The sequence below is a fragment of the Rossellomorea sp. DUT-2 genome (genome assembly GCF_052665285.1).
In genome coordinates, this window is the sequence record NZ_JBQPEO010000005.1 from 1 (window position 1) to 57671 (window position 57671).

Below are 57671 nucleotides of genomic sequence, written 5' to 3' on the forward strand. Positions count from 1 at the left end.
AGGCAGGTTACCCACGTGTTACTCACCCGTCCGCCGCTGACTGATGGGAGCAAGCTCCCATCAATCCGCTCGACTTGCATGTATTAGGCACGCCGCCAGCGTTCGTCCTGAGCCAGGATCAAACTCTCCGATAAAAGTTTGAATAGCTCTTTAAAAATAAATCTAGAATTAACGTTGACGTATTGTCTTGTTTTGTTCAGTTTTCAAGGTTCAATGTGTAAGCGCTTCGTTTGAAGCGACCTTTATAATATATCATTTACTGTCGTTACCGTCAAGGTATTTTTATTATTTTAGAAAAGTTTATTTCTGAAACAGTTATGTAATGCCTTTCGGACAACAAATAATATTATACATACTATTGGACAGGTTTGCAAGAGGTAAATCTAAATAAATAAACCATAGATTAGTTACCTAACCTAAGGTTTACTTAATACGCTGGTATGATTGATTTTACACATGCTTGATTACTAAACGAAAACTTCTGATATATAAATCTCTTTTTGCCGAGACAGGTCTACGAGTTCTTCCGTTTTATTTATTTTTACGATGGGCTTTGTATATGCGTTTGGCTTGGTATACATGACTTCTCCGTACTGACCGGTTGATAGCCTTACTGAGGTGCCTATTCTTAGATCTCCCAGTAGTTGAAGAAGACCATTAACGACTTTAATATCGAATTTACCAAATAAATCTTCACTGATCATATCCAGCACCTTGAATACAGGCTGCTTGCTTCTATATATTCTTTCTGATGTCATGGCATGAAATACATCGGCGATTCCAACAATCTGAGAGTAAAGATGAATACGATTATTTTTCTCGGAGGCCGGATAGCCGGTACCATCAAATCGTTCATGATGTTGAAAGATTGCCAGTTTCGTTTCCGTTTTTAACAATGGATTATCTTTAACCATTTTATATCCGTTGGCTGTATGAAGCTTTACTTCTTTAAATTCGCTCTCTGTTAAAGGCTGTTCCTTCGTTAATATTCGTGGGCTCACCTTGGCCATTCCGCAGTCTGCCAGGACACCCGCTAAAGCCAGCTGGTTCACCTGACCAGGGTTCAAGCCGAACTTCTTTCCCAACATGGCACTTATGATACCCACTGAAATGGCATGGTGAAAAAGATAATCTTTTTTCGTACAATAGTGATGAAGAGAATATACATATGTAGGGTTCTGTTCTACGGTCTGGATCACCGGCAGCAGTAACTCTCTCACCCTTGCAACATTAACAGACGTTCCTGATTGCCAGTTCATGAATTCTTTCTTGAATTCGTTGATCGTCAATAAATAGAGATCGATGAATCCGACTGGCTCATTGTTTTCTTCCTCCACCATCTCCTTATCAGTAGAGACCGGAGTTCTAAATGGACGTCCATCCGCTTTTGTTTTCTCTATTATGAGCTCTGTTATATGGAATGCTTGAAGAATATTTAGATGTTCTTCTTCTATTACTGTATTCTTTGGAATAATAGGATTGACTGCCATTCCCATAATATCTTCTGCAACGATGCATCCTAATTGTATCTCTCCACGATGTACCTTCAACTATGAACACCTCACTTCTCACCTTTTCTTCTAGTTTATTTTACCAAATTTAACAGGTTATAGTTGTTTTTCGCAAAAAAAATAGCTGTTTCCAGTATGAGAGTTTCATTACTGGAAACAGCTTACTTGTTCATTTATTCTTCTGTATCATCAATTATATCTTCTACATCTTCAGAAGATGTTTGATCTTCGCTATCTGGTTGTTCCATTCCTTCAGCAGTTTCAACTGGTGCTTCCGTTTCTTCTTCATCTTCTTTTTCAACCTTGGCAACGGTTGAAACAAATTCGCTTTCTTGAAGACGGATCAGTTTAACTCCTTGAGTGTTACGACCTGTAGTAGAAATATCATTCACATCCATACGGATAAGGACACCATGGGCCGTGATGATCATTAAGTCTTCTTCACCTGTTACGGCTTTAACAGACACCAGCTCTCCGTTACGTTCCGTTACATTACATGTTTTTAAGCCTTTACCGCCACGAGTTTGAACTCTATATTCACTGGCAGGAGTACGTTTACCGTATCCATTTACCGTTACAACTAAGACATCGCTCTTCTCTTCCAGAATTTCCATTCCTACAACAATGTCATCATCACTCAGGTTAATTCCTTTTACCCCTGTAGCAGTTCTTCCCATTGAACGAACATCCGTTTCAGGGAAACGAATGAGCATACCTTTTTTCGTTCCGATGATCATATCTTTCTCTCCATCCGTCAGTTTGACGGAAATGAGCTCATCGTTTTCCCGAAGGTTAATGGCGATTAGACCGTTCGTACGAATATTGGCGAAATCTGATACCGGCGTACGTTTTGAGATTCCTTGCTTCGTAGTAAAGAATAAGTACCAGTCGTCCACGAATTCTTCCACTCGAATCATGGCATTGATCCACTCATCTTTTTCTACCCCGAGCAGGTTGATGATCGGAAGTCCTTTAGCTGTACGACTGAATTCAGGAATTTCATATCCTTTCGCACGGTAGGCTTTTCCTTTGTTTGTAAAGAATAGAATCGTATCATGAGTTGACGTTGTCAGTAAGTTTTCAACAAAGTCTTCATCATTGGTACCCATTCCCTGGATTCCTCTTCCTCCACGCTTTTGACTGCGGTAGGTTGAGACAGGCAGGCGCTTGATGTATCCGTTATGAGTAAGAGATACGACAATGTTCTCTCTTGGAATTAAGTCTTCATCTTCAATATTCTCAATTCCACCCGCTACGATTTCTGATCTTCTTTCATCATTGAAGCGTTCTTTGATTTCGATAAGCTCTTCACGAATGATTTCCAGAACTTTTTCATCATCTGCTAAGATCGCTTTCAATTCTGCAATCTGCTTCAATAATTCTTGATACTCGTCTTCAATTTTTTCTCGTTCTAAACCGGTTAAACGTTGAAGACGCATATCCAGGATTGCTTGAGCTTGTTTGTCAGAAAGAGAGAAGTTCTCCATCAAACCTTGTTTCGCAAGTTCCGTAGTTTGAGAGCCACGGATAAGTTTAATGATTTCATCAATATGATCTAAGGCGATACGCAGACCTTCTAAAATATGAGCTCTTGCTTCAGCTTTGCGTAATTCGAATTCCGTTCTACGACGAATGACGACGCGTTGATGTTGCAAGTAATGATATAGGCACTCTTTTAAATTCAATACCTTTGGCTGGCCATCAACAAGTGCCAAAAGGTTAATACCGAAGCTTGTTTGAAGGGCTGTTTGCTTATAGAGATTATTAAGCAAGACGTTCGCATTCGCATCTTTTCTTACTTCGATCACGACACGCATACCATTACGGTCCGATTCATCACGTAAATCAGTGATGCCATCAATCTTCTTATCACGAACAAGATCGGCAATTTTCTCGATCAGTCTCGCTTTATTCACTTGATAAGGAATTTGATGAACGATGATCGTTTCTTTCCCATTGCTTTTAGTTTCGATTTCAACACGGGCACGCATGGTGATGGAACCTTTACCTGTTTCATAGGCACGCCGTATCCCGCTTCTTCCTACAATTAGGCCTGCAGTAGGGAAATCAGGTCCATAGATAAATTCCATCAGTTCTTGAATCGTAATGTCGGGATCTTTACTTAACGCAAGGATTCCATCGATGACCTCTCCAAGATTATGAGGAGGAATGTTCGTTGCCATTCCTACTGCGATACCTGAAGAACCGTTTACCAATAGGTTAGGGAAACGGGCAGGCAACACTTCCGGCTCTCTCTCGGTACCATCATAGTTATCTTTATAATCAATTGTATCTTTATTAATATCACGAATGAGTTCCATCGAGATTTTGGACATACGTGCTTCTGTGTAACGCATGGCCGCAGCTGCATCTCCATCAACGGAACCGAAGTTACCATGACCGTCCACAAGCATATAACGATAGTTGAAATCCTGTGCCATACGCACCATTGTGTCATAAACAGCTGAGTCACCGTGGGGGTGATACTTACCGATTACTTCACCGACGATACGGGCTGATTTCTTGTATGCTTTTTCAGCCGTCATCCCCAAGTCATTCATCGCATACAAAATACGACGATGGACAGGTTTCAGGCCGTCACGTGCATCCGGTAGTGCACGGGAAACGATAACACTCATCGCATAATCCAGGAAAGACGAGCGCATTTCACTACTTATATTAATTTCTTTAACATTCGATCTTGGTATTTCTGCCATAGTAAAAGGGACCTCCTTTTAAAGAAAGATTTATACCTTTCTCATTCTTTACCTTGTCCGCTATGTAAAAGACAGGATAGCACATGGTCTATCCTGTATTGTTTTATTTTAAATGTCCAAATTCTTAACGTACGCTGCGTTTTCTTCGATGAAGTTACGTCTTGGCTCTACTTTGTCACCCATCAGGATATCAAAGGTTTCGTCAGCTTCGATCGCATCTTGAAGGCTTACTTGCAGCAGGGTTCTTGATTCCGGATCCATTGTTGTTTCCCATAGTTGTTCAGGGTTCATCTCTCCAAGACCTTTGTAACGCTGGATGCCAGGTTTAGGCGTCGGGGAGATTTCTGCAAGTATGCGATCCAGTTCTTTATCATTGTAGGCATACTCGATTTTCTTCCCTTGTTGTATTTTGTACAAAGGTGGTTGAGCGATGTAGATATAGCCTGCTTCAATGATGTTTCTCATGTAACGATAGAAGAACGTTAATAATAGCGTTCGAATATGAGCGCCATCGACGTCGGCATCGGTCATGATCACGATTTTATGGTATCTCGCTTTAGCCAGATTGAAGTCTTCTCCAATCCCCGTCCCGAGAGCTGTAATAATCGCACGAACCTCGTTATTAGAAAGGATCTTATCCAGACGTGCCTTTTCTACGTTGATAATTTTACCACGCAAGGGAAGGATGGCTTGGAAGTGACGATCCCGGCCTTGTTTAGCAGATCCGCCGGCTGAGTCACCCTCAACCACGTAGATTTCACTGATGCTTGGGTCTTTAGAAGAACAGTCTGCTAATTTACCAGGTAAGCTAGAGATTTCCAGGGCACTCTTACGACGGGTAAGCTCCCTTGCCTTTTTCGCAGCCAGTCGGGCACGTGCAGCCATTAGTCCTTTTTCTACCACTTTTCGAGCGACAACCGGGTTTTCAAGTAAGAATGTTTCTAAATGCTCGGAGAAAAGGGAATCGGTAATCGTTCTTGCTTCTGAGTTTCCGAGCTTTGTTTTTGTCTGACCTTCGAATTGGGGATCAGGATGTTTAATCGAGATGATCGCTGTTAATCCTTCACGAACATCTTCCCCTGAAAGATTCGCATCGCTCTCTTTAAACACGTGATTCTTTCGGGCATAGTCGTTAATGACTCTCGTTAAAGCCGTTTTAAATCCGGACTCATGGGTCCCACCTTCATGAGTATGGATGTTATTAGCGAAGGAATAAAGATTACTTGCGAAACCATCGTTATATTGAATGGCGATTTCAATCGTAATATCATCTTTCTCGCCTTCAATGTAGATTGGTTCTTCATGGATGACTTCTTTAGAACGATTAAGATGTTCAACGTAGGACTTAATTCCACCTTCATAATGGTAATCTCTTCGTTTCCCTTCTCCGCGCTTATCTTCAATGCTGATTTGGATCCCTCTGTTTAAGAAAGCCAGTTCGCGAATACGGTTTGCAAGTATGTCATATTCGTATTCCGTCGTTTCAGTAAAGATTTCAGGATCTGGAGTGAAGTGAATGATCGTTCCCGTCTTTTCTGTTTCTCCGATCACCTTAAGATCGAAGCTCGGAACACCTTTTTCGAATTTTTGATAATAGATGTTTCCATCACGATGAACATGGACTTCAAGTTCTGTGGAAAGAGCATTTACTACTGATGCCCCAACTCCGTGAAGACCTCCTGATACTTTATATCCACCGCCGCCGAACTTACCACCGGCGTGAAGGACCGTCATGATTACCTCAACGGCAGGACGTCCCATTTTTTCGTGAATACCTACAGGGATACCACGTCCATTATCTGTGACAGTAATACTGTTATCCTCTTCGATAATGACTTCGATTTCATTACAGTAACCGGCTAACGCTTCATCGATACTGTTATCAACAATCTCCCACACCAAATGATGTAAACCTCTTCCGCTTGTTGATCCAATATACATACCAGGTCTTTTACGAACGGCCTCTAATCCTTCTAAAACCTGAATCTGATTTTCATCATAGGATTGACCTTGCTTTTGTTCCATAGCCATACTGATTCACCTACACTTTCTAACCTCAGGGCTTTATATTTCTATAATAAATTCTCATAGTTTGAGTATTTCTTTGATCGTTTCTTTAACGTACTTGATGCCAGTGGTGAAAGATACAACTGATTCGACGTGATCACAAGAGATTTATATGAACCCTTTGCAAGATTACAAAGGTTTTTATCTTTCGTTTTTAAAAAGTGTTGAATTTCTTCTGAAAATTGAACGGTGTCTCGATCAATAATAGCGATGATTTCATCTGTACGTACCATGACATCTTCTCCAACATGTATGTACAAGGTAACACCTCATTTCAATCTTTTCATTGATCCGGCTTCCACTTCAAAAGTAGTGGCTTCGTTTAAGGTTTGATGATCAATCCCATCCACGTTTGTCGTCGTGACAAAGGTTTGAACTTTTCCCTGGATGGTATTTAATAAATGTGACTGTCGATAATCATCTAATTCAGATAAGACATCATCAAGAAGTAAGATGGGATATTCTTTGATTTCAGAATGAATCAGCTCAATTTCTGCAAGCTTCACAGAGAGGGCCGTTGTTCGTTGCTGCCCCTGCGATCCGAATGTTTGAACATCCCGTCCATTCACAATAAATTGAAGATCGTCCCTATGTGGTCCGATCAGGGTCACACCGCGATCAATTTCCCGCTCGCGGATACCATTAAATTTCTGTTCATATATATCTACCATTTTTGACCATTCTTGATTATCTGATACATCTAAAGACGGTTTATATACGATTTCTAAGGTTTCTAAGTTCCTTGAAATCCCGGAATGGATCGGTTTTGCCCAACTTTCTAATAGCTGAACGAACTCAAAGCGCTTTTTCGTAATTTTCACAGCCATCTCTATGAACTGTTCCGTCAAGACATCCAGCATGGTCTGGTCTTTTTGTTTTCTCGTTTGCAATTGTTTCAGATAATGGTTCCGTTGCTGTAATATTTTTTGATAAAGGCTGATATCATGTAAATAAACAGGAGAAACCTGACCGATTTCCATATCAATAAAACGACGCCTTACTTGAGGGCTCCCTTTTACTAAATGGAGATCTTCAGGCGCAAACATGACAACATTCATATTGCCGACATATTGACTTAATTTAGATTGCTCAAGGTGATTGCTTTTCGCTTTTTTCCCCTTTTTCGAGAGGATAAGCTCCAATGGTAACGCACCGTTATATTTCTGAATCCTACCTTTTATTTTAGCATATTCCTCGTCCCAACGGATTAAATCTTTATCATTTGAGGTCCGGTGGGATTTAGCCATTGCCAGTACATAGATAGACTCCATAATATTCGTCTTTCCTTGAGCATTCTCTCCAAGAATTACGTTCACCTTATTTTCGAAACTCACGTCGATTGATTCGTAATTCCGATAGTTTCTTAATTCTAATTGTTCAATGTACATGGAAATAACACCCTTTATTATTCTCCAGCAACCACAAATACTCCTACTTCGGGAATTTCAATTGTGTCACCAATTGTGAGTTTTCTTCCTCTTCTTTGGTCTTGTTCGCCATTTATGTATACTTCATATTCACTTAAGAACCACTTTGCCATCCCGCCGGACTGAATTACTTCAGCTAGCTTCAGGAATTGCCCCAATGTGATGATTTCCGTTTCAATGGTGATCTCTTTCGCCACTAAAATCACTACTTTCCGTATAAAGTCTCTAATATCTTATTTTACTCTAAATGGAGTTAAGTCACAACTAACGAAAAATCAGCAAGGACTCGTAGATCCATTTGTCCTTGTCATCATTGGATTTTTCATTGATTAGACGCTATTTTTGAAAGGAATCGACGAGAGGGGTTCCTTCAATTACCAGTTAAAGTGTAAAAAAAGAGCCAATACCACATGTGAAAGGCATCGGCTCTTGTCTATTCATTAGTACGTTCTTACTGGAAGAATCAGTTGAAGAATGGAATCATCATGAAGTGGTTTCAATACGAAAGGTCTCATGGCCCCGGTGAAGTTTACATAGATTTCTGTACCTTCAATGGCTTTTAATGCGTCCATCATATATTTCGCACTAAAGGAAATCTTCAGTTCCTCCCCTTCAATGGATTGACTTTTCACCTGTTCGATTACTTTCCCGATCTCCGGTGTGTTAGACGAAATCTCAATCATACCGCCATCCAGAGTTGAAAGTTTCACTACGTTGTTTCTTCCTTCTCTGGCAAGTAGCGATGCACGGTCTATCGCTTGTAAAAATTCTTTCGTATTAAGCGTTAGCTCTGTTTTTGTATCTGAAGGAATCAATCGACTGGTATCAGGATAATTCCCTTCTAATAATCTTGAGAAGAATAGTAGGTGTTTCGCTTTGAACAGCACTTGATTTTCAGTGATCACGATTTCAACAGGCTCTTCTGTATCATCAAGGATTTTATTCAGCTCGTTTAAGCTTTTCCCTGGAATCACAATATTGTAAGAAGCATCATGATTGGTTTCAATCGGTGCCTTTCTCATCGCAAGTCGGTGACTATCTGTTGCAATACAGCTCAGTTCCCCATTTTCAATCTGACAGTTTACACCTGTCAAGATGGGGCGTGTTTCTGAGGTGGACACTGCGAATACCGTTTGTCTGATCATCGTTTTTAAGAGATCAGTCGAAACTTTGATCCCGTTCCCTTCTTCGATTTGAGGAAGATGCGGGTACTCTTCTGGATCTAACCCGTTTAAATTAAATTCTGCCTGCCCTGAACGAATAACGGTTTGGAAATGATTTTGAACTTCAATTTCCACCGTATCTTTAGGTAATTTCTTGACAATCTCACTGAAGAACTTAGCCTGAAGGACAATTCCTCCAGTTTCCATGATTTCAACAATGTCTGAACCCTCTTCTTCATTTGGAATAAAGGACTCGATTGAAATATCTGAATCACTGCCTGTTAATGTTACGCCATCTTCAGTGGCGATGATTTTTATTCCGGTAAGAATGGGAATCGTTGTTCTTGACGTTACAGCTTTCATGACATCCTGAACACTTTGGACAAGATAGTCCCTTTGAATAACAAATTTCATGATTTATTCCTCCAATTTGCACATAATTTTATGGACTGAATCATATACTAATAATTTATTTAAAAATAGTAATAGAAGTAGTAGGGCCTGTTGATATGTGGATAAGTGTGTGAATTCAACGTAAACACAGCCTATCCACATGTGGACAGACTGTGTGCTAGTTTGTCTTAGTTATTCACATTATCCAGTTTATTTGTGTGTAAGATTAACTCTTTAAAGACTCACGAATTTCTTTCAATTGCTGCTGAAGAAGCGCATCCGCCCCCAGCAATGTACTGATCTTCTCATGAGCATGAATGACGGTCGTGTGATCCCGGCCGCCGAACTCTTCTCCGATCTTTGGAAGTGAAGAATCCGTCATCTCCCTGGATAGATACATAGCAATCTGTCGTGGAAAGGCGATGGATTTTGTTCGTTTCTTAGCTTTAAAGTCTTCGAGCTTCACATTGAAGTGCTCTCCAACGACACGTTGAATTTCCTGGATGGTAATAACCCGTGGTTTGGAGCTTGGAATGATATCTTTCAAAGCTTCGGCTGCCAGATCAGCATTAATATCTTTATTTATAAGAGAAGAGTAGGCAACAACCCGGATTAAAGCGCCCTCTAACTCACGAATGTTGGAATCGATTTGATTAGCTATATAAAGCATGGCTTCATTTGGAATGTCCAATCCTTCAGCCTTTGCCTTTTTTCGTAAAATGGCAATTCTCGTCTCGAGATCTGGAGGAGTGATGTCTGTAATCAGTCCCCATTCAAATCGTGAACGAAGTCTGTCTTCGAGTGTCGGAATTTCTTTCGGTGGCCGATCACTTGAAATGACAATCTGCTTGCTTTCTTCATGTAAGGTATTAAAAGTATGGAAAAATTCCTCTTGCGTTTGTTCTTTACCTGCTAAAAATTGAATGTCATCTATTAATAAAACATCAACGCTGCGGTATTTGTTGCGGAAATCGACTGCTTTATTGTCACGGATGGAGTTAATGAATTCGTTTGTGAATTTCTCAGAGGATAGATAAACCACTTTAGCAGCAGGATTATGCTCCAGTACATAATGTCCGATCGCATGCATTAAGTGAGTTTTTCCCAGTCCTACTCCACCATAAATAAACAAGGGATTATAGGCTTTGGCAGGTGCTTCAGCCACAGCCAAAGATGCGGCATGGGCGAAACGGTTGCCCGAACCGATAACAAAGGTGTCAAATGTGTATTTTGCATTCAGCATATTTTGATTGATATCCTGTTGCTCGTCGTCTTTCATCGACTTCTTTGGAGGTAATTGAATATCAAATTCTTCCGGCTCCTGATTTTGTGGAATGATAAATTTCACGACCAACTCTTCGCCCGTAATATCATACAAAACCCCGGAGATTAATTGAGAGTAGCGTCCTTCCAGCCAATCTCGTGCAAATTCATTTGGAGCTGTAATGACAAGTGTGTCACCTTGAATGGAATGTGCCTTAGTCGATTTTAACCAAGTATCAAAGCTCGGTTTACTTATCTTTTTTTCGATGCTTTCTAAGGCTTTGCTCCAAAGATCCCCGATATTCTCCAATCCTGATCCCTCCTTTTCTCAGTTTGTATAACTTCTGTACAACAATTACATGCTATAAAATCCGTCAACTCTCGCTATTTTATAAAAATACAAAACAATGAATGTGGAAAATATATATAATAAGGAAAGAAAATGGTTTTTCGACAATATCCACCACTTGTGGACAACGTTTTACAAACCCTCTGTATAAGTTACCCACATGATATCCACATTTTGTGGATAAGTTATTTCCATGAACCTAGTTATCAAGAGTGAAAACACAATAATCATATCAAAATATCCTTAGAGGTGCAATGCTTTTTAAATTTTATCCACAAGCTACCACCCCTTGTGGAATGAAATTGTCCACAACCCAAGAACTTGTGAAAAAGTTGTCAGTATGTGTTGTGGATAATTTAAAAACCTGTCGAATCCTATCCACAGGCAGGTTTGATAGAGGAATGGAATAGTGTTTGTAGAAGGAGAGGATCAAAAAGAAATTTAGTTGATTGATAAGGCGATGTTTTATTGAAATTAAAAAACTAATTGATTTTAGATTTATAAAAACATCATGCTCAGAAAGTTGATTGGAGCGGAAGGTGCTCGACTCCTGCGGGAATAGCGTGAAAGTACGAAAAGCAGAGGCGGCTCGACCAGCCCCGACAAGCATAAGATGAATGGGCCGGGAAGGCGCTTTTTGCCTTCTTGGCCCATTTAGCTTATGACCTCGAGGGGCTAGCCGCCGTAGCTAGACAGTTGAGACCCCGCAGGGCAAAGCCCGAGGAGGCTCAACTCACGCCCCGCGGAAAGCGAGCACCTGGAGCGGAAATCAACCAGCACTCACTTGTTTTAAAAAGAAAAATAATATGAGTGTTGACTTTTTATGGGTACCGTCTTTATAATAGTGAGGAATGTCTTTAACTTTTATAAAGATATCCTTCAGGGAGGTGTAATAGATGAAAAGAACGTTTCAACCAAATAATCGTAAAAGAAAAAAGAACCACGGTTTCCGTGCACGTATGAGCTCTAAAAACGGACGTAATGTTTTAGCTCGTCGTCGTAGCAAAGGAAGAAAAGTATTATCTGCCTAGACCACTGAACTGACTCAGTGGTCTTTTTTTTCCTTTATCCCAAGTGAAAAGACAATTTGGCTAGTTCGTATTTTGTTTTAAGAGAAAAATTACTTATAATTTCAAATGAATGAGCCAATAATGTCGAGGATACATCAAGACAAAAATGAAAATTAGGTGTGGTCAATGCGGAAAGATCAGAGAGTGAAGAAGAATAAAGAGTTCCAGGAGATATTCAAAAAAGGAACATCCTTTGCCAATCGGCAATTCGTCTTATATCTATTGAAGAAAGAAGAGCCTCAACCATTTCGAATTGGAATCTCCGTGAGTAAGAAAATTGGAAACGCTGTTTGTCGAAACCAAATTAAACGATATGTCAGACAAGCTTTCTTAGAATTACAAGAAGATGTAAAAGATCAGTACGATTACTTAATCATCGCCAGAAAACCGGCGGCCGAAATGAATTTCCATGAGGTGAAGGGCAGCCTCACCCATGTGCTCAAAAGAGGAAAAGTGTTGAAAAGATCCTCTAATGGAAAACATGTTAGAAAGAAGTCATAACATTTTACGATATTGACAGGTTTCGTCATCACAAGCCTATGAAAAGATGTTACAATACGAGAGATTGTACTTTTTCAGTAGAGAGACCTGTTTTACATTTAACTTGAAAGATATTAGTAGGGAGGAAATTAAGGGTGAAAAAGAGAATGATAGCCCTGATGGGAATCATTGGGCTAATGGCTATACTATCAGGTTGTACGGAATATAATCAGCCTATAACACCTGAGAGTAGCGGAATATGGAATGAATATATTGTCTATCCTTTATCACAATTAATTACAATGGTAGCTGAGTTCATGAGCGGTTCTTATGGATTGGCCATTGTCATTGTTACATTGATCATTCGTTTAGCGATTCTGCCATTAATGATTAAACAAACGAAAAATTCAAAAGCCATGCAGGCATTGCAACCGGAAATGAAAAAGCTGCGTGAAAAATATAGCTCTAAAGATGCACAAACTCAACAAAAGCTTCAACAAGAAACGATGGCTTTATTCCAAAGTCACGGGGTTAATCCGCTGGCGGGTTGTTTCCCGTTGATCGTTCAAATGCCGATTTTAATTGGTTTCTACCATGCGATCGTGAGGACAGAAGAAATTAAAGCTCATAATTTCCTGTGGTTCGATCTTGGTAACCCGGATCCGTACTACATTTTACCTTTAGTAGCAGGTATAACAACGTTCATCCAACAGAAATTAATGATGGCGGGTACAGCGAATCAAAATCCGCAAATGGCGATGATGCTTTATATCATGCCGGTCATGATCATCATTTTTGCGATTAACTTCCCTGCAGCTCTATCCCTTTACTGGGTAGTCGGAAATCTATTTATGATTGTTCAAACGTATTTCATTAAAGGACCTGAAATCAAAGAAGCGCAAACCGCTAAAGCTGGTGGGAATTCGGGAGGAAAGAAAAAGTGAGAGAAGTAGAAGCGACTGGTCAAACGGTGGAAGAAGCCATTGAATCAGCCTTGTCTCAACTGAATATCACCAAAGAAGAAGCAGAAATTGACGTCATTGATCAAGGTAAAAAAGGCTTGTTCGGATTGTTTGGTGGAAGACCTGCTGTCGTACAAGTCAAAAAAGCGATGGATCCGGTAAATGAAGCGAAAGATTTTCTTCTATCTGTTGCACATGAAATGGGAGTGAACGCTTCCATAGAAGTGAAAAGAGACGGAAGAGATGTTGAGTTCAACATTTCCGGTGAAAAAATGGCTCTATTAATAGGAAAAAGAGGACAAACGTTGAATGCTCTTCAACATTTAACTCAACTGATTGCCAATCGGGTTTCCGATCAGTTCATCACCATCCTTTTAGATGCGGAGAACTATCGTGAAAGACGTAAGCAAACGTTAACAAACCTGGCGGAACGATTAGCAGAGAAAGCATTGCGCACAAATCGTTCCGTTTCATTAGAACCAATGCCTTCCTATGAAAGAAAAGTGATTCATACAGCATTAGTTGATTCGACTACTGTTGATACACATTCAGAAGGCAGGGAACCCAATCGTTATATTGTGATTGCTCCAAAATAATTAAGAGACGATTCCTTTCGGGGAATCGTTTTTTTTTTTTGCAATCCAGGCAACCCCTTTATATTTCTTCCCATGCTGCCGCGTCGCAACCTTGTGGATTCTTATTTTCATCCCGGTTTATTGTTATTCACATGTGGATAAGTTAAAATAATAGAGATGAAGTGTTATCTGTGTGGATAACATTATTTGGTGACGAATAGAGGGTTTCCTTTCTTTAGTATTAAATAGGATTGTGATATTCTAATAATTTGGGGAAACTTTGCTCTCTACTATAATTCATTTATAAATAGATCAACTAAGAAATAAGAGAGGTGAATACAATGGAGTTTGATACAATTGCTGCTATTTCCACGCCGATGGGTGAAGGGGCGATTGCGATCGTGCGTTTAAGCGGTGATCAAGCCTTCGATATCGGTGATAAGGTCTTTAAGGGTATGAAAGGAAGCTCTATGAAAGAATTTGCTTCTCATACCATCCATTATGGACATATTATCGATCCGGACACAGAGCAAGTGGTGGAAGAAGTCATGGTTTCTGTCATGAGGGGGCCAAAAACCTTCACCCGTGAAGATATTATAGAAATTAACTGCCACGGAGGACTTGTGTCGGTCAATAAAGTATTGCAGCTCGTATTGAAAAATGGAGCCCGCCTTGCAGAGCCGGGTGAATTTACGAAACGGGCGTTCTTGAACGGACGAATTGACCTTTCCCAGGCAGAAGCGGTGATGGATCTTATTCGGGCAAAAACCGATCGGGCGATGAATGTAGCCCTTAATCAAATGGAGGGCCGACTTTCCAATTTGATTCGAAAGCTTCGTCAGGAAATTCTTGAAACGCTGGCTCATGTAGAAGTGAATATCGATTATCCGGAGTATGATGACGTAGAAGAAATGACGCATCACGTACTGTTGGAGAAATCCAAACACGTCCGTGACGAAATTGACAAGTTGGTCCGAACATCAGAGCAGGGGAAAATTCTGAGAGAAGGTCTTTCTACCGTGATCATCGGACGGCCAAATGTAGGGAAGTCCTCTCTATTGAACAGTCTTGTTCATGAAAATAAGGCGATCGTAACCGATATCCCCGGGACAACCCGGGATGTGATTGAAGAATACGTGAATGTACGCGGTGTTCCGTTACGTCTGGTTGATACAGCCGGGATTCGTGAAACAGAAGACATTGTAGAACGAATCGGTGTGGAACGTTCACGACAAGTATTGAAAGAAGCGGATTTAATTTTACTCGTACTCAACTATGCGGACGAATTGACTCCTGAAGATGAACAGCTTTTCGAAGCGGTAAGAGGAATGGACGTTATTGTCATCGTGAACAAAACGGATCTGCCACAGAAGATTGATATAGATAAAGTAAGAAAACTGGCGGAAAATCATCAGCTGGTCACAACGGCTTTACTTGAAGAGCAAGGGATCGATGAACTGGAAGAAGCCATTTCTTCTTTATTCTTTGCCGGTTCCATCGAATCCGGGGATATGACATATGTGTCCAATAGCCGTCACATTGCTCTGCTCAATCAAGCTTCCCTCGCGATTAATGAAGCCATCAATAGCGTAGAAATGGGCACTCCCATCGATATCGCTCAAATTGACTTAACCAGAACGTGGGAGCTTTTAGGTGAAATCATTGGAGAGAGCGTTCATGAAAGCCTGATTGATCAGCTGTTTTCTCAATTCTGCTTAGGGAAATAAATACTATTATAATGTGGACTTTGAATTCAAGGTCCTACAAGGAGGAAAAAATAAACCATGCAATATGACGCAGGGCAATATGATGTCATTGTCATTGGTGCTGGCCATGCGGGAGTTGAAGCAGGACTTGCTTCTGCCCGTATGGGAGCTAAAACGTTAATGGTCACCATTAACTTGGATATGGTCGCCTTTATGCCATGTAATCCATCTGTTGGGGGACCGGCAAAAGGGATCGTTGTAAGAGAGATTGACGCTCTGGGTGGAGAAATGGGGCGTAATATAGATAAAACACATATACAAATGAGAATGTTGAATACAGGAAAAGGTCCGGCTGTCCGGGCATTACGGGCTCAGGCGGATAAATTCCTTTATCAGCATGAAATGAAACGCATGATCGAAAATGAACCGAATATGACCTTGCTTCAAGGAATGGTTGAGGAATTGATTGTTGAAGATGATGAATGTAAAGGTGTCGTAACGATGACGGGCGCTGCCTACCGGGCGAAAACAGTCGTCATTACAACGGGTACATTCCTGCGTGGTGAAATCATATTAGGAGATCTGAAATATTCAAGCGGTCCTAATAATCAACAACCTTCCATCAGACTTTCTGATCATTTACATGAATTAGGCTTTGATACTGTTCGTTTCAAAACAGGGACGCCACCGCGAGTGAATAGTTCGACAATCGATTACTCGAAAACTGAAATTCAACCAGGTGATGATGTTCCCCGTGCCTTCAGCTATGAAACGACGAAATATATTACCGATCAACTTCCATGTTGGTTAACATATACGAACGAACACACTCATCAATTGATTGATGACAACCTGCATCGTTCTCCGATGTATTCTGGAATGATTAAAGGAACTGGACCGCGTTACTGTCCTTCCATTGAAGATAAAGTCGTACGTTTCCATGATAAACCGCGTCACCAGATTTTCTTGGAGCCTGAAGGACGAAACACACAAGAAGTCTATGTACAGGGATTATCGACGAGTTTACCTGAAGACGTACAACAAAAGATTCTTCAAACCATCCCGGGTCTTGAGGAAGTACAGATGATGCGTGCCGGGTATGCGATTGAGTATGATTCCATCGTACCGACTCAATTATGGCCGACCCTTGAAACGAAAAAAATAAAAAATCTTTATACAGCGGGACAAATCAACGGAACGTCCGGTTATGAAGAAGCAGCTGGACAAGGTCTGATGGCAGGGATCAATGCTGCGTGCCGTGCCCTGGACAAAGAAGAGGTTATCTTAAGCCGCTCTGATGCGTATATCGGGGTCTTAATCGATGATCTTGTGACAAAAGGGACGAACGAACCTTATCGTCTATTGACTTCCCGTGCTGAATATCGTCTGTTGCTTCGTCATGACAATGCCGATCTTCGCCTGACTGATATCGGTCATAAGATAGGATTAATCTCCGATGATCGATACGAACGGTTTACAGCTAAAAAAGAAGCGATCTTTTCAGAGAAAAAACGCCTGGAAGGAATCCGCATCAAACCTACTGACGAAACACAGGCCGTTATTCGTGAAGCGGGCGGCAGTGAGCTGAAAGACGGCATATTAGCAGCGGATCTTCTGAAGCGCCCTGAAATGAACTATAGTCATATTAAATCACTCGTTCCAAGTGAAATCGAGCTTGATCCCGATGTAGAGGAACAGGTTGAAATCCAAGTGAAATATGAAGGCTATATTGAAAAATCCCTTCAACAGGTCGATAAAATGAAGAAGATGGAAAACAAAAGAATTCCTGAAAACATTGATTACAGCGCCATTAGCGGTTTAGCATCTGAAGCAAGACAGAAATTAATCGAGGTCCAGCCCCTTTCTCTTGCACAGGCTTCCCGGATTTCAGGAGTGAATCCTGCAGACATCTCTATTTTACTCGTCTATATCGAGCAAGGGAAAATCGCAAAAGTATCAGGTGATCAATAGAGGTAAAGGAAGGATAATTTCATGAATGTAAATGAATTTCAATCAATGCTTGAGGAGAAGGGGATCTCCCTTTCTCCTGAGCAATTAAATCAGTTTGAGCGCTATTATGAATTGCTGGTTGAATGGAATGAAAAAATGAACCTGACGGCCATCACTGAAAAGGAAGATGTTTATTTAAAGCATTTTTACGATTCGATCAGTGCAGCTTTTTATGTTGATTTCACCGAGGTGACAACTCTTTGTGATGTTGGGGCAGGAGCCGGTTTTCCGAGTATCCCTCTTAAAATATGCTTCCCGCACTTACATATCTCAATTGTTGATTCCTTGAACAAGCGGATTACGTTCTTAAACCATTTATCAGATGAGTTAGGACTTGATCATACGAATTTCTATCATGATCGTGCTGAGACTTTTGGTAAAAACAAGGCTCATCGTGAAAAGTATGATATGGTTACAGCAAGAGCCGTTGCCAGAATGTCTGTTTTAAGTGAATTATGTTTGCCACTAGTTAAAAAGGGCGGCTTATTTGTAGCGATGAAGGCTTCAAACGTGAAAGAGGAGCTATCCAATGCGAAGAAAGCAATTGGCATGCTGGGTGGACAAACAGATAAAATGTATTCGTTCGTTTTACCGGAAGAGGAAAGTGAAAGAAATATCGTGAAGATCGACAAAGTGAAAGAAACGCCTAACAAATATCCCAGAAAACCTGGGACACCCAATAAATTACCGTTATAATAATATGAATGGTTCTCCTGCCGTGATGTCAAGGATCAAGCCGTGAAAATCTCAGCATAGGCAGGAACTGGTCATATTTTAGAGAATATTAATAAAGGGAGTTTCTTAAAGGTGGTGTAGGAAGATGAAGCATCCTTTCTCTCGTTTTTTTGGCCTAGGTGAAAAGGAGCAAGATGTTGAATCTGAAGAATCAAATGTAGTGGAAGAAGATCGAGATGAAGTGAAAAAGATACCCGTCTCACAAATCATCCCTAATCGCTTTCAACCAAGAACAGTGTTCAATGATGAAAAGATAGAAGAGTTATCCAGAACGATTCATACTCATGGTATTATCCAACCGATTGTGGTTAGACAATATGATGATGAGCAGTTTGAAATCATTGCAGGTGAACGTCGATACAGAGCCGTTCAGAAGCTTGGCTGGGACACCGTACCGGCCATTGTAAAGAATCTTAATGATACAGAAACAGCATCTGTTGCATTAATTGAAAACTTACAAAGGGAAGAACTCTCTCCTATAGAAGAAGCCATTGCGTATGGGAAACTGTTGGAGTTACATGATTTAACTCAAGAAGCCCTTGCTCAACGCTTAGGAAAAGGACAATCGACTGTGGCGAACAAGCTTCGTCTCCTTAAGCTTCCAGAAGAAATTCAATCAGCCTTATTAGATAAACTAATAACAGAACGTCATGCCAGGGCTTTGATTCCACTGAAGAATGCCGAAAAGCAGATCCAGCTCCTTCAGGAAATCATTGAAAAAAGCTTGAATGTCAAACAAACCGAAGACCGGGTTGTGAAAATGCAAGAAGGAACGACTCAAAAGCCTAAACCGAAACGAAAAGCCTTCAGTAAGGATATGAGAATAGCTGTGAATACGATTCGTCAATCTCTCTCCATGGTATCGGACAGCGGGATCAATCTGGACTCTGAAGAAGAAGAACATGAGGAATTCTATCAATTCACCATCCGTATTCCTAAAAAAAAATAGATTCGTAGTCTAAAAGTGAGAAACATATCGGATTGGTTTCTCACTTTTTTGTATGGTTCTTTTTGCAAAGCTTGTTTCATCTTGGAGTAGTAAGTAGTAGTTGATTTCCGCTACAGGATGCTCGCTTTCCGCGGGGCTGGCGGTGAGCCTCCTCGGCTGCGCCTCCGGGGTCTCACCTGTCCAGCTATTCCCGCAGGAGTCGAGCATCCTTTCGCTCCAATCAACTTTCGAAGCATGGATCCTTTAAGTGAAACTGAAAAAGTAAGAATTTTTGAAAGTGGCCTCACTTTGGTCGATTAATTATTGATTTTTTATAAAGAAAATGATATTTCTTTTAGATTTTTTCTTTGAGGACATTAAGCTCTGTCACTCACCATCTAAGCACACACTGATTGACAGAGCCTCTGGCGGGGTTTCGTGTCTTAAAATAACGACCTTATTTAATAAAGCTTTTTGGTTTGGTTCTGTCGATTTTTGACGAGTAAACAGTTCGTAATTTCCTATTTTTAGAAACACTGCACTTTTTGAAAAATTGACAGACAATTATCGAAGAATTTTGATAGAATAGAAGAATACTGTAAAAAATTTAGTGAATCTTAGGAAGTCAAAAGGTAGGTGACAACCTTGGGCAGAATAGTAGCCGTTACTAACCAAAAAGGTGGAGTGGGAAAGACCACAACATCCGTCAATTTGGGGGCTTGCTTAGCTTATATAGGGAAAAAGGTTTTACTGGTAGACATTGATCCTCAAGGAAACGCCACTAGTGGTGTAGGTGTGGAAAAAGGGGATGTCCAGCAGTGTATATATGATGTGCTGGTAGATGATGTGGATGTCAGAGAAACCATTAAACAATCAAAAGTTGAGAATTTATCCATTGTACCTGCAACGATTTCATTGGCTGGAGCAGAAATTGAACTTGTTCCAACCATCTCCCGTGAAGTGCGTTTAAAGAAAGCGTTAGAGAAAGTAAAAGACGATTTTGATTATATTATCATTGATTGTCCACCGTCTTTAGGGTTATTGACAATCAATGCGTTAACCGCTTCAGATGCTGTCGTCATACCGGTCCAATGCGAATATTATGCTCTGGAAGGATTAAGTCAGTTATTGAGTACCGTTCGTTTAGTTCAGAAGCATCTGAATCATGATCTTATGATCGATGGTGTGCTGCTTACGATGCTTGATGCGAGAACCAATCTGGGAATTCAGGTCATTGAAGAGGTTAAAAAATATTTTCAAGATAAAGTGTATCGCACAATTATTCCACGTAACGTTCGCTTAAGTGAAGCGCCCAGTCATGGTGAACCGATTATCATCTATGATGCAAAGTCCAGGGGAGCAGAAGTTTATTTAGAACTAGCAAAGGAAGTGGCGGCGAATGGCTAAAGGTTTAGGAAAGGGCATCAATGCTCTTTTTACCAATATCCAAACAACTCAAAATGAAGAGTCCGTACAAGAAGTGAGCCTGAAAGAAATACGGCCGAATCCATATCAACCACGAAAGATCTTTGAGCCGCAAGCCATTGAGGAATTAAAAGATTCGATCTTAGAACACGGTATCCTGCAACCGATCATTGTGCGTAAAACGATCAAAGGGTATGAAATTGTCGTTGGGGAACGTCGTTATCGTGCAGCCAAAGCGGCTAAATTAGAATCCGCTCCTGTCGTGGTCCGGGAATTGAATGAGCAACAAATGATGGAGCTTGCCGTTTTAGAAAACCTTCAACGTGAAGACCTGACACCGATCGAAGAAGGCGCTGCTTATCAAATGTTGATGGACAAGCTAAAGCTCACTCAGGAGGAATTAGCGAAGAGATTAGGAAAGAGCAGACCTCATATTGCCAATCATATTCGCTTACTTTCCCTCCCTGCTCCTATTCAGGAACTTATTTCAGAAGGTAAGTTAACGATGGGACATGGACGTGCACTCCTTGGGTTGAAAAATAAGAAGAATCTATCAACGGTTGTCAATCGTATCCTTAAAGAATCATTAAACGTTCGCCAATTAGAAAAAATCATTCAAGAGCTGAATGAGAATGTTCCACGTGAAACAAAAAAGACAGAGCGTAAAGATGTTTTTATTCAGGAACAGGAATCCCTTCTACGCGAACGCTTCGGGACAACGGTTACGATTAAACAAGCGAAGAAAAAAGGAAAAATCGAGCTCGAATTTTTCTCAAAGGAAGATCTCGATCGCATTTTGGAATTATTGCAGTAACCATTTTGGAAAAGGACTGGCTTAAAAGGTATACTTATACCACTTAAGCCAGTCCTCTTCCATATGGTATATAGAAGATGCACTATTCTTTGGGAAATAATCATGAAAACATGAGAATGATTTTTCAGACAGATAAGGAGAACGTCATGGTACTGTTAGGAACGCTGGTAAATGGAGTATGTATTATCATCGGAACTCTCCTGGGGAAGGTCCTTCATCGCATCCCGGAAGATATGAAGGGAACTGTCATGAAAGCGATTGGTTTAGCCGTCATAGTCCTTGGGTTACAGATGGGGTTGAAAAGTGAAAACTTTCTCATCGTTATCATCAGCCTGGCTCTGGGTGCTGCATGGGGAGAGTGGATGAACCTGGAGGACAAGCTTAACTCCTTGGGTAACTGGTTGGAAAAGAAGCTGGGCAGTAATAAAGATACCTCCATATCTCAAGGGTTTGTCACGGCTACCCTTATTTTTGTTATTGGAGCAATGGCCGTAATAGGTGCGTTGGATAGCGGAATCAGGGGCGATCATGATGTTCTGTTGACGAAGTCGATCATTGATGGCTTTACATCCTTGATCCTCACGACGACTTTAGGAATTGGTGTCATGTTTTCGGCGGTCCCTGTCGTCCTTTATCAAGGTTTCATCGCTTTGTTTGCGACTCAAATTCATCAGTGGGTTCCAGAAGAGCTGATGGATGCCTATATCGTAGAGATGACCTCAACGGGAGGAATCATGATTTTTGCGATTGGACTCAATCTCCTCGGTGTAACAAAGATCAGAGTCGCCAATTTACTTCCCGGGATCATCGTAGTGGGAATGGTCGTAGGAATCATATACGTATACCAGCTCTATATGTAATAAGTGAAAAGGGAGATGACCCAGAACGTATCTGGATCATCTCCCTGTTATTGCTGTAATTCTTCCCGCCATTTTTCAATACTGACGGCGTTGCGGCGTTCCACTGAATCGCCTGCCAGCACAATGGCTTGGGCAATCGTCTTTGCCATTTTCATCACAAGATTCAGACGTGTATTTTGTAAAACAAAGAATTCCATAAATCCACTGACATTCACGATTCCGGTCAGGTGAATCTCACCAACCTCTGGCAACTCTTTATTTACGCCGGCACCAGGTTTTAATGGTCCCTCACTTAATTGAATGGCGCCCACACTTTTTAATCGACCGAGACAGGCATCTACACCGATAATAAAAGGATTGATATGTTTAGAGGCAATTTGACTGAGCTTCTCTTCCAGGTTTACTGCATGGATCGGATCATCCAACGTTCCATATACATGAAATGGTTTGATATCTTGTTCTTCTATTAAGGTTCCAACTAACGGGCCCAATGAATCCCCTGTGGAACGGTCTGTGCCAATACATACGAAGACAATGGGTCTTGTACGATAGTAAGTGGGAAGCATCGACGACAATTGAACGGAAAGATCCTGTGCCGCACGCTCTTCCTGATGAAGGACTCTAAAGGGTTCAGGTCTTCGTTCAAATAGTCCTTTTTTAAGATTCATCGCTTCCACTCCTTTGGATATGTTTAAGGGGAATTTTATAGTGAACATACTTTATCGGACTTGACTGCCATAATCATATTTTCTAAGTATTATCAGTATACGGACGATTTCTTTTTTTCATACATAATATGGTTGGATTTTTCATAAAATAAAAATTTTCTATAAACTATAGTAATATGAGGTTATATCTACACAAGGAGAGGGAAAGTTGATAAAATAAGGAATACTTCTTATTGAATGATAAGTGGAGGTTCGGTATATATGTCGAGTACTAAAAAAGTTGAAGACACCGTAGACAAAATAAAAGATAGTGAAGCAGCCCAAAAACTTATTGATAATGAATTATGGATTGCCCTGGGATCAGGTGCGATTAAAATTGTGGCGATCATGGTCATTACCTATATCGCTTTAAGGCTCGGAAGGTCAGCCATTCGAAATGTGTTCAGGGTCCGGTCCCGTTCCCCTCTTAAATTTACGGAGCGTCGCGAAGCCACGTTATCAAAACTATTAGAGAATGTATTGACCTATGTGATTTATTTCATAAGTTTAATGACGATTCTATCGACTCTGGATATTGATGTGAAAGGACTGATTGCCGGTGCAGGGATCGTTGGTCTGGCGGTAGGTTTCGGAGCACAAAACCTTGTTCGGGATATTATCACGGGTTTCTTTATTATATTCGAGGACCAGTTTTCAGTCGGTGACTATGTTCGAATCGGTTCTGCTGAAGGTACTGTTGAAGAAATCGGCCTTCGTACGACAAAGATCAAAAGCTGGACCGGGGAATTACATATCTTCCCCAATGGTAATATTACAGAAGTAACGAACTTCTCCATTCACAACAGCATTGCAGTCGTAGATGTCAGTATTGCCTATGAAGAAAATATAGAAGAAGCAGAGAAAGTGATGCAGGAGCTTCTCCTTGCGTTACCGCAAAAATATGAAGATCTCGTGAATCCACCTGAACTGTTGGGTGTTCAAACCCTGGGAGCATCAGATGTGGTCATTCGGATCGTGGCTGAAACGGTTCCGATGAGACATTGGTATATGGCAAGAATGATACGTAAAGAGGTTAAACTATGCCTGGATGAGCATGGTATTGAAATTCCATTCCCTCGTATGGTGATGTATTCACGTCAGGATCAGGAAGATCTCCAACCCCGTGAAGAAAAACAAAGAAAACTTGAAAGCGAATAAGGAGGAGAAATCCAGTGGAGCCCAAGACATTCACTTTAAATGATATTGTAGAAATGAAAAAGCCCCATCCATGTGGAACGAACCGCTGGAAAGTGATCCGTATGGGAATGGATATTCGCATCAAATGTGTAGGATGCGGCCACAGTGTCATGATTCCCAGAAAAGATTTTGCGAAAAAAATGAAAAAAGTCATCAGTAGCGGCGAGGAAGGATAATTATTCTTTTTTTACCCATATTTCTTTTGGCCTAATCCATCACATGATTAATTTGCCAAGGTTAAGAGCATTCAGTCGGTTTCAGTCGATTGGATGCTCTTTTTAGTAAGCCGTGCCAATGCCTGAAGCTTCACTTGTCTTTTCCCTCTATTATCTCTATAATTGTGAAAGGTTCGACCGTTTACTTATTTTCGATCTTACATGATTTTTTAATAGATAAGAATTTAGATGAGGAGTGACTATAATGGCTTTAACAGCTGGTATTGTTGGATTACCAAACGTAGGGAAGTCCACTTTATTTAATGCAATTACAAAAGCAGGTGCAGAATCTGCCAACTATCCTTTCTGTACGATTGATCCGAACGTAGGAATTGTAGAAGTTCCCGATCACCGTTTAGATAAATTAACAGAGCTTGTAGAACCGAAGAAAACGGTTCCCACTGCCTTTGAATTCACGGATATCGCCGGGATTGTAAAAGGAGCGAGTAAAGGAGAAGGATTAGGAAATAAATTCTTATCTCATATTCGCCAAGTGGATGCAATCTGTCAGGTTGTCCGTTGTTTCGCGGATGATAATATCACACACGTTTCAGGTAAAGTAGATCCGATTGCGGATATTGAAGTCATCAACCTGGAATTGATCTTAGCTGACCTTGAGACAGTGGATAAGCGTCTCGCCAGAGTTCAGAAAATGGCCAAGCAAAAAGATAAAGAAGCAGTATTTGAGCATGATATCCTTGTGAAAATCAAAGAAGCTCTTGAAGCGGAGCAGCCGGCACGTACGGTTGAATTCTCAGATGAACAAATGAAGCTTGTGAAACAGCTACACCTTCTGACTTCAAAGCCTGTATTATATGTAGCAAACGTAAGTGAAGATGAAATTGCCGACCCTTCTGACAACGAATATGTTCAGAAAGTACGTGAATTCGCTAAAGAAGACAATGCAGAAGTGATTGTTGTCTGCGCGAAAATTGAATCTGAAATTGCTGAGCTTGATGATGAAGAAAAAGCGATGTTCCTGGAAGAGCTGGGGATTGAAGAATCCGGTTTAGATCAGCTGATCCGCGCTACCTATTCTTTATTAGGACTGGCGACATACTTCACAGCCGGCGTTCAAGAGGTTCGCGCCTGGACATTCCGTGAAGGGATGAAAGCTCCCCAATGTGCCGGAGTCATCCATACCGACTTCGAAAGAGGCTTCATCCGTGCCGAAACTGTTTTCTACGACGATTTAGTCGCAGCAGGAACAATGGGAGCAGCCCGTGAAGCCGGAAAAGTACGTTTAGAAGGTAAAGACTACCTCGTAAAAGACGGAGACATCATTCACTTCCGTTTTAATGTGTAATTTATCATTACAAACAATTTGTGATCATAGCTCACTTGAAAAGTTTTTGATGGGAATGTATTCATGAATGTTTTAATAGAATAACGCATTAATCTATTCAGTTGATTGGAGCGGAAGGCACTCGACTCCTGCGGGAATAGTGGGACAGGTGAGACCCCACAGGCGTTTACGCCGAGGAGGCTCACCGCCCACCCCGCGGAAAGCGAGTGCCTGGAGCGGAAATCAACCACTGCAGTCTTATACAAAATGAGAAAGACTAGAGTCTCGATTCTAGTCTTTTTTTTACGTCATATTGCAATAATAGATAACCTATGCTATAATTTTATTTCGTGAGTAATGAACGCATTGCTCCTTGTCCTTTCACAAAGAAAGGACCGCATAGACCACGAGGAGGTGACATTCAGATGAGAAAGTACGAAGTTATGTACATTGTCCGCCCAAACATTGACGACGAGTCAAAGAAAGCAGTAGTTGAGCGTTTCGATAACGTTTTAACAACTAACGGCGCGGAAATCATCGAGTCAAAAGATTGGGGTAAACGTCGTTTAGCGTATGAAATCAACGATTTTCGTGATGGTTTCTATCAACTAGTTAAGATGAGCGCTACTTCTGATGCAGTTAACGAATTCGATCGTTTAGCTAAAATCAGCGATGATATTATCCGTCATATCGTTGTTAAAGAAGAAGAATAATCCGTACGTTTTTTAAGATATACACTTCTATCACCTGTTTCACGTGAAACAGTAAACTAGAAGGAAGGGGTTGATTCTGATGATGAACCGAGTTGTATTAGTAGGGCGTTTAACCAAAGACCCTGAATTAAAATATACTCCAAGTGGAGTGGCTGTTGCTTCGTTTACACTGGCTGTCAATCGTAGTTTTACGAATCAATCAGGAGAACGGGAAGCAGATTTTATTAACTGCGTTGTATGGCGTCGCCCTGCAGAGAATGTAGCAAACTTTCTTAAAAAAGGCAGCTTAGCTGGCGTTGACGGTCGTATTCAAACACGTAATTTCGAAGGACAAGATGGACGCCGGGTGTTTATGACGGAAGTTGTAGCAGAAAGCGTTCAGTTCTTAGAGCCGCGTAGTGCGAATCAAGGCGATCGAGGAGGAAGTCCGGGCTATTCGGGTGGAGGTCAACGCGACCAAGGAAATCCGTATAGTCAGAATCAGAATCAACAACGCAATAACAATAATAACAACAACTATACACGTGTAGATGAGGATCCATTTGCAAATGACGGTCAGCCGATCGACATTTCCGATGATGATCTGCCATTCTAAACGAACGATAATAAAATCTAAACAAGACAGGAGGCGAAACAAATGGCAGGAGGACGTAGAGGTGGACGTAGACGTCGTAAGGTGTGCTACTTCACAGCAAACGGAATTACACATATCGATTTCAAAGATGTAGATCTTCTTAAGAAATTCGTATCTGAACGTGGAAAAATTCTTCCACGTCGTGTAACTGGAACAAACGCTAAGTACCAACGTAAGTTGACTCGTGCGATCAAACGCGCTCGTACAATGGCATTACTTCCATACGTTACTGGTGAATAATATCATCGATTAAAAAAGCAGCAGAGACTTGTCTCTGCTGCTTTTTTTAATGCCATTATATAACGGGTGAGTATAAGATATCTTCCTCCCTAGCAAAGCGCCCTTCGATTATCCTATCCAGCATCACTTTGTTTTTGTGAATTCCCATGTACCTCTAAAGAAATAGCGAAAAATGTCGATGAATAAGTGTATATATAGATAGGTTTTTGGTAGTAAAAGGGGGAATTTATGTGAAAAAGAAAAACACAAGGAAACAGGTGGAACGAAAGAAGGGTTTTCTTCTGTCATCCATTAGAATGAAGCTTATTGTAATCATATCCATTTTATTTATGGTATCATTAGCCGTTATTATTGCGATTACAAGCTTACAGACGAGAATGAAAACAGAGAAAGAGGTTATTGATCAAACTCAAGGGATTGTAGGAGAACTAAATAATTCAGTGCAACTCTTCCTTGGACAATACGAAAAGAGTATTGATCAATATTCAATCTCCAACTCGTTAAAAGATTATGCAAAAGCACAGTTGCAAACAGAATCTGGTGAAAATACAGAACTGTTTGCCAATATTCAATCTGATTTAGATAATTACTTAAGCCTATATGAGGAAGCTACTTCTATTTACTTTGCATCACCAAATAAGAAATTAAAAATCGTTCCATCCGTCTCTCTGCCCAGTGACTTTGATCCGACAAGCAGGGATTGGTATAAAAATGCTGAGGAAGTAAGGGCTGGCGTGGTTTGGAGCGAGCCTTACGTAGATACTGCAACGGAGGAATATATCATTACAGCCTCTAGAGCGATTGTATCAGATAATAAAGTAGTAGGCGTTCTCGGTGTGGACATTAATTTGACGAAACTTACTGACCGCGTCTCAGAAATGGACATTGGATATAATGGTTATCCGTTCTTAATCGGGCTTGATGGTACAGCCATCGTCCACCCGACTAAGCGAGGTGAAGATCTCTCCAAACTACCTTTCATCAGCAAAATGCTCGCTTCTGAAAAAGATTCCGACACGATCCGGTATGAACTGGACGGAGATGAAAAAGTGTTAGTGTACAGTACGGTACCTAGGACGAACTGGAAAGTGGGATCTGCCTATAGCATGAAGGATCTCATTCAGTCATCGAAAGAAATTGAGCGGTTACTGATCGTGACAGCCCTCATTACCCTGGCTGTCATGTTGGTGTTAATTGTGCTCATTTCGAATAAGATCACTAAACCAATCAAGCAGCTTCAAAAAACGGTAACCGATGTCTCTACTGGAGATTTATCCATTCAGTCAGAAATTAATTCCAAAGATGAAACAGGATTACTCGCGTCCGATTTAAACAAAATGATCGTAAATATGAAAGATACGATTCAAGTCGTCCAACAATCGATCTATAATGTCCGGGAATCGGCTGAAGGATTAAGTGCGGTTTCTGAGGAGACAAATGCCTCAAGTGAAGAGATGGCAAAGGCTGTTACAGAAATTGCGACAGGGGCTTCTCAATCAGCGGCCGACTCTGATAGGGCTCATCATCAAACAGAGCAATTAGGCACAAGAATTAATGGAGTTTATGAAAAGTCGAAAGCTATGTCTGAAATGGCAGGACAAGCAGATGTCATGAACCAGTCCGGGTTAAACCAGGTAAAAGAATTAGAAAATGCCTACCATTCTTCCAGTGAATACATCTCCTCCATGGAGAAAGTCATCTTTAGTTTGGAAACAAAGGTGAAGACGATTGAGTCGGTCATGGGTACAATAACGGATATTTCTTCTCAAACGAACCTCCTTGCTTTAAATGCGAGCATTGAGGCGGCTAGAGCAGGTGAACACGGAAAAGGCTTTGCCGTCGTGGCGGAAGAAGTGCGAAAGCTTGCCGATCAGTCAGTGAAGGCAACCGAAGAAGTTAAACGTACCATTATAGAAATTCAACAAGGCTCTCATCAAGCCGTTGACGAAATGGTGAAAACGAAAGAGACCTTTGAGGTCCAAAATGAAGTGATTGAAAGAACCAATCATGTTTTTGACCAAACCTCACAGTTAATGAAATCCATGCAGGATGAAATAGAAAGAATGTATGAGGAAGTTGGTCAAATCAATTTAGAAAAAGATGAAGTGGTCAATGTGATACAAATGATGGCCGCTACAGCAGAACAAACGGCTGCTTCCTGCGAGGAAATGAGTGCCTCTACAGAAGAACAAGTAAGGGCCGTCCAATCGGTTACAGAAGCAGCTGAACGCTTAACAGACTTAAGTCAAGAGCTTCAGTCTTCAATCGAACGTTTTAAAATTTCATAATTTTCTCTAGAGGGTGGTCCTGAAACATTGCCATTCTTCATCTACTGCGTATACTCCTTTTTAAAGTGAGTGCATACTAGAGTAGATGAAGATGTAAAGCATGTTGATGGGGCTTCCTCTTTTTTATTTGGTAAGCCGCCTCCGCTTTTGTTGTCATCCAGCTCCAGCGGCTAGAGGCGACAAGCCGCCTACCTTTTGTTGTGAGTCATTAAGATGTCATTAAGATGAAATCTATCTCCAAAATTGATATGATAGTGCTAATGCATGTTTTTGAATTTATCGTAAGGAGCGTTTCAATTGAAAAATCCCCGTGTGTTAACGGAAGGTGCGCTTATGCTCGCCATCTTTACTGTTTTACTGTTATTGGCTTTATATGTTCCGCTTATTGGGACCCTTGCCTTTTTCGTATTGCCCCTCCCTCTTATTCTGTTTAGTTCTAAGTATTCGTTACTGAATTCTTTTTACGTATTGATCGGATCGTTAGGGTTATCCTTCTTTTTTGGAGGGCTGATTGCGCTGCCTGTTGCCTTCATGGTTGCGACGACCGGGGTCGTGATCGGGTGGTGTGTGAAAGCGAAAGTGGATAAAATGAGACTGTTTATGGCGTCAAGTCTCACACTTGTCATCAATATTGTCATTGGTTTTGTTTTTTCTATCCTCCTCTTCAATGTTAATATTATAGAAGATAGCTTAGCTGAATCGAAGGCCGCTTATTATTCTTTAATTGAGAATCTTGGTCAGGAACCGGACAAGAGACTGGTCGAAAGTCTGGAGAGCTCCATTGATCTTATTCAGACGTTGATGCCCACCTTGTTCCTGGGAATTGCCGTCGTAATGGCTCTGTTGTTTATGCTGATCAACTTTCCCATCATGAAGCGTTTAGGGAGAGATGTACCCGTATTTAAACCATTTAGAGACTGGAAGCTCCCTAAGAGTATCCTTTGGTATTATTTACTTACCTTGGTCCTATCCATGATTCTGCAGCCGGAGAAAGGAACGTATGCCTATACGGCCCTTCTGAATGTATTGTATGTATTGCAAACTTTGATGGCGGTACAAGGCCTGTCTTTCCTCTATTTCTTCGCTCATATAAAAGGATGGTCAAAAGGACTTTTGGTATTAATTACAATCATTTCGATTCCTCTTCTTTATCTCGTGCGAATTTTAGGTATAATTGACTTAGGATTTGATCTAAGACAACGCCTACAACGCAAGTCATAGAAATTTAAGGTCCAGGAGCTGAAATCATGCCATCTTATTTTAATAAGCGAATGATCCGCTACCCATTGTACGGTCTTGCTATATTAACAGCTCTATTGTTAGTATCGGTTTCCTTCTACCAATGGATCATTTCGTTAATAGGGTTGATTGTCTTTGGAATCGTGTACTATCTCGCCTTCTATTTTGAGAGGAGATCGCACGAAGAAACAGAGGAGTATATCTCCACTCTATCCTATCGCGTAAAGCGTGTAGGGGAAGAGGCGTTAATGGAGATGCCCATTGGGATCATGCTGATTAATGATGAATATTACATAGAATGGACGAATCCTTTTCTGGCCTCTTGTTTTAATGAAGACACAGTCGTTGGAAGGTCCCTTTACGATGTCGCAGAATCTCTAGTTCCATTAATCAAGCAGGAAGTAGATTCAGAAATTGTGACGATTAATGAGAGAAAGTATCATGTCGTATTGAAGCTCAAAGAAAAGCTTCTCTATTTCTTTGATGTCACGGAACAAAAAGAAATAGAAAAGCAATATCATGATGAACGCACGAATATTGGAATCATCTTTCTAGATAACTATGATGAATTAACGCAAGGGATGGACGACCAGACAAGAAGCAGCTTAAATAGCTTAGTGACTTCCATTCTGAATAAATGGGCAAAAGAATATGGCGTGTTCTTGAAGCGGGTCTCTTCTGAGAGGTTCATAGCCGTCATTAATGAGAAGATCCTTCAAGTATTGGAGAAGGAGAAGTTCGGTATATTGGATGATGTCCGGGATACCACTTCTAAGCAAAATGTTCCCCTGACCTTAAGTATTGGAGTAGGGACTGGCGTATCCTCCCTGCCTGAACTGGGAACTCTCGCTCAATCAAGCCTGGATCTCGCCTTAGGTCGTGGTGGAGATCAGGTGGCCATTAAGCAAACCAATGGAAAGGTTAAATTCTATGGTGGAAAAACCAATCCAATGGAAAAACGTACCCGGGTACGTGCCAGAGTCATTTCCCATGCTCTAAAGGAAATCATGATCGAAAGTGACAAGGTCATCATTATGGGACATAAACATCCCGACATGGATGCGATTGGAGCCGCTATCGGCATTCGAAAAGTGGCTCAAATGAATCAGCGTGAAGGGTACGTTGTCTTAAACTTTAATGAAATCGATAATGGTGTGAAACGATTGATGAAGGAGATCAAAGTAAATTCCGATCTTCACCAACGCTTCATCACCCCTGAGGAAGCACTTGAGATGGCGACGGAGGACACGGTGCTCGTCGTAGTCGATACCCACAAGCCTTCCTTGGTCATTGATGAAAAGCTTCTAAATAAAGTGGAAAAAGTCGTGGTGATCGATCATCATCGACGTGGAGAAGACTTTATTAAAAACCCATTACTTGTTTATATGGAGCCATATGCTTCTTCTACAGCAGAACTTGTGACGGAGCTATTGGAATATCAACCTAAACATGAAAAAATCACTATGCTTGAAGCGACTTCCCTGCTCGCAGGAATCATTGTGGATACGAAGAGCTTTACACTTCGTACAGGCTCGAGAACCTTTGATGCTGCTTCCTATTTAAGGGCACAAGGGGCAGATACCGTTTTAGTCCAAAAGTTTCTGAAAGAGGATGTCGAGACTTATATAAAACGTTCAAGGTTAATCGAATCGGTTAAATTTTTCCGTGAAGGCGTTGCGATTGCGAAAGCAGAGGATGATGTCATTTATGATCCTGTTCTTATTGCACAGGCAGCGGATACGTTATTGACCATGGATGAAGTGATTGCCTCCTTCGTCATCTCTAAGCGGGATCCGGAAACAATCGGGATCAGTGCCCGTTCTTTAGGTGATGTGAACGTACAAATCATTATGGAAAACTTAAACGGTGGAGGTCATTTAACCAATGCCGCTACTCAAATAAAGCAAGCATCTGTATCAGAAGCTGAAGAACAGCTGAAGGAAGCATTAAATGATTATTTTGAAGGGAGAAAAGAGATATGAAAGTAATTTTCTTAAAAGACGTTAAAGGTAAAGGAAAAAAAGGTGAAGTAAAAAACGTAGCAGATGGATATGCACATAACTTCTTATTGAAAAAAGGCTTGGCCGTTGAAGCAACAAATGCAAACATGGGTCAGCTTGAGGGTCAAAAGAAGAAAGAAGAGCAACTGGCTCAGGAAGAATTGGAAGAAGCAAAAAGATTAAAAGCCACTTTAGAAGATATCACGGTTGAAATGAAAGCAAAATCAGGTGAAGGCGGTCGTTTATTCGGTTCCATCACAAGCAAGCAAATTGCAGATGCGCTAAAAAAGGCACATGATCTAAAAATAGATAAACGTAAAATTGAAATGAACGATGCCATTCGTGCCCTTGGTTATACGAATGTCCCTGTGAAGCTTCATACGGACGTTTCAGCAACCTTAAAGGTACATGTAACAGAAGAGTAAGATTTCTTCAGAGAAAATATACGAAATTTGGTAACTTCATTTTGAGAAAAACATGTTAAAATGAATATAGCTTGATAAAAAATGTGGTCTGGATATTATCCCGATCACATTTTTTTCGGTAGGACTACATTTTTATTTTTATATAGATTAAGAGTTAATTTTGACGCAGGCAGCAGATGCCTATAGACGTGGCGAAGCCCCTTCGCAGTTTGAATTGGAGGTTATGCATAGATGAATGAAGTGTTCCAGGATCGGATTCCACCTCAGAATATTGAGGCAGAACAAGCGGTATTAGGTGCTATATTCCTAGAGCCCAGCGCGTTAACGACCACATCAGAAATATTGATTCCAGAGGATTTTTATCGTCATTCTCATCAAAAAATATACAATGTCATGCTGAATTTGGGCGATGGGGGAAAAGCCGTCGACTTAATTACGGTGACAGAGGCGCTTGCAGCAGCGAAAGAGCTTGAAGATGTTGGCGGAGTCGCTTATTTAAGTGAGCTTGCAGCCTCAGTTCCGACGGCAGCGAATATTGAATATTATGCAAAGATCGTGGAAGAAAAATCTTTACTGAGACGATTGATCCGTACAGCGACCGACATTGCTTCAGACGGCTATGCCCGCGAGGATGAAGTCGACAGCCTTCTGAGTGAAGCGGAAAAAAACATCATGGAAGTCGCACAACGAAAAAATGCCGGTGCATTCCATAATATTAAAGATGTCCTTGTCAGAACCTATGACAACATCGAAACCTTAACGAATCGTAAAGGTGATGTAACAGGGATTTCAACGGGGTTTGCAGACCTTGACCATATGACGGCCGGTTTCCAGCGAAATGACTTGATCATTGTAGGAGCCAGACCTTCCATGGGTAAAACAGCTTTCGCCCTGAATATCGCTCAAAACGTCGCCGTTAAAGCGAAAGAAAACGTCGCGATCTTCTCCCTGGAGATGGGTGCTGAGCAGCTCGTTATGCGTATGCTCTGTGCAGAAGGCAATATTAATGCCCAAAACCTTCGAACAGGTGATTTAACCGACGAAGACTGGAGAAAGCTTACGATGGCAATGGGAAGCCTCTCGAATGCCGGGATCTATATCGATGATACGCCAGGTATTAAAGTGGGGGAAATTCGTTCTAAATGCCGACGTCTCGCTCAGGAGCATGGGCTTGGAATGATCCTCATTGACTACTTACAGCTCATTCAGGGGAGCGGGCGTTCAGGAGAAAACCGTCAACAGGAGGTTTCTGAAATCTCCCGTTCCCTAAAAGGACTGGCCCGTGAGCTTGAAGTACCGGTCATTGCCTTATCCCAGCTCTCCCGTGGTGTGGAACAGCGTCAAGATAAGCGTCCGATGATGTCTGATATTCGTGAATCAGGAAGTATCGAGCAGGATGCGGATATCGTAGCCTTCTTATACCGTGAAGATTACTATGACAAAGAAGCGGAAAACAAAAACATTATCGAAATCATCATTGCCAAGCAACGTAACGGTCCGGTTGGAAACGTGTCCCTTGCGTTTGTGAAAGAATACAATAAATTCGTGAATCTGGAGCGGCGATTTGACGACGCTCCGGCTTAATAGAAAAAATCCAAGCACTGGTGGAACAAGTGCTTGGATTTTTTTTGTTATAGGATGGTTGCATGCTGGTGAGCATGTAGTCTTGTGAAAATCCCGTCTTCCCTTGAAAGGAGCTCTTCATGGGTACCATCTTCAGCGATGCCGTTTTCGGTGACGACCATAATGCGGTCAGCCTTGCGGATTGTCGCCAATCGGTGGGCAATGACAAGCGTGGTCCGATCTTTTGCCAATTCATTTAAAGCGTCTTGGATGATCGCTTCCGTTTCCGTATCCAGAGCGGAAGTGGCTTCATCCAGAATCAAGATTCGTGGATTCTTCAGGAACATACGGGCGATGGATAAGCGCTGCTTTTGACCACCGGACAGCTTCAGTCCTCTTTCCCCGATTTGGGTATCATATCCGTCTGGAAGGGATGCAATGAGATCGGTCAGATGGGCACGTCTCGTTGCTTCTTCAATTTCTTCCTGTGTTGCATCCAGTTTTCCATAGGCGATATTTTCCCGAAGAGTCCCGGTGAATAAGAATACATCCTGCTGAACGATGCCAATTTGAGCACGCAGGGATTCCTTCGTCATCTCCCTGATATCGATGCCATCAATGGTGATGGCTCCTTCTTCTATATCATAGAAGCGTGGAATCAAAGAACAGATTGTTGTTTTCCCTGCACCTGAAGGTCCGACAAACGCCACGGTCTGTCCTGGTTGAATGGTAAAGGATAAATCCCTTAGAATTGGCCGGTTTGACTCATAACCAAACGTAACGTCGTCAAAAGCAATATCTCCACGTAGAGTGGGAACTTCTATGGCATGTGGACGGTTTTCAATATCAGGCTCCATATCCATGAGCTCGGTGAACCGTTTAAAACCGGCCATTCCCTTCGGATATAACTCAAGGAGGGCTGATATCTTGTCGATCGGTTTAAACAGGACATTGATATAAAGAATAAAGGCAACAAGTTCCCCATAAGAGAGCACCCCGGAAAAGCTTAACCAGGCTCCATATACCAGAATGATCAAGGTCATCAATCGAGTCGTAATGTAGATTCCGGATAAATTCACGCTCATCACATTATAGGCTTTCAGTTTGGATTTACGGAAGAATTGATTATTCTCATTGAATCGTTCCATTTCATAGGACTCGTTTGTGAATGATTGAACCACCCGCGCCCCTGAAACACTGTCCTCGACGCGACTGTTTACATCGGCGATATTTCCGTACATTTTCGTCCAGGCTGTATTCATTTTAATATTCGAATATGAAATAAGCCAAACAAGAAAAGGAACAATAATAATAGCGACCAGAGCAAGCTCCATATTAATTGTGAGCATGATCCAAAACGCACCGATGAAGGTCATGACCGCGATGAACAGATCTTCGGGTCCGTGATGGGCAAGTTCCCCTATGTCCATGAGATCGTTTGTCACACGACTCATAATATGACCCGTTTTCGTATTATCAAAGAAACGAAAAGATTGTCTTTGAACATGGTGAAACAATTCCCGTCGCATATCCGTTTCAATATTGATCCCGAGCTTATGTCCCCAATAGTTCACGACAAACTGCATACTCGAACTGAGTAGGTACAGAACAAGTAGACCGGCAGATACAGCCAAAATGGTACTCCAGTTCCCATCAGGCAAAAGGGAGTCAATAAACCACGATACCGCCATGGGAAACCCTAATTCTAAAAGTCCAACCAACACGGCACAGGCAAAATCAAGGTAAAAAAGCCGACGATGAGGACGGTAATAGCTGAAAAAACGTTTAATCATCCAAAAGTCACCTCAATATTCAATTGTATATAAAATTCAAAATGCTTATTTTAGATTAGCAAAAGTTTTAACATTGCGCTATATATATTCTGACAGGACATGACCGCTGCTTCTTTAAAATATAGTTTTTATATGAAGATGCCAATAAATCGATTATTAGTTACATTAATTTCAGTAAAATCAGCAATGTTCACTTTGAAAAATGCTGTTTTAAAATGTGTTTGGAATTTATTTGTCATAAAATTCATAAAGTAGTTGTTTTATTAAGAAAAAGTATATATTTATACGAACATAAATATAATTACCTATATAAACGTTCGTGTTTTCATTGACTTTCCTTTTTAGTGTTGATAAAATGAGTTTGTTTGATAAAAGAGGGAATACTAATTCCCGTCGGAGGTGCTTAATATGTCTTCAGTAGTAGTAGTAGGTACGCAATGGGGAGACGAAGGAAAAGGAAAGATTACTGACTTCCTTTCTGAACATGCAGAAGTTATCGCACGTTACCAAGGTGGGAACAACGCGGGTCATACCATTAAGTTTGACGGAGAAACATATAAATTACACTTAATTCCATCAGGTATTTTCTATAACGAAAAAACATCCGTTATCGGAAATGGGATGGTTGTCGATCCTAAAGCTCTTGTGAAAGAGTTAAAGTATCTTCACGATCGCGATGTGAAAACAGACAACCTGCGAATCAGCAACCGTGCACATGTGATTCTTCCCTATCACTTAAAGCTTGATGAAATTGATGAAGAACGCAAAGGTGCCAATAAAATCGGTACAACGAAAAAAGGAATCGGTCCTGCTTATATGGATAAAGCAGCACGTGTCGGAATCCGTATCGCAGATCTTCTGGATCGTCAATCTTTCGAAGAAAAGCTTGCTCGTAACCTGGAAGAGAAAAACCGCCTTTTTGAAAAATTCTATGAAACAGAAGGCTTCAATATTGAAGATATCCTGGATGAGTACTATGAGTACGGTCAACAAATTAAGCACTACGTTGTGGACACATCCGTTGTATTGAACGATGCCATCGATAACGGTCGCCGCGTTTTATTTGAAGGAGCTCAAGGGGTAATGCTTGATATCGATCAAGGTACATATCCATTTGTTACTTCTTCTAACCCGGTAGCTGGTGGAGTGACAATCGGTTCTGGAGTAGGCCCGACAAAAATCAACCACGTAGTTGGAGTATCAAAAGCATACACAACCCGCGTTGGGGACGGACCTTTCCCTACTGAACTGACGAACGAAATCGGAGACAAAATCCGTGAAGTGGGCCGTGAGTATGGAACGACGACCGGACGCCCTCGTCGTGTCGGCTGGTTTGACAGCGTGGTTGTACGGCATGCCCGTCGTGTTAGTGGCTTAACGGATCTTTCATTGAACTCCATCGATGTATTGACTGGAATCGAAAACTTGAAAATTTGTGTAGCATACAAATACAAAGGTGAAGTCATGGAAGAATTCCCTGCTAACCTGAACATTCTAGCTGAATGTGAACCCGTGTATGAAGAGCTTCCAGGCTGGACAGAAGATATTACAGGATGTAAAACGTTGACGGATCTGCCAGAGAACGCTCGTCACTACTTAGAGCGCGTTTCTCAATTAACTAATATCCCTCTTTCCATCTTTTCAGTCGGACCGGACCGCTCTCAGACAAATGTTGTACGAAGCGTGTGGAGCCCGATTTAATTCAAAAAAAACTCTCAGCCTCTTTTTTAGGCTGAGAGTTTTTTATTGATTTAATTGTTCGAACACCCTGTCATGACAAACGACATAAAGAATATCATCCGCATACAGCTCCCTGTTCATGGCATCGGTGAAATCCATATTATCATTCACAGCGAGCAGGATAGCTCCCTTCTCCAGCAGCTCCTCAGAAGCCTGCTTAATGGTCCTCCAATTCTCTTTCACCTTGAATTCGTGAATATTATTGCCGTATCGTTTACTGAGTAACTGTCTGAATAAATTAGTCGTTCCAGGATGAAGGGTCGCTTTTGCCATCAGTAGGGAAACAGAATCATTCGATAAAATAAAATCCTCTACAGCAATATGCTGGAACTTTGGAATATGACGATCTTCAGATACTTCCACGATCGTATGGACGGCTTTCTCATGAGTCTTCGATAATCCCTCAACGGCAGACGCAATCAATAAGGTTTTCCCATCAACAAGGGAGGGATCTTCAATTTTTGAATCGGAGAAAATCGCCACTCGTTTTGCCTCAAAGATATTGGCCTTTAGTAAAACATTTTCATCGGAAGGATCCCCTTGGATGAAATGAATCTGCTCATGCTCAATGGGTGTGATGGGAAGCATGTCAATGAGCACGATTTCAGCATCTGGCACATGAGCAAGTATTTCTTCAATGGCTCTCTCCGTTTTCTTCGACCAATTGATGTAGATATAATGATCTTCATATGTATACACTAACTTTCCCTCCCTCTTGAATTTCTGAAATGTGGTAATGGAATCAACGGTTTTACTGATTAACACCCCGATAATACCGATCCCAAAGATGAATAGGAAGATTCCCAATAACCTTCCTCCCACCGAAACGGGAAAATAATCTCCGTATCCGACAGTGGTCAAGGTTGTCATCGTCCACCAAAACCCATCAAAAAGCGATGGAAATGTCTCAGGCTCCAAAAAATGGCTGCCAAAGGTTCCCAACAGGATAATAATCAGGGATAATAGAAGAATGAAACCGAAGTCCATCTTCGTAATCTGTTTCCAAAGCCTTTGGAATATAATCATACATACCCTCCTTACGAAAAAATCATAGTTCAATAATACCAATGAATCCCTGAGGAATGAAACCTTTTCCTCATTGATTCGTATATTTAAAGAAATCATATCCTTCAAAACAGGAGGCTGGAGTCAAAAAATGAAACAACCTGTACTGGAATACCGTTTACGAAAAGGCAACGAAACGTATGAAGCGATCTATCATTACCCTGATATCGAATTAGAACAAATCCTGGCAAGAAGGGAATGCGAATTTTTTGTGAAAGAAGGTGTGACGTATCGTCAGCTTTCTTCAGCGATTGAAGGGAATCGATTTTTACTATATGTAGAAATATATGAAGAAGAACCTGTTACCGATCCCCTGTTTCCACCTGAAGGATTGGTATTGGAGATTCGCGAACTGAATCCAAGAAACAACCACCCGATTTTAAAAATAGAACACCATGATTATCATCTCGATATTCTAAGCGTCATCGGTTCCGTTTATTATTATATTAATGGGGCGGAATGGGAACGTGATTCTGCTGAAATCGATGAGGATCGCTATGTGTATATATTATATGTAAAAGCAACGGGCTATAAGCTAGAGGAGGAAAGCTAATGAACAAAACGAAGAAAATGATGGCCGGGGTAGTCGCATCCGTTATGGCGATATCGGTGACCGGCTGTGGAAATCAGGAGCTTCCACCTGAACCGACTGATGTTGACTGTGACGACTGGGATTGGGATGACGAAAGCGGCACCTATTATTGTGATGACGACCGTTCCCCTCACTTTGGCTACTTTTGGTTTGCTGGCAGGATGTTTAAAAATAAATCCAGTCTAAAAAATTATTCAAGCTATAAATCGTACTCAAAGAGCTACAAATCAGGAATCGGAAGCGGCTCCAAAGGCGGATTCGGAGGATAATATGACAGCCTCTCACCGCGAAAAAAGAAACTCTTTCTATCAGAGCATTCCGGAATTTTGGCATGATTTGTATGACATGGAGTACTCGTTATTGGATATTAAGATGGAATCGGGTGACACGATTTCAGCGATTCATGAAGCATCCAGAAGAGTATACACTATCTATCAAAAAAGTGCGGGTCTGCTTCGTGAGCTGGAGGATGATACCCTTCTTGAGCTAGGTTTTCCAAAGGAATCCCTTGCCTATATAAGATTTAAGTCCATTCCTCAAGAATGTATTGTGGGTCGCTTTGATTTCGTTGTAAGTGGTGGTGAAATCAAGCTATTAGAGTTCAATAGCGACACCCCCACCTTTATCAAAGAGCTTTATCATGTGAATGAAAAGGTTTGTCAGTACTTTGGGTGTTCAAATCCTAATGAGGGATTCGAGTCGGGATTAGCGAAAGAGCTAAAGCGGGCACTCTTATCTTCCTGGAAGTCTTTGCAACGGAAAGGCGAACCTAAGATCGTTTTCACTTCTCACCAGGATCACGAAGAGGATCACCTGACAACAAAATATCTACAAAAGCTTTCAGGTGTGCCGTCTGAATATGTGAGCCTGGATCAGCTGCAGATTCGAGCGGATGGCCTTTATACTCCTCAAGGGGAGCGGATCGATGTATTGTACCGGCCGACGTATCCTATCGAACATCTCATTGATGATAGGGACCCTCTCACAGAAGAATATGTCGGCGTGGACCTGATGCAAATGGTGTTGGAAAAAAAGGTTGCCATCTTGAATCCACCCTCCGCTTTTTTACTCCAGTCTAAAGGAGTTCAAGCACTTATATGGGGTCTTCATGAAGCAAGTAGTTCCTTCTATACAGATGAGGAACATCAATGGATCGAACGATACTTTCTTCCAACCTACTTAGATTCTGATCACTTCGAGAAGAATGGGATCACCTATGTTCAAAAGCCTGCATTTGGCCGAGAAGGAGATACGGTCAAAATCATGGAAGCGACTGGAAAGATCCTCTTAGAAGATAAAAAAGAAACCTATAAGCAAACCCTTCCTGTATACCAACAGTTCATCCCTCTGCCTGTTGCTGCGATTAAGACGGATGAAGGAAAGAAGGAAGCAAGCTTGATGGTGGGCAGTTTTATTATTAATGGTACGGCCGGTGCAGTCGGAATACGGGCTGGAAACGCCATCACCGATAACGAATCATACTTTCTGCCTGTAGGGTTACAGGAGAAATAAAAAGGAGAGAAACTCATGCAAATCATAACAAGTGAAGCACTACTCAGCTTTCTGGCTCACGTCGGAACGGGCCTTGGACTGATGATCCTCGGAGTCACCGTTTTCGCCTTTACCACCAAATTCTCTGAAGCTACCCTGATCAGGGAAGGAAACATTGCCGTGGCCCTCAAACTATGGGGAAAAGCCATCGGACTCGCCATCGTCATTTACACCGTTTGGGCTAACAGCCTGAATCTGCTTGACGCCTTTATCTGGGGCCTCATCGGTATCGCGACTCAAGTCATCGCCTACTGGATCATTGAGTACGTATTAACACCTAAGACGAATTTAGCGAAGAAAGTGGAAGAGGGTAATATCGCCATCGGATTCAGCCTTTTCTCTGCTGCGATTGTAGTGGGATTGGTTGTAGCTGCTAGTTTGACTTATTAATATTGGTTTTAATGGAGATCTGCTGTTGGAGCGTTGAGTTGGTGCTCTGGTGGCGGATCTTTTTTATGATGAATGTAGCGGGGGAGTGTTGCCAGGTAGAATGTTCTTTGAACTTAGAGCGAATTCAGCCTCAAATCGCGGGAGAAATTGAAGTCGATAATATATGGGAAGAAGTCGATAATAATAAAGGAAATACCCCACTAAACCCTTCTATACTAGATACCTATAAAATAAGTAAAAATGATATTTTACCCGGAGTCATTTGTAAGGAGTGTGCCCATCTCCCACTAATAAGAGAGTTTGGTTATTGGAGCTGTGCCAATTGTAAACAAAAGTCGAAAAATGGTCATATTGAAGCTTTAAAAGAGTACTACTTATTATTCGGAAGTGAGATAACCAGCAGCCAATTAAGAGGATTTTTAATAATATCTTCTCCTTCTCTGGCAACTAGATTAATAAAAAGTGCACATCCTTATGTACAACCAATCGGTACTAATAAAGGAAGGATCTATAAACTGGATTTTGATCTAACCTAAATGGGATTAGGGGAAATGCACCTCCTCAACCAAGTGCATTTCCCCATCGTTATTCCCCAAGAAATAATTTTCGACAATATATCCTAAAAAACTATTGCCCTCTACATTCAACCTGTGATAATATTAATTTCGTTGTCACGAAAGCGGCTTTGATCAAGCTTGCTATCCGTGTTTATATATATATTTAGAGCCATTAGCTCAGTTGGTAGAGCATCTGACTTTTAATCAGAGGGTCGAAGGTTCGAATCCTTCATGGCTCACCATTTTTTCTCTTACATGGCCCATTGGTCAAGCGGTTAAGACACCGCCCTTTCACGGCGGTAACACGGGTTCGAATCCCGTATGGGTCATTTTATTTTTGTGAAGATAGATTGATGGTTTACGAGACGTCGCTTCACGGAAGTGGATTGCTAGCGTAATTTAAGGTAAAATATCATTTTGCTATTGCAAGTAAGGAAAGTTATTTTGCTATCGCAAATAATGCAAGTTATTTTGCTAAAGCAAAAAACATTGGTCCGGTAGTTCAGTTGGTTAGAATGCCTGCCTGTCACGCAGGAGGTCGCGGGTTCGAGTCCCGTCCGGACCGCCATTTACATATTAGTTCTGAAAACTTTATGGCTCAGTAGCTCAGTTGGTAGAGCAATGGACTGAAAATCCATGTGTCGGCGGTTCGATTCCGTCCTGAGCCATCTTACAAAAAGTACTGCGACGACTTTGACTCTCGTAGTACTTTTTTATTTGTTTTTGTAACACTAATGTAACAAAACACAATGAATTCCTCTAATTTCTACCATGATTGTTTCAACGGATAATCCACCTTTAGACCCACGCGGTTCCCGCTATGACGTTAAAAACACCATTGAAGCGCTTTCTTTGATGTCTAATTAATTATACAGTTTTATTACAATCTTAATTCTGCGTCCCGGATTTCGTCGAATTATGGTAAATTAGTAAAGTACGAATTTAATAGAATTTTACTAAATTAGGCTTAATGAACTAGCGTAACTGGGATTTTTGCTTTAGTTTATAGGAGGCAACTCAATGAGTTTCGGAGAGAAATTAACACCCATTTTAGAAAAATATAAAAAACTTAATATTCGACATAGATCAAATCAATTTTTCAAAAGAGTAGGGATCACAACTCTCGCTCTTACAACTTTGACATTTACATCGGCCGCAGCGAGTACAGGAACAGATGAAAATCTGAAAACCATCTATCATGTATACATGGGTAGTGAGTATGTAGGAGCTGTTACGAATCAGGAAGAAGTAGAAGCTGTTTTAGATGAGAAACTGTCTGAGGCTAAGAAGGAGTACACGGATTTCCAGGTTGATTTTAATCATGATGTAACGTACATACCTGAGAATGTGTTTACTGCTGTGAAAACAAACAATCAAAAGGTAATTGAAAATGTAAATAAATCAGTATCGGTTGAAGCAAATGCTTTTGCTGTAGTTGTGAACAATAAACCAGTTGCTTTTGTTAAAGACGAAAAGGCTGCTGAAGAAGCTTTAAAGTCTTTTAAGCTCAACTATGTTTCTGAAGATGAGCTAAACGAACTGGAAATGCGAAAAAATGATTCTTCATCGACTTCTTTACCCGCTCTAAAGGAAAATGAAACACGTTTATTAGAAGTTTCTTTTAAAGAAGAGGTAGAGATGAAGAAGACTCAAGTGGAGCCAGAAGATATGATGTCTTCTGAGGAAGCAGCAGATCTTCTTAAGAAGGGTACCTTAGAAGAAAAGAAATATAAGGTTCAAGAGGGTGATGCCCTTGGTACGATTGCAGAAGAGCATCAGTTAACTACCGGGAAATTGCTGGAGTTAAACTCAGAGTTAAAAGAAGACGATGCCCTGAAAGTTGGTTCAGAGTTAAACGTAACTGTATATGAGCCACTTGTTCATGTACTTGTTAAGAAAGAAGCAAACAAGATTGAAAAGATTGCCTACGATAAAGAAGTAGTGGAAGACTCTACTATGAATAAAGGCGATACGAAAGTGAAACAGGAAGGTCAAGAAGGCGAGAAATCCGTTACGTTTGAAACGACAGAAGTGAACGGCTCTCAAATCGACAAAAATGTTAAAGAGGAAAAGAAATTAAAAGATCCAGTGAAATATATAGTAGTAAAAGGAACGAAAGCAACTCCGTCCAGGGGATCAGGAAACTTTGCATGGCCGACAAATGGCGGCTACATCTCCTCTAAACAAGGACCAAGATGGGGTAAAGTTCATAAAGGGATCGACATTGCGCGACCAGATAATCCTACAATTAAATCCGTAGATAACGGAAGAGTCGTTTCTGCCGGTTGGGATGATGGCGGTTATGGAAATAAAGTGGTGATCGATCATGGAAATGGATATAAAACGATTTATGCTCATTTAGATTCTATTTCAGTTTCTGCGGGTCAAACGGTGGAAAGAGGCCAAAAAATCGGTATCATGGGTACAACTGGTGAATCGACCGGTGTCCATCTGCATATCGAAGTTTACAAAAATGGATCTCTTATCAATCCATTGGATGTACTATAATATATAGCTAATTTCTAAAAATTATTGTTTGTTGAAGAGGTTTTAGGTTTTGTATGAAAATCAACTACTACTCGCTTAGCAAAGATGTTTACGGAAACAATCTAGTTTAATATAGGTAATCAAGCAGGGGACTGACACAATCATTTTATTTGTCAGTCCCCTTTGTTATATTTAGATTATAGTCAAAAAGAAATGAAATAAAGGTTATGATAGAGTTAAAGATGAATTAATATGGAGATAGTGATAAATTTAAAGGAAGAATCCTATACTAATCACAACTTTATATGATACATTACTTTTTTCTAAAGGAGATCAATTGACATGGAAAAGAAAATATTAGTCGTTGACGATGAAAAACCAATTGCAGATATACTACAGTTTAATTTGAAGAAAGAGGGCTATGAAGTACATTGTGCGTACGATGGAGACGAAGCCGTCAAGATGGCGGAAGAAATCAAGCCTGACCTTGTTCTTCTTGATATTATGCTTCCGAATCGTGATGGAATGGAAGTTTGCCGTGAGATCAGGAAGAAGTATGAAATGCCTATCATTATGCTGACAGCGAAAGACTCTGAAATCGATAAGGTATTGGGGTTAGAACTTGGAGCCGATGATTATGTGACGAAACCGTTCAGTACGCGTGAACTTATTGCCCGGGTAAAAGCCAACTTGCGACGTCATCAGCAAGGGGCACAGCAAAATGCTGAAGATGAGAACAATGAAATCACGGTTGGTTCTTTAACCATCCATCCTGATGCGTACGTTGTTTCGAAAAGAGGAGAAACGATTGAGCTGACACATCGTGAGTTTGAGCTTCTCCATTATTTAGCGAAGCATATTGGACAAGTGATGACCCGTGAACACTTGCTTCAGACTGTTTGGGGTTATGATTACTACGGAGATGTACGTACGGTCGATGTGACCGTCAGACGTCTTCGCGAGAAAATTGAGGACAACCCAAGTCACCCTACCTGGATCGTAACACGTAGAGGAGTCGGTTATTACTTACGAAATCCTGAACAGGAGTAATTTGTAATGAAGAAAGTTGGTTTAACCCGTTCCATCCATCTGAAATTCGTTTTGATTTATGTTCTGCTTATTCTTCTCGCCATGCAGATTATTGGGGTTTATTTTGTGAGGGAACTTGAGCAGAAGCTTGTTGAGAACTTCCAATCTTCTATTACAAATAGAGTAGAATTGTTGGAGTACACGATTAGAGAAGAAATGGTGAAAGTGCGTGGAGAAGATGACCCTACGCAAGAAGAAGACATTAGAAGAATATTAGAAGATAGCAGCAAGAATTCAGATATCGCTGAAATCCGGGTAATTGATAATCGAAAACGGATCATCGGTACTTCGGATCCCAATAATCAAAAACTTGTAAACAGAGTGACGTCCGATAAAGATGTGAAAAGGGTACTTGCCTTAGGTGTCTCTTCTGAAAATACGTATCTCGATAATCAAACAAATGACCGTATCTGGGTGCATTCGAAACCAATTGAATCTAATGATGAAGTGATTGGTGCCATATATATCGTTGGTGAAATTGAGAGGGTCTATGACCAAATGAACGACATTAATAAAATCTTCACCAACGGTACCCTGATTGCTCTTATCATAACGGCTATACTGGGAGTTTTGTTAGCTCAAACCGTCACCAGGCCAATTTCGGATATGCGAAAACAAGCGTTGGCCATGGCGAAAGGGAATTTTTCCAGAAAAGTTAAAGTGTATGGTTATGATGAGATTGGTCAGCTTGCCATTACGTTTAACAATTTGACTAAGCGCCTACAGGAAGCACAGGCAACGACAGAAGGAGAGCGCAGAAAGCTTTCATCCGTCCTCGCTTACATGACGGATGGGGTCATTGCAACCGATCGAAAAGGAAGAGTCATTCTTATCAACGATCCTGCAGCAAGCATGCTTAATGTTTCACGTGAAACAGTCGTCTCTCAACCGATTGTTTCATTATTAGGGTTGGATGAAGAATATACTTTTGATGACTTGTCCAATGAACAGGAATCCATCATTTTAGATTACAGCACAAAGGATAAACCTTATATCCTGAGGGCTAATTTCTCTATCATTCAAAAAGAGACCGGGTTTGTGAATGGCCTGATCGCCGTTTTACATGATATAACCGAACAAGAGAAAATTGATTTGGAACGACGGGAATTTGTAGCCAATGTCTCTCATGAGCTCAGAACACCTCTTACCACGATGAGAAGTTACTTAGAGGCTCTTGCAGAAGGTGCATGGCAGGATGAACAAATAGCCCCTCAATTCCTGGATGTCACCCAAAATGAAACCGAGAGAATGATCAGACTTGTCAATGATCTTCTACAACTCTCTAAAATGGACAGCAAAGACTATCGATTTAATAAAGATTGGGTAGACTTTATCCTCTTTTTCCATAAAATCATCGATCGATTTGAAATGACGAAAGATATTAATGTGACATTTCAACGCTTTTTACCGGACAAGGCATTGTTCGTAGAGGTCGATCAAGATAAAATAACGCAGGTTTTAGATAATATTATTTCGAATGCATTGAAATATTCCCCTGAGGGTGGAACGATTACGTTTCAAGTCCAAGAAAAAGAAGGCTACGTTGAAATCAGTGTATCGGATCAAGGATTAGGCATACCTAAAGAAAACTTAGAAAAAATCTTTGAACGTTTCTACCGTGTCGACAAAGCCAGAACAAGACAAATGGGTGGTACGGGTCTCGGTCTTGCGATTGCGAAAGAAATGATTTCAGCGCACGGTGGTGACGTATGGGCGACCAGTACTGAAGGTAAAGGCACGACGATCATATTTACCCTCCCATATGATACCGCACAAGAGGATGATTGGTCATGAAATACGAAAAAATAAAATCGATAGTATTAACATTGCTTGTTTGTATCAGTATTTTTCTAACCTTTAATCTTTGGACGTATCAACCTGGGTACGACACGATAGATAGTACTGAAACCTTTGAAGTTTCAGTAGGTGAAAAAATTGAGGAGACGGATCTTTCAAAGGTGTTGATCAAACCGTATCAACTTTTTTATCATTCTAGTAACAAAACGGTCGGGACTTTAGATGGGGATGAAATGAATAAGGTTATAAAAGATTTAAGTAGCTGGACTCTGTTTGATTTGAAGGACTATTCAAATCAATACTCCAGAGACGAAATCAAATCATTGATACAAGGAGAAAAGAAAGTAGAGATTGTATTCCCTGATAATGTACCTCTTTCCATCTATAGCCGGGTTATTCATTTGGAAGATAAAAAGGTTCCCACCGCTTCATTTGACCGCATTGTAATTGATTTAAACACTGTAAACTCCGACGCGGGGACTGTGTATTTTGTATCCCTCAATTCTAATGAAAAGTATTTTTATGAGTGTCGTGTCAGTGTTGAAAGTTTACAAAAATTCGAGAAAACATTTCTGAAACAGGTTGTTTCCTATGATGAGTATATTGAGCAGCCATTGAACTCTAAAAGAAACATTTTCCTTCCGAAGTTACCAAAAGAGTATAAAAGCTATAGATACTATTCAGATACACTATCTTTGGATGATTTCAAAAAAGCATTATTCAGCGATCCAAACAATGTCGAGGTGACAAAAAACACCTTTATTAATGTACCAAGCTTTATGAAGACGAATGAAGAATACAATACTCTTTCATATGTGAATTTATCTGTGGATGAAAACACTTCTCTGACACCCGTTTCTTTATTCCAGAAAAGCATGGAATTTGTCAATGATCATGGTGGTTGGACGGATGACTATCATTTCTATTCCATTAGTCCAATTGAAAATAAGATTGTGTATCGGCTCTTTATGGAGAACCACCCTGTTTTCAATGAGAATAATATGGCTGAGGTGTCTCAAGTGTGGGGAAGTGAATCAATCAGCAAGTATAATCGACCGTTCTTTAAATTGGACATGGTTTCAAAAAATGAAATTCGAGATGTATTACTTCCATCGGGTGCCTCTGTATTATATGCATTGAAACAGAACCGTACGAAAGGACTAGAAGATGTGGAGGATATTGTCATAGGGTATAGAATGACAAGAGATTCAAATGAGTCCAATAAAAATTTTATCATCTTTGAACCTTCCTGGTATTACAAGTTTAGCGGCAATTGGTTAAGAATACCTCTTGAAGAATTGGAGGGGTTCTAACCGATGGATTGGAATAAAACAAAAAGTATATTCATTATCGTCTTTCTGGTTTTAGATATATTTCTATTGACGATATTCATGGATAAAATCCGTGCGAGTAATCCTGATACAATAGTGCAGACTTCTTTTGAAGAAACGCTAAAAGCGGCAAAAATAACCTATCCTCAAAAGCTGTCAAAAGAACCAATAAAAGATGCTTATATTAGAGTTACTACAAAAAAAATCAGTGAAAAAGATCTTGGGAAAATAAAAAATCAAGAAGTAAAAACTGTGAATGATAATACGATCAATGCAATTTTGAAGGAACCTATAACCATCAGTGAGGACTTTTCACCTGCTGAATTAAAGGATTTCCTTAAAGATAATATCATAAACGGTGAGCAATATAGCTTTTGGAAATACAGTAAAGAAGATCAAACCCTTGTATATTATCAAACGTACAATGACAGGAAAATTTTTAATAACGAGAATGGAAAGTTGATTTTGTATTTGAATTCAGAAAGGGAAATTGTATCCTATAAACAAACATTGTTGGAAAATATTAAAGAATCCACTGGAAAAAAATCGTTGGTTACCCCTTTTGATGCTCTAAGGTTTTTAGTGGAAAACAATGAAATCGCCAATGGCAGTAAAATCGTAGATGTTCCCAGTCTTTGTTATACAACTTTTGTGCCGATTGATGATTATCAAGTATTGGCTCCAACCTGGCATTTCATTGTTGAAAAAGAAGGGAAGAAAGAAGATTTATTTATTAATGCAGTGGAAGCACAGATAGTAAAGGTTACCAAACCAGAAAGAGAAACATTGGAGTGAGCGTTATGACCATGCATTTTAGTGTGCTTGCCAGTGGCAGTACAGGAAATGCGATATTTGTGGAGACGGAAGAGCATTCCTTTCTTGTCGACGCAGGATTGAGCGGGAAACAGATGGAAGGGTTGTTCAGTCGGATCGACCGGAAGATAGAAGATTTATCGGGTATTCTGGTCACTCATGAGCATAGTGATCATATTAAAGGTATCGGTGTGTTAGCAAGAAAGTACAAGCTTCCGATCTACGCCAACGATAAGACCTGGAATGCCATGGACGGTTTAGTAGGGAAAATAGACACGGAACAGAAATTTTCATTTGATATGGAAACAGCCAAGCACTTTGGAGGAATGAGCATTGAGTCCTTTGGGGTTTCTCATGATGCGGCAGAGCCCATGTTCTATATTTTTCACCAGGGAGAGAAAAAGCTTGTCCTGGTAACGGACACAGGATATGTAAGTGATCGGATGAAAGGGATCATTTCCAATGCCGATGCGTATGTATTTGAAAGTAATCATGATGTGGGGATGCTCCGAATGTGCCGGTATCCGTGGAATATCAAGCGTCGGATTCTTGGTGATTATGGACACGTATCCAATGAAGACGCGGCTATTGCCATGAGTGAAGTGATGGGCGATAAGACGAAAGGAATCTATTTAGCCCATCTCAGCCTTGATAATAATATGAAAGATCTAGCCAGAATGAGTGTTTCGCAAACACTCGAGTCAAAAGGAATAGTAGTAGGAGAACAAATTGATTTATTTGATACGGACCCTAAAGTACCAACACCTTTAGTTGCGATTTAAACCGATTCAAATGTTTGCGATTTTTCTTTTGAAGGTATGAAAAAGGTGAGGGCTGAGGTCTTCACCTTTTTTTGTCTTCTATAGTATTTACATATCCAGTGATATTTTGAAATTCTTACCCTCTTTTTCATCATTTTTTCATTTAACCTGACTATAATCATGCTTGTAAAGATAAAATAACAAAAGGAATAGTACGTAGAAAGGATGAAGTTATATGGGATATTATGATTCGGATCATAATTCTGAAAGCCGGAGCAGGCAAAAGGGCAACCGGGGAGGAATGTTCCTTGCCGGGTTATTGGGAGTGGTACTTGGAGCTATCTTAGTCATTGTAGCGATTCCTCAGTTAACCAACTTTGACATCTTACCATATTCAATTCAACCAGACGAGGACCTGAAAGAAACGGATGATGCGTATCATAATGGGGCCACTCAAAATGTTTCTGTCGATGTGACAACGGATGTGACGAAAGCCGTAGAGAAAGCTGGAGACTCTGTTGTAGGAATCACAAATATCCAATCTCAAAGCTTCTGGGGACAGGGTGAGGGACAAACTCAGGATCAACAGGCGGGTACAGGATCCGGGGTTATGTATAAGAAAGAAGGCAATAAGGTCTATATTGTGACCAATAATCACGTGATTGAAGGAGCAGATCAGCTGGAAGTGACGCTTGCAGACGGGACAAAGGTGCCTGCTGAAATGCGTGGTGCGGATATTTGGACAGACTTGGCTGTAATCGAAATCGATGGCAGCAAAATCAAGAAAGATGACATTGCCGAGTTTGGAAATTCAGACAAGCTAAAAGCGGGAGAGCCTGTCATTGCGATTGGTAACCCACTTGGACTGCAATTTTCCGGTTCCGTTACACAGGGGGTTGTTTCGGGTGTAGAGAGAACGATTCCGGTCGATATTAACCAGGATGGTATGGAAGATTGGAATGCAGAAGTTCTGCAAACCGATGCAGCCATCAACCCGGGGAACAGTGGTGGAGCCCTCATTAATATTTCCGGTCAATTGATCGGAATCAACTCCATGAAAATCGCCCAGAGTGCGGTAGAAGGGATTGGACTTGCCATCCCAATCAACTATGCTCAGCCGATTATTGAAGACCTTGAGCAGTATGGTGAGGTCAAACGTCCGGCTATGGGTGTGACACTGGAGGATGTGAATAAAATCTCTGCCTATCACCAGCAGGAAACCTTGAAGCTTCCGAAAGAAATCAATTATGGTGTCATGATCAGACAAACCGTTCCCAATTCTCCAGCTGCCCAGGCAGGCTTACAAGAGCTCGATGTGATTACGGAGCTGGACGGAGAGAAAATTGATAATGTCATTGAGTTAAGAAAGCATCTTTATAACCAAAAAGATGTAAACGACCAAATGAAGGTTACTTTCTATCGAAACGGGGAAAAGAAAGAAGTAACCATGAAACTCACCGACGAATCCAGATTATAGGATGTGGATAAGCGAAAAGCAGGAAGGCCAAGCGCCCTTTCCTGCTTTTTCTTTACATGATATGATAACTGTGGATAAGTATATACACTAAAATCAGATTACAGATTAGGAGGAAACGACATGATTTACTGCTGCTTGGAACATGTAGAGTTAGCCATGGATATTGTCGTGGATGAGCATGAGGTAGCGCCTCAACTGACAGAGCTTTCTGAAGAAAAGAAGTTATCCACAACCTGTGAATATTGTGGGAATAACGCAATATATATAGTGGCGAACTAGTATTCCCATACGATATGTGGATTGTGTATGTGGATATGTGGATAAAGTCTGTGGATAACGTGTTTGTAAATTGTTTGTAAAGTGAGTGTGGATAGTGAATATCACCATTGTAACGGTTGGTAAATTAAAAGAGAAATATTTAAAGCAAGGAATAGGTGAATATGTAAAGCGCTTAGGGGCTTATGCAAAGATAGAAATCGTCGAGCTTGCCGACGAAAAAGCTCCGGAAGTGTTGAGTGAATCTGAAATGGAGCAGGTGAAGAATAAAGAAGGCGAACGGATATTAGCTAGGATTTCTCCTGATCATCATGTCATTGCCTTGGCCATCCAGGGGAAAATGCGTTCCTCGGAAGACCTTGCCGATAACCTGGACAAACTTGCTACGTACGGAAAAAGCAAAGTGGCGTTTGTTATCGGTGGATCACTTGGATTGAGTGATGATGTGATCGAGCGATCCAATGAGACCCTTTCCTTTTCAAAGATGACTTTCCCCCATCAATTGATGCGGTTGATTCTTGTGGAGCAGATATATCGTGCGTTTCGGATTAATCGGGGGGAACCGTACCATAAGTAAATGAGGTAGTTAGCCACATGCCTCTCCTAATTGTTGGGGAGGCAAAAAGGGCAAATAGAAAGTTAAAAGGAAGGAATGGTTGAGGTATAAAAAAGTAGATTGACAATTAAGAAAAATATTTTAGACTTAAAGTAGTTCTTCCCTCAAATTCTTCTTATCTACCCCTTGATTTTTTATTTGCTTTTTAATCTCTCTTTTCAGTTGAACCACATTAAACCTCTTTTTTCCTCTAGATTTTACACACATTCATTTTAAAAAACTCTCAGAAAGTCCAAATAAATAATGGAGATGATTCATTCTTGGCATCGATTATGTATGCTATTAAATGCCCCGGTTGTGAACGTTCTGCTTTTGTAGATGATTATTACAAAACTTATGAGAAGTACATCTTTTGTATGGTGTGCGGTTATTATTACACCAAAACAATAGAAAAATATACCGAAAACTCTATTAAGTACAAGGAAGAGGAATGTGAAGGACACGGTATGTTTGTATTGGTAAATAAAGATGGAAGTTACGAAAAGGTGATGTTGAACGATAGTCTAACTGTTGCGCAATTGGAAGAGTTAAAGGCATCACTTATGGAGAGGAATGTTAACCAGGAGAAAAGTTACTTAATTTCCTTCGAAAACGGAGTATTTACCATCCTATTTGGCAACCCACCGGAACATTTTCACTTAACATTTGAAGAGTATCGGAGAAAGTTGATTGCCAAGTATGGAGTTCCTGAATATGATTTTATGGTTCCAATCGAGGGGTAGATAAGTATAAGAAATTGAGGAAAGAACGGTTTTCACGTTCATTTTGTTTAACGAATCTTTTTTTTGATAAATAGGTTAAAAATTATTGAGGGGGATTGCTGTGGGATTTAAAGAAGAGTACCAGGCTTTTATGACTGCTCACTCTCAGGAAAGAAAAGGTGAACGGTTGAGGCGTTTACAAGAAGGTCACAATCAGGCTGAAAAGTTGTTTTTGAAGCAAGTTTGGTGGCCTTCGTTTTATCAGTTTCAGTATCTTCATCCAGAGTATGAAATCGATGATTTTAAAGACGGAAAACGGTATTTAGATTTTGCTTATATTCGTCCGGCTATCCGGATTTGTTTTGAGGTCGACGGGTATGGCCCTCACTTAAAGAATATAAGCAGATGGCAATTTTCCGACAGTCTGGAGCGCCAAAACCAGTTGGTGATGGATGGGTGGACTGTCATCCGCTTTTCTTATGATCAAGTGAAAGAAAAACCTCGACGATGTCAGCAAGTTGTTCAACAGGTAATTGGGCGGTGGTTAGGTGATGAGCTGGACCAGACCACTCTATCCTATGCCGAGAAAGAAGTGCTTCGGCTAGCAATTCAAAAAGGAAATACGATATCCCCTATAGAAGTTGAGAAGTATATGAAGATAAGTGACAAGACGGTAAAAAAATTACTTTCTCAATTAGTTGAGAAAAAGATGTTGATTCCCTCATCTGGAATCAAAAGGATCCGTTCCTATCGCTTGGGGGATCAGGTTAAGCACTCAATCTGATGAATAGACGGAAAAATTCCGCTTAATTAGTAAATTGAATGGAAAATAGCTTAAATAACCGGAAAAATTCCGCCTATTGATTCAAAAAACATGAAAATGGGGAATTGAATTTTGTATAACCGGAAAAACTCCGCTTAAATATCCTCAAAACGAGTTTCAACCTGTATATAACCGGAGAAACTCCGCTTAATTTACATCCGCTTGTTAACTCAATAGTGGACATGAACCCTTATTTATAAAGAAGTGAGAAATAGGTTTTTTAATACTTTGATAAATCCTAGGGAACTTCATTTTAAGGAGCTCTGACCGTCCTCGTGTTCGATTTGGCCAGCCATACCCTCGATATTCTCCATTTTTAATCTGACCAATTCAAGAAGCAAACGGTTTTGCTTCAAATCAAGGGGAAGATTCGATTTTCTACATTTGGAGACGACCCCGTCACATTTTGACGACAGTTGAAGGAAAAGAGCAATGGAGTTTTGAACGGCCGCTTCATGTCCATCAGCCACTTGTAGATACAATTGTGGAAGAGCTGACCGGAAGTAGTGTATCGTGTCCCAGTACTAGAGACTCTGAGACTCTGGCACACGGACCAACTGGGTGATGGACAGGATTGCAGGGAAGTGTTGCTATAATACGTCGTATGGCATCCCGGCCATTCAAAAAGAGAGAAGAGCATTATGTTAGCTCTTCTCTCTTTTTTCCTACTTTTATTTACTTAGACACAGAAAAGCCTTCCTCATCTTTCACTGCATCAGCATACTCATCAAGCAGAGCACGAACTTCATCGGTGGATTCTGATTCCATCAGACGATTTCTCAGCTCACTCGCTCCCCGGAATCCGCGGACGTAAATCTTAAAGAAGCGGCGAAGCGGTTTGAATTGCCGTGGCTCGAGTTCTTCGGAGTACTTATCATGAAGATCGAGCTGCAGTCGCAGGAGATCGAGCAGTTCTTGACTGGTATGCTCTTTCTTCTCTTTTTCGAAAGCGAAAGGATTGTGGAAGATCCCCCGTCCGATCATAATGCCGTCCACGCCGTATTTCTCTGCAAGTTCAAGTCCCTTTTGGCGGTCAGGGATGTCGCCGTTGATCGTTAGTAATGTATCAGGGGCAATTTCATCACGAAGTTTCTTGATCTCAGGAATCAGCTCCCAGTGAGCATCGACATCGCTCATTTCCTTTTTGGTGCGAAGATGGATGGAAAGATTGACAATGTCCTGTTCTAATAAATGCTTCAGCCAGTCGTGCCATTCTTCCACCTTGGTATAACCCAGACGGGTCTTCACACTGACGGGAAGTCCTCCCGCTTTGGCTGCCTGGATGATTTCCGCCGCGACATCCGGTCGGCGGATCAGGCCGGATCCTTTCCCGTTCGCTGCGACATTGTGCACAGGGCAGCCCATATTGATATCGATTCCGCGAAAGCCCATTTTAGCTACACCTATACTTGTTTCACGGAAGTATTCGGGCTTATCCCCCCAAATGTGAGCGACGATCGGCTGTTCATCTTCCGTGAACGTCAAACGCCCGCGGACGCTGTCTTTTCCTTTCGGATGACAGTAGCTTTCCGTATTCGTAAACTCTGTAAAGAACACGTCAGGACGTGCTGCTTCACTCACGACATGACGAAAAACGACATCGGTCACGGCTTCCATCGGTGCCAAAACAAAAAATGGCTTGGGCAACTCATGCCAAAAATTATCTTTCATAATATATTTAAACCCTTTCCTTAAGGAAAATATGTTCCCAAAATTAAAAAGTAAATTGCTTCAGTTTTATCCATTCCCAGTTAGGATGGATTTCAACCAGTATATACTTTAATAGTAATAAGCAAAAAGTGCAAGGGGACGAGTTGTTTTGGTTCCTTATTAATAAAAGAAAAACGGTAAAAGATAGATGAAAAAAGGGTCGGTCCGCCAGTAAGCTAACGCTACGCACACTGGAGATTGGCCATTTTCACTAAAAAATTTATATCATATCAGTGAAAATTTCAATTATAATAGTAAACAATATCTGTAAAAAATTGCTATAATAATTCTTAAGGTTGCAGGATGACTCCTGCATATTGAATGACAGTAAAGGGGAGCGGCTAATGTCTGAATTGAATGAAAACCCGTTAATGAAGAATGATGAAAAGAAACCAAAGATCAAGGTGGAAAGAAAAGAAGGGGAACCGACTGCTGCTTTTAAAGGGGCAAGTTGGGCAGCTTTGGTAATAGGTCTTTCCGCTTATCTGATCGGCCTGTTCAATGCAGGAATGGAACTGAATGAGAAGGGCTATTACTTTGCTGTGTTGGTGTTCGGACTATATGCAGCTGTATCCCTGCAAAAAGCTGTTCGGGACAAGGAAGAGGATATCCCTGTTTCAGGCATCTATTATGGGATCAGTTGGTTTGCAGTGATCGTAGCCATTTCCCTGATGGCGATCGGTCTTTATAATGCCGGGAGTATCATTTTAAGCGAAAAAGGATTTTATGGTATGTCATTTGTTCTTAGTTTATTTGCGGCCATCACCATTCAGAAAAATATCCGGGATACGCAGGTGGCTAGAGAAAGAGATTAATAATGGTGGGCAGTACTGTTTACAGTACTGCCCATTGTCGTTCTGAGTGAGTTAGCAAAAAAGAATGTACTCTAGTAATAAAACTACATACATCCAAATTCTTTGTTTTCTAGGTTTCCGAAACCTTGAAAACGGACTTTGCACTTTTTTAAAAGCTCAAAATAGTATATAATTATCAGATAATGGTAGATATTTTGATCCCTAAATCATTATAATAGATTATGGTATGGTTATAACAGAACAGGTGAGTTCCAGGGTGGCGCCTTGCTTTAAGTGAGACCCTAGCATGAGCGCTTACTCTTTTCTGAAAATATAAAGAGTAAGGA

The 57671-nt window shown here is 40.9% G+C and carries 52 protein-coding genes, 4 tRNA genes and 1 rRNA gene; 44 read left to right on the forward strand and 13 right to left on the reverse strand.

Annotated features, from left to right (window positions below):
- The 9 genes from ACOSV2_RS17800 to dnaA form a co-directional block, all read right to left on the reverse strand.
- Window positions 1–134: ribosomal RNA gene (locus tag ACOSV2_RS17800) — 16S ribosomal RNA — on the reverse strand; the annotation flags it as partial.
- Between the two features lie 333 nt (window positions 135–467).
- Entirely contained in the window at window positions 468–1550 is a 1083-nt protein-coding gene (locus tag ACOSV2_RS17805; RefSeq protein ID WP_428976305.1) for an HD-GYP domain-containing protein, read from the reverse strand.
- Window positions 1551–1684: 134 nt separating this feature from the next.
- Entirely contained in the window at window positions 1685–4228 is a 2544-nt protein-coding gene (gyrA, locus tag ACOSV2_RS17810) for a DNA gyrase subunit A (protein WP_428976306.1), read from the reverse strand.
- Between the two features lie 108 nt (window positions 4229–4336).
- On the reverse strand, window positions 4337–6253 hold the full coding sequence (gyrB, locus tag ACOSV2_RS17815) for a DNA topoisomerase (ATP-hydrolyzing) subunit B (RefSeq protein WP_397553763.1): 1917 nt from the start codon (window positions 6251–6253) through the stop codon (window positions 4337–4339).
- A gap of 47 nt (window positions 6254–6300) precedes the next feature.
- Window positions 6301–6555: an extracellular matrix regulator RemB gene (gene remB, locus ACOSV2_RS17820; RefSeq protein ID WP_113969423.1), complete on the reverse strand. Its 255-nt coding sequence runs from the start codon at window positions 6553–6555 to the stop codon at window positions 6301–6303.
- Between the two features lie 9 nt (window positions 6556–6564).
- Window positions 6565–7683, reverse strand: a complete 1119-nt coding sequence (recF, locus tag ACOSV2_RS17825; protein WP_428976307.1) for a DNA replication/repair protein RecF — start codon at window positions 7681–7683, stop codon at window positions 6565–6567.
- Between the two features lie 17 nt (window positions 7684–7700).
- Window positions 7701–7919, reverse strand: coding sequence for a S4 domain-containing protein YaaA (gene yaaA, locus ACOSV2_RS17830; RefSeq protein WP_044340280.1), 219 nt, complete (start codon window positions 7917–7919; stop codon window positions 7701–7703).
- Between the two features lie 243 nt (window positions 7920–8162).
- Complete coding sequence (dnaN, locus tag ACOSV2_RS17835) at window positions 8163–9299, reverse strand: DNA polymerase III subunit beta (RefSeq protein WP_113969421.1); 1137 nt, start codon at window positions 9297–9299, stop codon at window positions 8163–8165.
- Window positions 9300–9504: 205 nt separating this feature from the next.
- Window positions 9505–10851, reverse strand: coding sequence for a chromosomal replication initiator protein DnaA (gene dnaA, locus ACOSV2_RS17840; protein WP_324746165.1), 1347 nt, complete (start codon window positions 10849–10851; stop codon window positions 9505–9507).
- 935 nt (window positions 10852–11786) lie between these two features.
- Between dnaA and rpmH the strand changes: the two genes are divergently transcribed.
- The 11 genes from rpmH to ACOSV2_RS17895 all read left to right on the forward strand — a co-directional run bounded on the left by rpmH (window position 11787) and on the right by ACOSV2_RS17895 (window position 22455).
- Window positions 11787–11921: a 50S ribosomal protein L34 gene (gene rpmH / locus ACOSV2_RS17845; RefSeq protein WP_034764748.1), complete on the forward strand. Its 135-nt coding sequence runs from the start codon at window positions 11787–11789 to the stop codon at window positions 11919–11921.
- Between the two features lie 165 nt (window positions 11922–12086).
- Window positions 12087–12461 (forward strand): ribonuclease P protein component, encoded by a 375-nt coding sequence (gene rnpA / locus ACOSV2_RS17850; protein WP_324746163.1) that lies wholly within the window; start codon window positions 12087–12089, stop codon window positions 12459–12461.
- Between the two features lie 134 nt (window positions 12462–12595).
- Window positions 12596–13384 (forward strand): YidC family membrane integrase SpoIIIJ, encoded by a 789-nt coding sequence (gene spoIIIJ, locus ACOSV2_RS17855; RefSeq protein WP_113969418.1) that lies wholly within the window; start codon window positions 12596–12598, stop codon window positions 13382–13384.
- Window positions 13381–13998, forward strand: a complete 618-nt coding sequence (jag, locus tag ACOSV2_RS17860; protein ID WP_397553589.1) for an RNA-binding cell elongation regulator Jag/EloR — start codon at window positions 13381–13383, stop codon at window positions 13996–13998. Before spoIIIJ ends, jag begins: the two co-directional genes overlap by 4 nt.
- Before the next feature lie 320 nt (window positions 13999–14318).
- The gene (mnmE, locus tag ACOSV2_RS17865; RefSeq protein WP_428976308.1) at window positions 14319–15704 is read left to right on the forward strand and encodes a tRNA uridine-5-carboxymethylaminomethyl(34) synthesis GTPase MnmE; all 1386 of its coding nucleotides are present in this window, start codon (window positions 14319–14321) and stop codon (window positions 15702–15704) included.
- 57 nt (window positions 15705–15761) lie between these two features.
- The gene (gene mnmG / locus ACOSV2_RS17870; RefSeq protein WP_428976309.1) at window positions 15762–17654 is read left to right on the forward strand and encodes a tRNA uridine-5-carboxymethylaminomethyl(34) synthesis enzyme MnmG; all 1893 of its coding nucleotides are present in this window, start codon (window positions 15762–15764) and stop codon (window positions 17652–17654) included.
- 21 nt (window positions 17655–17675) lie between these two features.
- On the forward strand, window positions 17676–18389 hold the full coding sequence (gene rsmG / locus ACOSV2_RS17875) for a 16S rRNA (guanine(527)-N(7))-methyltransferase RsmG (RefSeq protein WP_428976310.1): 714 nt from the start codon (window positions 17676–17678) through the stop codon (window positions 18387–18389).
- Between the two features lie 124 nt (window positions 18390–18513).
- Window positions 18514–19377 (forward strand): nucleoid occlusion protein, encoded by an 864-nt coding sequence (gene noc / locus ACOSV2_RS17880; RefSeq protein ID WP_149154947.1) that lies wholly within the window; start codon window positions 18514–18516, stop codon window positions 19375–19377.
- Between the two features lie 624 nt (window positions 19378–20001).
- Window positions 20002–20763, forward strand: coding sequence for a ParA family protein (locus ACOSV2_RS17885; RefSeq protein WP_113969412.1), 762 nt, complete (start codon window positions 20002–20004; stop codon window positions 20761–20763).
- Window positions 20756–21595: a ParB/RepB/Spo0J family partition protein gene (locus ACOSV2_RS17890; RefSeq protein ID WP_324746151.1), complete on the forward strand. Its 840-nt coding sequence runs from the start codon at window positions 20756–20758 to the stop codon at window positions 21593–21595. The genes ACOSV2_RS17885 and ACOSV2_RS17890 overlap by 8 nt, the downstream gene beginning before the upstream one ends.
- Before the next feature lie 146 nt (window positions 21596–21741).
- Window positions 21742–22455, forward strand: a complete 714-nt coding sequence (locus ACOSV2_RS17895) for a DUF554 domain-containing protein (protein ID WP_428976311.1) — start codon at window positions 21742–21744, stop codon at window positions 22453–22455.
- 47 nt (window positions 22456–22502) lie between these two features.
- Here ACOSV2_RS17895 and yyaC read toward each other — a convergent pair whose 3' ends face one another.
- The gene (yyaC, locus tag ACOSV2_RS17900) at window positions 22503–23123 is read right to left on the reverse strand and encodes a spore protease YyaC (protein ID WP_428976312.1); all 621 of its coding nucleotides are present in this window, start codon (window positions 23121–23123) and stop codon (window positions 22503–22505) included.
- A 261-nt stretch (window positions 23124–23384) separates the two neighbouring features.
- Between yyaC and ACOSV2_RS17905 the strand changes: the two genes are divergently transcribed.
- From ACOSV2_RS17905 to dnaB, 11 genes are all read left to right on the forward strand, one after another.
- Window positions 23385–24320 carry a mechanosensitive ion channel family protein gene (locus ACOSV2_RS17905; protein ID WP_428976313.1) on the forward strand — a complete coding sequence of 312 codons (936 nt, stop codon included), beginning with the start codon at window positions 23385–23387 and terminating at the stop codon, window positions 24318–24320.
- A 14-nt stretch (window positions 24321–24334) separates the two neighbouring features.
- Window positions 24335–24535, forward strand: a complete 201-nt coding sequence (locus ACOSV2_RS17910) for a DUF951 domain-containing protein (RefSeq protein ID WP_148996231.1) — start codon at window positions 24335–24337, stop codon at window positions 24533–24535.
- 244 nt (window positions 24536–24779) lie between these two features.
- Window positions 24780–25880, forward strand: a complete 1101-nt coding sequence (gene ychF, locus ACOSV2_RS17915; protein ID WP_428976314.1) for a redox-regulated ATPase YchF — start codon at window positions 24780–24782, stop codon at window positions 25878–25880.
- 404 nt (window positions 25881–26284) lie between these two features.
- Complete coding sequence (gene rpsF, locus ACOSV2_RS17920; protein ID WP_034764776.1) at window positions 26285–26572, forward strand: 30S ribosomal protein S6; 288 nt, start codon at window positions 26285–26287, stop codon at window positions 26570–26572.
- A 79-nt stretch (window positions 26573–26651) separates the two neighbouring features.
- Window positions 26652–27167: a single-stranded DNA-binding protein gene (gene ssb / locus ACOSV2_RS17925; RefSeq protein ID WP_034764778.1), complete on the forward strand. Its 516-nt coding sequence runs from the start codon at window positions 26652–26654 to the stop codon at window positions 27165–27167.
- Window positions 27168–27209: 42 nt separating this feature from the next.
- Window positions 27210–27446 carry a 30S ribosomal protein S18 gene (gene rpsR / locus ACOSV2_RS17930; RefSeq protein ID WP_034764780.1) on the forward strand — a complete coding sequence of 79 codons (237 nt, stop codon included), beginning with the start codon at window positions 27210–27212 and terminating at the stop codon, window positions 27444–27446.
- A 230-nt stretch (window positions 27447–27676) separates the two neighbouring features.
- Entirely contained in the window at window positions 27677–29734 is a 2058-nt protein-coding gene (locus ACOSV2_RS17935) for a methyl-accepting chemotaxis protein (RefSeq protein ID WP_428976315.1), read from the forward strand.
- A gap of 297 nt (window positions 29735–30031) precedes the next feature.
- Window positions 30032–30955 (forward strand): YybS family protein, encoded by a 924-nt coding sequence (locus ACOSV2_RS17940; RefSeq protein WP_428976316.1) that lies wholly within the window; start codon window positions 30032–30034, stop codon window positions 30953–30955.
- A 26-nt stretch (window positions 30956–30981) separates the two neighbouring features.
- Window positions 30982–32955 carry a DHH family phosphoesterase gene (locus ACOSV2_RS17945; RefSeq protein ID WP_428976317.1) on the forward strand — a complete coding sequence of 658 codons (1974 nt, stop codon included), beginning with the start codon at window positions 30982–30984 and terminating at the stop codon, window positions 32953–32955.
- Window positions 32952–33398, forward strand: coding sequence for a 50S ribosomal protein L9 (rplI, locus tag ACOSV2_RS17950; protein ID WP_428976318.1), 447 nt, complete (start codon window positions 32952–32954; stop codon window positions 33396–33398). Before ACOSV2_RS17945 ends, rplI begins: the two co-directional genes overlap by 4 nt.
- Before the next feature lie 231 nt (window positions 33399–33629).
- Window positions 33630–34982, forward strand: a complete 1353-nt coding sequence (gene dnaB, locus ACOSV2_RS17955; RefSeq protein WP_428976319.1) for a replicative DNA helicase — start codon at window positions 33630–33632, stop codon at window positions 34980–34982.
- A gap of 47 nt (window positions 34983–35029) precedes the next feature.
- Here dnaB and ACOSV2_RS17960 read toward each other — a convergent pair whose 3' ends face one another.
- Window positions 35030–36754, reverse strand: coding sequence for an ABC transporter ATP-binding protein (locus tag ACOSV2_RS17960; RefSeq protein ID WP_428976320.1), 1725 nt, complete (start codon window positions 36752–36754; stop codon window positions 35030–35032).
- A gap of 408 nt (window positions 36755–37162) precedes the next feature.
- Here ACOSV2_RS17960 and ACOSV2_RS17965 point away from each other — a divergent pair, with 408 nt between their 5' ends.
- On the forward strand, window positions 37163–38455 hold the full coding sequence (locus ACOSV2_RS17965) for an adenylosuccinate synthase (protein WP_113969397.1): 1293 nt from the start codon (window positions 37163–37165) through the stop codon (window positions 38453–38455).
- 42 nt (window positions 38456–38497) lie between these two features.
- Here the strand turns inward: ACOSV2_RS17965 and ACOSV2_RS17970 are convergent, their stop codons facing one another.
- Window positions 38498–39520 carry a potassium channel family protein gene (locus tag ACOSV2_RS17970; protein WP_428976321.1) on the reverse strand — a complete coding sequence of 341 codons (1023 nt, stop codon included), beginning with the start codon at window positions 39518–39520 and terminating at the stop codon, window positions 38498–38500.
- A gap of 130 nt (window positions 39521–39650) precedes the next feature.
- Here ACOSV2_RS17970 and ACOSV2_RS17975 point away from each other — a divergent pair, with 130 nt between their 5' ends.
- The 20 genes from ACOSV2_RS17975 to ACOSV2_RS18070 all read left to right on the forward strand — a co-directional run bounded on the left by ACOSV2_RS17975 (window position 39651) and on the right by ACOSV2_RS18070 (window position 54781).
- Window positions 39651–40112 carry a hypothetical protein gene (locus ACOSV2_RS17975; protein WP_428976322.1) on the forward strand — a complete coding sequence of 154 codons (462 nt, stop codon included), beginning with the start codon at window positions 39651–39653 and terminating at the stop codon, window positions 40110–40112.
- Window positions 40112–40420, forward strand: coding sequence for a hypothetical protein (locus tag ACOSV2_RS17980; protein ID WP_113969395.1), 309 nt, complete (start codon window positions 40112–40114; stop codon window positions 40418–40420). The genes ACOSV2_RS17975 and ACOSV2_RS17980 overlap by 1 nt, the downstream gene beginning before the upstream one ends.
- A 1-nt stretch (window position 40421) precedes the next feature.
- Entirely contained in the window at window positions 40422–41663 is a 1242-nt protein-coding gene (locus tag ACOSV2_RS17985; RefSeq protein WP_428976323.1) for a glutathionylspermidine synthase family protein, read from the forward strand.
- A 15-nt stretch (window positions 41664–41678) separates the two neighbouring features.
- Window positions 41679–42092 (forward strand): DUF350 domain-containing protein, encoded by a 414-nt coding sequence (locus tag ACOSV2_RS17990; RefSeq protein ID WP_428976324.1) that lies wholly within the window; start codon window positions 41679–41681, stop codon window positions 42090–42092.
- Between the two features lie 107 nt (window positions 42093–42199).
- On the forward strand, window positions 42200–42628 hold the full coding sequence (locus ACOSV2_RS17995; RefSeq protein WP_428976325.1) for a hypothetical protein: 429 nt from the start codon (window positions 42200–42202) through the stop codon (window positions 42626–42628).
- A gap of 187 nt (window positions 42629–42815) precedes the next feature.
- Window positions 42816–42891: transfer RNA gene (locus ACOSV2_RS18000), tRNA-Lys, on the forward strand.
- A 15-nt stretch (window positions 42892–42906) separates the two neighbouring features.
- A tRNA-Glu gene (locus ACOSV2_RS18005) sits at window positions 42907–42978 on the forward strand.
- A 162-nt stretch (window positions 42979–43140) separates the two neighbouring features.
- A tRNA-Asp gene (locus tag ACOSV2_RS18010) sits at window positions 43141–43217 on the forward strand.
- A gap of 27 nt (window positions 43218–43244) precedes the next feature.
- Window positions 43245–43317 (forward strand) — tRNA-Phe (locus tag ACOSV2_RS18015).
- 352 nt (window positions 43318–43669) lie between these two features.
- Window positions 43670–45157, forward strand: a complete 1488-nt coding sequence (locus ACOSV2_RS18020; RefSeq protein ID WP_428976326.1) for a peptidoglycan DD-metalloendopeptidase family protein — start codon at window positions 43670–43672, stop codon at window positions 45155–45157.
- 321 nt (window positions 45158–45478) lie between these two features.
- On the forward strand, window positions 45479–46186 hold the full coding sequence (yycF, locus tag ACOSV2_RS18025; protein ID WP_113969391.1) for a response regulator YycF: 708 nt from the start codon (window positions 45479–45481) through the stop codon (window positions 46184–46186).
- Between the two features lie 6 nt (window positions 46187–46192).
- A complete protein-coding gene (walK, locus tag ACOSV2_RS18030; RefSeq protein ID WP_428976327.1) occupies window positions 46193–48019 on the forward strand; it encodes a cell wall metabolism sensor histidine kinase WalK in 1827 nt (608 codons plus the stop codon).
- Window positions 48016–49335: a YycH family regulatory protein gene (locus ACOSV2_RS18035; RefSeq protein WP_428976328.1), complete on the forward strand. Its 1320-nt coding sequence runs from the start codon at window positions 48016–48018 to the stop codon at window positions 49333–49335. The genes walK and ACOSV2_RS18035 overlap by 4 nt, the downstream gene beginning before the upstream one ends.
- 3 nt (window positions 49336–49338) lie before the next feature.
- Window positions 49339–50148 carry a two-component system regulatory protein YycI gene (locus tag ACOSV2_RS18040; RefSeq protein WP_428976329.1) on the forward strand — a complete coding sequence of 270 codons (810 nt, stop codon included), beginning with the start codon at window positions 49339–49341 and terminating at the stop codon, window positions 50146–50148.
- A 5-nt stretch (window positions 50149–50153) separates the two neighbouring features.
- Window positions 50154–50948: an MBL fold metallo-hydrolase gene (locus ACOSV2_RS18045; protein WP_113969387.1), complete on the forward strand. Its 795-nt coding sequence runs from the start codon at window positions 50154–50156 to the stop codon at window positions 50946–50948.
- A gap of 214 nt (window positions 50949–51162) precedes the next feature.
- The gene (locus ACOSV2_RS18050; RefSeq protein ID WP_428976330.1) at window positions 51163–52404 is read left to right on the forward strand and encodes a S1C family serine protease; all 1242 of its coding nucleotides are present in this window, start codon (window positions 51163–51165) and stop codon (window positions 52402–52404) included.
- 120 nt (window positions 52405–52524) lie between these two features.
- Entirely contained in the window at window positions 52525–52683 is a 159-nt protein-coding gene (locus ACOSV2_RS18055; protein WP_113969385.1) for a CxxH/CxxC protein, read from the forward strand.
- Window positions 52684–52777: 94 nt separating this feature from the next.
- Complete coding sequence (gene rlmH / locus ACOSV2_RS18060; protein WP_428976331.1) at window positions 52778–53257, forward strand: 23S rRNA (pseudouridine(1915)-N(3))-methyltransferase RlmH; 480 nt, start codon at window positions 52778–52780, stop codon at window positions 53255–53257.
- 299 nt (window positions 53258–53556) lie between these two features.
- Entirely contained in the window at window positions 53557–54018 is a 462-nt protein-coding gene (locus ACOSV2_RS18065) for a hypothetical protein (RefSeq protein ID WP_428976332.1), read from the forward strand.
- 100 nt (window positions 54019–54118) lie between these two features.
- The gene (locus tag ACOSV2_RS18070; protein WP_113969368.1) at window positions 54119–54781 is read left to right on the forward strand and encodes a DNA-binding response regulator; all 663 of its coding nucleotides are present in this window, start codon (window positions 54119–54121) and stop codon (window positions 54779–54781) included.
- 714 nt (window positions 54782–55495) lie between these two features.
- Here the strand turns inward: ACOSV2_RS18070 and ACOSV2_RS18075 are convergent.
- Window positions 55496–56491, reverse strand: coding sequence for a tRNA dihydrouridine synthase (locus ACOSV2_RS18075; RefSeq protein ID WP_428976333.1), 996 nt, complete (start codon window positions 56489–56491; stop codon window positions 55496–55498).
- 383 nt (window positions 56492–56874) lie between these two features.
- Between ACOSV2_RS18075 and yiaA the strand changes: the two genes are divergently transcribed.
- The gene (gene yiaA / locus ACOSV2_RS18080; RefSeq protein WP_428976334.1) at window positions 56875–57345 is read left to right on the forward strand and encodes an inner membrane protein YiaA; all 471 of its coding nucleotides are present in this window, start codon (window positions 56875–56877) and stop codon (window positions 57343–57345) included.
- Window positions 57346–57671 lie beyond the last annotated feature (326 nt).

Coding starts and splice junctions, on each gene's coding strand:
- gyrB (WP_397553763.1), bottom strand. CDS start 6,253: ATGGAACAAAAGCAAGGTCAATCCTATGATGAAAATCAGATTCAGGTT.
- ACOSV2_RS17970 (WP_428976321.1), bottom strand. CDS start 39,520: ATGATTATATTCCAAAGGCTTTGGAAACAGATTACGAAGATGGACTTC.
- rpsR (WP_034764780.1), top strand. CDS start 27,210: ATGGCAGGAGGACGTAGAGGTGGACGTAGACGTCGTAAGGTGTGCTAC.
- ACOSV2_RS18045 (WP_113969387.1), top strand. CDS start 50,154: ATGACCATGCATTTTAGTGTGCTTGCCAGTGGCAGTACAGGAAATGCG.
- ACOSV2_RS17960 (WP_428976320.1), bottom strand. CDS start 36,754: ATGATTAAACGTTTTTTCAGCTATTACCGTCCTCATCGTCGGCTTTTT.
- ACOSV2_RS17990 (WP_428976324.1), top strand. CDS start 41,679: ATGCAAATCATAACAAGTGAAGCACTACTCAGCTTTCTGGCTCACGTC.
- ACOSV2_RS18035 (WP_428976328.1), top strand. CDS start 48,016: ATGAAATACGAAAAAATAAAATCGATAGTATTAACATTGCTTGTTTGT.
- ACOSV2_RS18055 (WP_113969385.1), top strand. CDS start 52,525: ATGATTTACTGCTGCTTGGAACATGTAGAGTTAGCCATGGATATTGTC.
- dnaB (WP_428976319.1), top strand. CDS start 33,630: ATGAATGAAGTGTTCCAGGATCGGATTCCACCTCAGAATATTGAGGCA.
- rplI (WP_428976318.1), top strand. CDS start 32,952: ATGAAAGTAATTTTCTTAAAAGACGTTAAAGGTAAAGGAAAAAAAGGT.
- walK (WP_428976327.1), top strand. CDS start 46,193: ATGAAGAAAGTTGGTTTAACCCGTTCCATCCATCTGAAATTCGTTTTG.
- ACOSV2_RS17965 (WP_113969397.1), top strand. CDS start 37,163: ATGTCTTCAGTAGTAGTAGTAGGTACGCAATGGGGAGACGAAGGAAAA.
- rnpA (WP_324746163.1), top strand. CDS start 12,087: ATGCGGAAAGATCAGAGAGTGAAGAAGAATAAAGAGTTCCAGGAGATA.
- yycF (WP_113969391.1), top strand. CDS start 45,479: ATGGAAAAGAAAATATTAGTCGTTGACGATGAAAAACCAATTGCAGAT.
- noc (WP_149154947.1), top strand. CDS start 18,514: ATGAAGCATCCTTTCTCTCGTTTTTTTGGCCTAGGTGAAAAGGAGCAA.
- ACOSV2_RS18050 (WP_428976330.1), top strand. CDS start 51,163: ATGGGATATTATGATTCGGATCATAATTCTGAAAGCCGGAGCAGGCAA.
- ACOSV2_RS17945 (WP_428976317.1), top strand. CDS start 30,982: ATGCCATCTTATTTTAATAAGCGAATGATCCGCTACCCATTGTACGGT.
- ACOSV2_RS18020 (WP_428976326.1), top strand. CDS start 43,670: ATGAGTTTCGGAGAGAAATTAACACCCATTTTAGAAAAATATAAAAAA.
- yiaA (WP_428976334.1), top strand. CDS start 56,875: ATGTCTGAATTGAATGAAAACCCGTTAATGAAGAATGATGAAAAGAAA.
- gyrA (WP_428976306.1), bottom strand. CDS start 4,228: ATGGCAGAAATACCAAGATCGAATGTTAAAGAAATTAATATAAGTAGT.
- ssb (WP_034764778.1), top strand. CDS start 26,652: ATGATGAACCGAGTTGTATTAGTAGGGCGTTTAACCAAAGACCCTGAA.
- ychF (WP_428976314.1), top strand. CDS start 24,780: ATGGCTTTAACAGCTGGTATTGTTGGATTACCAAACGTAGGGAAGTCC.
- ACOSV2_RS18040 (WP_428976329.1), top strand. CDS start 49,339: ATGGATTGGAATAAAACAAAAAGTATATTCATTATCGTCTTTCTGGTT.
- rpsF (WP_034764776.1), top strand. CDS start 26,285: ATGAGAAAGTACGAAGTTATGTACATTGTCCGCCCAAACATTGACGAC.
- yyaC (WP_428976312.1), bottom strand. CDS start 23,123: ATGAATCTTAAAAAAGGACTATTTGAACGAAGACCTGAACCCTTTAGA.
- ACOSV2_RS17895 (WP_428976311.1), top strand. CDS start 21,742: ATGGTACTGTTAGGAACGCTGGTAAATGGAGTATGTATTATCATCGGA.
- ACOSV2_RS17980 (WP_113969395.1), top strand. CDS start 40,112: ATGAACAAAACGAAGAAAATGATGGCCGGGGTAGTCGCATCCGTTATG.
- dnaN (WP_113969421.1), bottom strand. CDS start 9,299: ATGAAATTTGTTATTCAAAGGGACTATCTTGTCCAAAGTGTTCAGGAT.
- rpmH (WP_034764748.1), top strand. CDS start 11,787: ATGAAAAGAACGTTTCAACCAAATAATCGTAAAAGAAAAAAGAACCAC.
- mnmE (WP_428976308.1), top strand. CDS start 14,319: ATGGAGTTTGATACAATTGCTGCTATTTCCACGCCGATGGGTGAAGGG.
- rsmG (WP_428976310.1), top strand. CDS start 17,676: ATGAATGTAAATGAATTTCAATCAATGCTTGAGGAGAAGGGGATCTCC.
- ACOSV2_RS17975 (WP_428976322.1), top strand. CDS start 39,651: ATGAAACAACCTGTACTGGAATACCGTTTACGAAAAGGCAACGAAACG.
- ACOSV2_RS18075 (WP_428976333.1), bottom strand. CDS start 56,491: ATGAAAGATAATTTTTGGCATGAGTTGCCCAAGCCATTTTTTGTTTTG.
- ACOSV2_RS17890 (WP_324746151.1), top strand. CDS start 20,756: ATGGCTAAAGGTTTAGGAAAGGGCATCAATGCTCTTTTTACCAATATC.
- mnmG (WP_428976309.1), top strand. CDS start 15,762: ATGCAATATGACGCAGGGCAATATGATGTCATTGTCATTGGTGCTGGC.
- ACOSV2_RS17905 (WP_428976313.1), top strand. CDS start 23,385: ATGTCGAGTACTAAAAAAGTTGAAGACACCGTAGACAAAATAAAAGAT.
- recF (WP_428976307.1), bottom strand. CDS start 7,683: ATGTACATTGAACAATTAGAATTAAGAAACTATCGGAATTACGAATCA.
- ACOSV2_RS17985 (WP_428976323.1), top strand. CDS start 40,422: ATGACAGCCTCTCACCGCGAAAAAAGAAACTCTTTCTATCAGAGCATT.